Annotated in this window: 52 protein-coding genes (2 of these 52 running past the window's edge); 41 read left to right on the forward strand and 11 right to left on the reverse strand. The window is 60.7% G+C overall.

Going from position 1 to position 56,567, the window contains the following annotated elements; translation table 11 throughout:
* Window positions 1-467, reverse strand: the 5' portion of a protein-coding gene (gene rsmD / locus AC13DJ_RS12830; RefSeq protein ID WP_482933272.1) for a 16S rRNA (guanine(966)-N(2))-methyltransferase RsmD. The gene continues 163 nt to the left of window position 1, outside the view; the window shows 467 of its 630 coding nt (coding positions 1-467); the start codon lies at window positions 465-467; its stop codon lies beyond the left edge, outside the window.
* A 161-nt stretch (window positions 468-628) separates the two neighbouring features.
* Here rsmD and ftsY point away from each other — a divergent pair, with 161 nt between their 5' ends.
* The 8 genes from ftsY to AC13DJ_RS12870 all read left to right on the forward strand — a co-directional run bounded on the left by ftsY (window position 629) and on the right by AC13DJ_RS12870 (window position 8,903).
* Window positions 629-1,915 carry a signal recognition particle-docking protein FtsY gene (gene ftsY / locus AC13DJ_RS12835; protein ID WP_482933273.1) on the forward strand — a complete coding sequence of 429 codons (1,287 nt, stop codon included), beginning with the start codon at window positions 629-631 and terminating at the stop codon, window positions 1,913-1,915.
* Between the two features lie 28 nt (window positions 1,916-1,943).
* Window positions 1,944-2,636, forward strand: a complete 693-nt coding sequence (gene ftsE / locus AC13DJ_RS12840; protein ID WP_482933274.1) for a cell division ATP-binding protein FtsE — start codon at window positions 1,944-1,946, stop codon at window positions 2,634-2,636.
* A complete protein-coding gene (gene ftsX / locus AC13DJ_RS12845; protein WP_482933275.1) occupies window positions 2,626-3,639 on the forward strand; it encodes a permease-like cell division protein FtsX in 1,014 nt (337 codons plus the stop codon). Before ftsE ends, ftsX begins: the two co-directional genes overlap by 11 nt.
* 196 nt (window positions 3,640-3,835) lie before the next feature.
* Window positions 3,836-4,696, forward strand: a complete 861-nt coding sequence (rpoH, locus tag AC13DJ_RS12850) for an RNA polymerase sigma factor RpoH (RefSeq protein ID WP_058342077.1) — start codon at window positions 3,836-3,838, stop codon at window positions 4,694-4,696.
* Window positions 4,697-4,948: 252 nt separating this feature from the next.
* Window positions 4,949-5,860: an NAD(P)-dependent oxidoreductase gene (locus tag AC13DJ_RS12855; protein ID WP_289102641.1), complete on the forward strand. Its 912-nt coding sequence runs from the start codon at window positions 4,949-4,951 to the stop codon at window positions 5,858-5,860.
* A gap of 10 nt (window positions 5,861-5,870) precedes the next feature.
* Window positions 5,871-6,650 (forward strand): hydroxypyruvate isomerase, encoded by a 780-nt coding sequence (gene hyi / locus AC13DJ_RS12860; RefSeq protein WP_482933276.1) that lies wholly within the window; start codon window positions 5,871-5,873, stop codon window positions 6,648-6,650.
* A gap of 104 nt (window positions 6,651-6,754) precedes the next feature.
* On the forward strand, window positions 6,755-7,435 hold the full coding sequence (locus tag AC13DJ_RS12865; protein WP_022988601.1) for a winged helix-turn-helix domain-containing protein: 681 nt from the start codon (window positions 6,755-6,757) through the stop codon (window positions 7,433-7,435).
* The gene (locus AC13DJ_RS12870) at window positions 7,422-8,903 is read left to right on the forward strand and encodes a HAMP domain-containing sensor histidine kinase (RefSeq protein WP_482933277.1); all 1,482 of its coding nucleotides are present in this window, start codon (window positions 7,422-7,424) and stop codon (window positions 8,901-8,903) included. The genes AC13DJ_RS12865 and AC13DJ_RS12870 overlap by 14 nt, the downstream gene beginning before the upstream one ends.
* A 4-nt stretch (window positions 8,904-8,907) precedes the next feature.
* Here AC13DJ_RS12870 and AC13DJ_RS12875 read toward each other — a convergent pair whose 3' ends face one another.
* Both AC13DJ_RS12875 and greB read right to left on the reverse strand, forming a co-directional pair.
* A complete protein-coding gene (locus AC13DJ_RS12875; protein WP_482933278.1) occupies window positions 8,908-9,189 on the reverse strand; it encodes a hypothetical protein in 282 nt (93 codons plus the stop codon).
* Window positions 9,190-9,437: 248 nt separating this feature from the next.
* Entirely contained in the window at window positions 9,438-9,914 is a 477-nt protein-coding gene (gene greB, locus AC13DJ_RS12880; RefSeq protein ID WP_288370674.1) for a transcription elongation factor GreB, read from the reverse strand.
* Window positions 9,915-10,134: 220 nt separating this feature from the next.
* Here greB and AC13DJ_RS12885 point away from each other — a divergent pair, with 220 nt between their 5' ends.
* The gene (locus tag AC13DJ_RS12885) at window positions 10,135-10,608 is read left to right on the forward strand and encodes a hypothetical protein (protein WP_353890250.1); all 474 of its coding nucleotides are present in this window, start codon (window positions 10,135-10,137) and stop codon (window positions 10,606-10,608) included.
* Between the two features lie 3 nt (window positions 10,609-10,611).
* Here AC13DJ_RS12885 and AC13DJ_RS12890 read toward each other — a convergent pair whose 3' ends face one another.
* Both AC13DJ_RS12890 and AC13DJ_RS12895 read right to left on the reverse strand, forming a co-directional pair.
* The gene (locus tag AC13DJ_RS12890; RefSeq protein WP_022988596.1) at window positions 10,612-10,920 is read right to left on the reverse strand and encodes a site-specific integrase; all 309 of its coding nucleotides are present in this window, start codon (window positions 10,918-10,920) and stop codon (window positions 10,612-10,614) included.
* Between the two features lie 146 nt (window positions 10,921-11,066).
* A complete protein-coding gene (locus AC13DJ_RS12895) occupies window positions 11,067-11,327 on the reverse strand; it encodes an acyl-CoA-binding protein (protein ID WP_022988595.1) in 261 nt (86 codons plus the stop codon).
* 271 nt (window positions 11,328-11,598) lie between these two features.
* Between AC13DJ_RS12895 and tssB the strand changes: the two genes are divergently transcribed.
* The 22 genes from tssB to AC13DJ_RS13005 all read left to right on the forward strand — a co-directional run bounded on the left by tssB (window position 11,599) and on the right by AC13DJ_RS13005 (window position 41,363).
* Window positions 11,599-12,096 (forward strand): type VI secretion system contractile sheath small subunit, encoded by a 498-nt coding sequence (tssB, locus tag AC13DJ_RS12900; protein ID WP_199456173.1) that lies wholly within the window; start codon window positions 11,599-11,601, stop codon window positions 12,094-12,096.
* Between the two features lie 61 nt (window positions 12,097-12,157).
* Window positions 12,158-13,639 (forward strand): type VI secretion system contractile sheath large subunit, encoded by a 1,482-nt coding sequence (gene tssC / locus AC13DJ_RS12905; protein ID WP_289102647.1) that lies wholly within the window; start codon window positions 12,158-12,160, stop codon window positions 13,637-13,639.
* Between the two features lie 3 nt (window positions 13,640-13,642).
* Window positions 13,643-14,080, forward strand: coding sequence for a type VI secretion system baseplate subunit TssE (gene tssE / locus AC13DJ_RS12910; RefSeq protein WP_232901848.1), 438 nt, complete (start codon window positions 13,643-13,645; stop codon window positions 14,078-14,080).
* 343 nt (window positions 14,081-14,423) lie between these two features.
* Window positions 14,424-16,196, forward strand: a complete 1,773-nt coding sequence (gene tssF / locus AC13DJ_RS12915; protein ID WP_473802237.1) for a type VI secretion system baseplate subunit TssF — start codon at window positions 14,424-14,426, stop codon at window positions 16,194-16,196.
* Window positions 16,160-17,176 carry a type VI secretion system baseplate subunit TssG gene (gene tssG, locus AC13DJ_RS12920; protein WP_199456176.1) on the forward strand — a complete coding sequence of 339 codons (1,017 nt, stop codon included), beginning with the start codon at window positions 16,160-16,162 and terminating at the stop codon, window positions 17,174-17,176. The genes tssF and tssG overlap by 37 nt, the downstream gene beginning before the upstream one ends.
* A gap of 17 nt (window positions 17,177-17,193) precedes the next feature.
* Window positions 17,194-18,369 carry a type VI secretion system-associated FHA domain protein TagH gene (tagH, locus tag AC13DJ_RS12925; protein ID WP_199456177.1) on the forward strand — a complete coding sequence of 392 codons (1,176 nt, stop codon included), beginning with the start codon at window positions 17,194-17,196 and terminating at the stop codon, window positions 18,367-18,369.
* On the forward strand, window positions 18,369-18,902 hold the full coding sequence (tssJ, locus tag AC13DJ_RS12930; protein WP_022988588.1) for a type VI secretion system lipoprotein TssJ: 534 nt from the start codon (window positions 18,369-18,371) through the stop codon (window positions 18,900-18,902). The genes tagH and tssJ overlap by 1 nt, the downstream gene beginning before the upstream one ends.
* Entirely contained in the window at window positions 18,902-20,236 is a 1,335-nt protein-coding gene (tssK, locus tag AC13DJ_RS12935; protein WP_474540591.1) for a type VI secretion system baseplate subunit TssK, read from the forward strand. Before tssJ ends, tssK begins: the two co-directional genes overlap by 1 nt.
* Window positions 20,237-20,239: 3 nt before the next feature.
* Window positions 20,240-21,061: a type IVB secretion system protein IcmH/DotU gene (gene icmH / locus AC13DJ_RS12940; protein ID WP_474540592.1), complete on the forward strand. Its 822-nt coding sequence runs from the start codon at window positions 20,240-20,242 to the stop codon at window positions 21,059-21,061.
* Window positions 21,027-23,705: a type VI secretion system ATPase TssH gene (gene tssH, locus AC13DJ_RS12945; RefSeq protein WP_482933279.1), complete on the forward strand. Its 2,679-nt coding sequence runs from the start codon at window positions 21,027-21,029 to the stop codon at window positions 23,703-23,705. Before icmH ends, tssH begins: the two co-directional genes overlap by 35 nt.
* A 177-nt stretch (window positions 23,706-23,882) precedes the next feature.
* The gene (locus tag AC13DJ_RS12950; protein ID WP_482933280.1) at window positions 23,883-25,448 is read left to right on the forward strand and encodes a sigma-54-dependent Fis family transcriptional regulator; all 1,566 of its coding nucleotides are present in this window, start codon (window positions 23,883-23,885) and stop codon (window positions 25,446-25,448) included.
* The gene (gene vasI / locus AC13DJ_RS12955; protein WP_482933281.1) at window positions 25,445-26,086 is read left to right on the forward strand and encodes a type VI secretion system-associated protein VasI; all 642 of its coding nucleotides are present in this window, start codon (window positions 25,445-25,447) and stop codon (window positions 26,084-26,086) included. The genes AC13DJ_RS12950 and vasI overlap by 4 nt, the downstream gene beginning before the upstream one ends.
* Window positions 26,087-26,098: 12 nt before the next feature.
* Entirely contained in the window at window positions 26,099-27,544 is a 1,446-nt protein-coding gene (gene tssA / locus AC13DJ_RS12960; RefSeq protein WP_474540595.1) for a type VI secretion system protein TssA, read from the forward strand.
* Between the two features lie 24 nt (window positions 27,545-27,568).
* Window positions 27,569-31,162 (forward strand): type VI secretion system membrane subunit TssM, encoded by a 3,594-nt coding sequence (gene tssM / locus AC13DJ_RS12965; RefSeq protein ID WP_474540596.1) that lies wholly within the window; start codon window positions 27,569-27,571, stop codon window positions 31,160-31,162.
* A 100-nt stretch (window positions 31,163-31,262) separates the two neighbouring features.
* Window positions 31,263-33,356, forward strand: a complete 2,094-nt coding sequence (locus AC13DJ_RS12970) for a type VI secretion system Vgr family protein (protein WP_482936980.1) — start codon at window positions 31,263-31,265, stop codon at window positions 33,354-33,356.
* Window positions 33,349-34,278: a DUF4123 domain-containing protein gene (locus tag AC13DJ_RS12975; protein WP_473801880.1), complete on the forward strand. Its 930-nt coding sequence runs from the start codon at window positions 33,349-33,351 to the stop codon at window positions 34,276-34,278. The genes AC13DJ_RS12970 and AC13DJ_RS12975 overlap by 8 nt, the downstream gene beginning before the upstream one ends.
* The gene (locus AC13DJ_RS12980; protein WP_476129177.1) at window positions 34,271-37,714 is read left to right on the forward strand and encodes a toxin VasX; all 3,444 of its coding nucleotides are present in this window, start codon (window positions 34,271-34,273) and stop codon (window positions 37,712-37,714) included. The genes AC13DJ_RS12975 and AC13DJ_RS12980 overlap by 8 nt, the downstream gene beginning before the upstream one ends.
* Before the next feature lie 2 nt (window positions 37,715-37,716).
* Complete coding sequence (locus AC13DJ_RS12985; RefSeq protein WP_474540431.1) at window positions 37,717-39,030, forward strand: hypothetical protein; 1,314 nt, start codon at window positions 37,717-37,719, stop codon at window positions 39,028-39,030.
* 71 nt (window positions 39,031-39,101) lie between these two features.
* Window positions 39,102-39,551 carry a DUF4124 domain-containing protein gene (locus tag AC13DJ_RS12990; protein WP_022988576.1) on the forward strand — a complete coding sequence of 150 codons (450 nt, stop codon included), beginning with the start codon at window positions 39,102-39,104 and terminating at the stop codon, window positions 39,549-39,551.
* A 108-nt stretch (window positions 39,552-39,659) separates the two neighbouring features.
* Entirely contained in the window at window positions 39,660-39,917 is a 258-nt protein-coding gene (locus tag AC13DJ_RS12995; RefSeq protein WP_022988575.1) for an HP1242/YdcH family protein, read from the forward strand.
* 65 nt (window positions 39,918-39,982) lie between these two features.
* Entirely contained in the window at window positions 39,983-40,420 is a 438-nt protein-coding gene (locus AC13DJ_RS13000; RefSeq protein ID WP_022988574.1) for a YtoQ family protein, read from the forward strand.
* Between the two features lie 52 nt (window positions 40,421-40,472).
* A complete protein-coding gene (locus tag AC13DJ_RS13005) occupies window positions 40,473-41,363 on the forward strand; it encodes a DNA ligase (RefSeq protein ID WP_482933283.1) in 891 nt (296 codons plus the stop codon).
* Here AC13DJ_RS13005 and AC13DJ_RS13010 read toward each other — a convergent pair.
* On the reverse strand, window positions 41,360-41,953 hold the full coding sequence (locus AC13DJ_RS13010; RefSeq protein ID WP_058342051.1) for an ATP-dependent zinc protease family protein: 594 nt from the start codon (window positions 41,951-41,953) through the stop codon (window positions 41,360-41,362). The genes AC13DJ_RS13005 and AC13DJ_RS13010 overlap by 4 nt on opposite strands.
* Window positions 41,954-42,178: 225 nt before the next feature.
* On the opposite strand from AC13DJ_RS13010, the gene AC13DJ_RS13015 reads away from it, so the two are divergent.
* The 3 genes from AC13DJ_RS13015 (at window position 42,179) to AC13DJ_RS13025 (ending at window position 44,090) form a co-directional block, all read left to right on the forward strand.
* Window positions 42,179-43,090: an esterase/lipase family protein gene (locus tag AC13DJ_RS13015; protein WP_058342451.1), complete on the forward strand. Its 912-nt coding sequence runs from the start codon at window positions 42,179-42,181 to the stop codon at window positions 43,088-43,090.
* Window positions 43,087-43,392, forward strand: coding sequence for a hypothetical protein (locus AC13DJ_RS13020; RefSeq protein ID WP_199457124.1), 306 nt, complete (start codon window positions 43,087-43,089; stop codon window positions 43,390-43,392). Before AC13DJ_RS13015 ends, AC13DJ_RS13020 begins: the two co-directional genes overlap by 4 nt.
* 119 nt (window positions 43,393-43,511) lie before the next feature.
* Window positions 43,512-44,090 (forward strand): porin family protein, encoded by a 579-nt coding sequence (locus tag AC13DJ_RS13025; RefSeq protein ID WP_058342050.1) that lies wholly within the window; start codon window positions 43,512-43,514, stop codon window positions 44,088-44,090.
* 63 nt (window positions 44,091-44,153) lie between these two features.
* On the opposite strand, the gene cysK is transcribed toward AC13DJ_RS13025, so the two are convergent.
* Complete coding sequence (cysK, locus tag AC13DJ_RS13030; RefSeq protein ID WP_482933284.1) at window positions 44,154-45,125, reverse strand: cysteine synthase A; 972 nt, start codon at window positions 45,123-45,125, stop codon at window positions 44,154-44,156.
* Window positions 45,126-45,228: 103 nt separating this feature from the next.
* Between cysK and AC13DJ_RS13035 the strand changes: the two genes are divergently transcribed.
* Window positions 45,229-46,008, forward strand: coding sequence for an ATP-binding protein (locus AC13DJ_RS13035; protein WP_482933285.1), 780 nt, complete (start codon window positions 45,229-45,231; stop codon window positions 46,006-46,008).
* Between the two features lie 6 nt (window positions 46,009-46,014).
* Here the strand turns inward: AC13DJ_RS13035 and AC13DJ_RS13040 are convergent, their stop codons facing one another.
* The 3 genes from AC13DJ_RS13040 to pdsR are packed head-to-tail and all read right to left on the reverse strand — an operon-like array spanning window position 46,015 to window position 50,045.
* Entirely contained in the window at window positions 46,015-47,322 is a 1,308-nt protein-coding gene (locus tag AC13DJ_RS13040; protein ID WP_273133296.1) for a DUF3422 family protein, read from the reverse strand.
* Between the two features lie 14 nt (window positions 47,323-47,336).
* Window positions 47,337-49,340 (reverse strand): ATP-binding protein, encoded by a 2,004-nt coding sequence (locus AC13DJ_RS13045; RefSeq protein WP_482933286.1) that lies wholly within the window; start codon window positions 49,338-49,340, stop codon window positions 47,337-47,339.
* 3 nt (window positions 49,341-49,343) lie between these two features.
* Window positions 49,344-50,045 carry a proteobacterial dedicated sortase system response regulator gene (gene pdsR / locus AC13DJ_RS13050; RefSeq protein ID WP_199457119.1) on the reverse strand — a complete coding sequence of 234 codons (702 nt, stop codon included), beginning with the start codon at window positions 50,043-50,045 and terminating at the stop codon, window positions 49,344-49,346.
* A 181-nt stretch (window positions 50,046-50,226) separates the two neighbouring features.
* On the opposite strand from pdsR, the gene AC13DJ_RS13055 reads away from it, so the two are divergent.
* From AC13DJ_RS13055 to AC13DJ_RS13075, 5 genes are all read left to right on the forward strand, one after another.
* Window positions 50,227-52,380, forward strand: a complete 2,154-nt coding sequence (locus AC13DJ_RS13055) for a marine proteobacterial sortase target protein (RefSeq protein WP_482933287.1) — start codon at window positions 50,227-50,229, stop codon at window positions 52,378-52,380.
* The gene (locus AC13DJ_RS13060) at window positions 52,374-52,958 is read left to right on the forward strand and encodes a class GN sortase (RefSeq protein WP_474540422.1); all 585 of its coding nucleotides are present in this window, start codon (window positions 52,374-52,376) and stop codon (window positions 52,956-52,958) included. The genes AC13DJ_RS13055 and AC13DJ_RS13060 overlap by 7 nt, the downstream gene beginning before the upstream one ends.
* A gap of 48 nt (window positions 52,959-53,006) precedes the next feature.
* Window positions 53,007-53,726 (forward strand): lysophospholipid acyltransferase family protein, encoded by a 720-nt coding sequence (locus tag AC13DJ_RS13065; protein ID WP_474540421.1) that lies wholly within the window; start codon window positions 53,007-53,009, stop codon window positions 53,724-53,726.
* A 63-nt stretch (window positions 53,727-53,789) separates the two neighbouring features.
* Window positions 53,790-54,032: a GlsB/YeaQ/YmgE family stress response membrane protein gene (locus AC13DJ_RS13070; RefSeq protein WP_058342042.1), complete on the forward strand. Its 243-nt coding sequence runs from the start codon at window positions 53,790-53,792 to the stop codon at window positions 54,030-54,032.
* 1 nt (window position 54,033) lies between these two features.
* Entirely contained in the window at window positions 54,034-54,435 is a 402-nt protein-coding gene (locus AC13DJ_RS13075) for an MAPEG family protein (protein ID WP_058342041.1), read from the forward strand.
* 64 nt (window positions 54,436-54,499) lie between these two features.
* Here AC13DJ_RS13075 and AC13DJ_RS13080 read toward each other — a convergent pair whose 3' ends face one another.
* Window positions 54,500-54,940: an OmpA family protein gene (locus tag AC13DJ_RS13080; protein ID WP_058342040.1), complete on the reverse strand. Its 441-nt coding sequence runs from the start codon at window positions 54,938-54,940 to the stop codon at window positions 54,500-54,502.
* Window positions 54,941-55,172: 232 nt separating this feature from the next.
* Between AC13DJ_RS13080 and AC13DJ_RS13085 the strand changes: the two genes are divergently transcribed.
* A protein-coding gene (locus AC13DJ_RS13085) for a rhomboid family intramembrane serine protease (protein WP_474540420.1) crosses the window boundary here: on the forward strand, window positions 55,173-56,567 show its 5' portion. The gene runs 51 nt beyond the window's last position; the window shows 1,395 of its 1,446 coding nt (coding positions 1-1,395); it begins with the start codon at window positions 55,173-55,175; its stop codon lies beyond the right edge, outside the window.

Below are 56,567 nucleotides of genomic sequence, written 5' to 3' on the forward strand. Positions count from 1 at the left end.
GCGATCAGTGGCAGCAGTCGCGCCAGCCAGCCCTGCCGGAAGGGGGGGTCCATGAAGATAATGTTGAACGGCGGTCGGTTCGGGCTGCGCAGGTAACCTTCCACGTCCTGGCAGACCACTTCGCCGTTTTCGGACTTCAACAGCCGCAGGTTATCTCGCAGGGCTGTAGCCAGTGCCGGGGTATGGTCCACCAGGGTTGCCTTTGCGGCACCCCGGGACAAGGCTTCCAGGCCCAGCGCGCCAGAGCCGGCGAACAGGTCCAGGCAATCGCTGCCGGCCAGGTGGAAATTCAGCCAGTTGAACAGGGTTTCGCGGGTTCGGGCCGGGCTGGGGCGCACGCCGCCGGCATCCGGAAAGCGGAGCTTTCGGCTGCGCCAGTCGCCACCGATAATGCGCAACTCGCCCTGTCCGCCGGCCCTGGCGGCGCCCGGGGCGGGTTTGCGTTGGGGTGGTCTGCGCTTGGCCATGGAGCTGCTCCGGTGGGTGAAACGGTGATCAGGTTCGGGCCGATATGTTACCGGAAAGCCCGGAGCAGGGGATAATCGGAGCCCCCATCACTTAGTGCCGGCAGTCTGCTAGAATACCGGCTTTCTTTTCGCCCGCCCATTTTCAGACAGATGGTAAGACTATGACGGCAGAGTGGATTTCAATCGGCCTCCTGGCCCTTCTTGTCCTGTTCTTTGTGCTGGATATCGCCGGCAACCGCAAGCGCGCCCCGCGCCCGGAGAAGGTGCCCCAGCGCAAGCCGGAGGTGGCCAAGGGCCCGGCACCGGTTGCCCCGGAGCAAGCACCTGAACCGGAAGTACAGCCTGAGCAAGCGCCGGAAGCTCCCGTGGCTGAGGCCGCACCGGAGGCACCGCCCGAAGTGCCTGCCGAGCCGGCACCGGTAGAAGAAGCTGCCCCGGCCGTCGAGCCTGCTCCAGAGCCAGAGCCAGAGCCAGAGCCAGAGCCAGAGCCAGAGCCAGAGCCAGAGCCAGAGCCAGAGCCAGAGCCTCAGCTCAGTGTCTTCGAGCGCATCAAGAAGGGCCTGGGCAAGACCCGCGCCAGCCTGACCGGCGGCCTGGCGGATCTGTTCACCGTTGGCAAGAAGATCGATGAAGACCTGCTGGAGGAAATCGAAACCACCCTGCTGATGGCGGATGTGGGGGTAACGGCAACGTCGGAAATCATCGAATCCCTGACCGACAAGCTGGAACGCAACCAGCTGAAAGACGGCGAAGCCCTGCGCAAGGCCCTGAGGGAAGAGCTTCATGGCCTGCTCAAGGATGTGACCAGGCCGCTGGAAATCGATACCGGCAAACAGCCCTACGTGATCCTGATGGTGGGCGTGAACGGTGTTGGCAAGACCACCACCATCGGCAAACTCACCAAGAAATTCCAGGCGGAAGGTAAGTCGGTGATGCTGGCGGCTGGCGACACCTTCCGGGCCGCGGCGGTGGAGCAGCTGCAGGTATGGGGCGAGCGCAACAATGTGCCGGTTATTGCCCAGCACACGGGTGCCGACAGTGCCTCGGTGATTTTCGATGCCATCCAGTCTGCCCAGTCCCGGGGTACCGATATCGTGATTGCCGACACCGCCGGCCGGTTGCAGAACAAGGACAACCTGATGCACGAGCTGGAGAAGGTGGTCCGGGTAATGAAAAAACTGGACGATTCCGCGCCCCACGAAGTGATGCTGGTGCTGGATGCCGGCACCGGCCAGAATGCCCTGAGCCAGGCCCAGGTGTTCCAGCAGGCGGTGGGCGTGTCTGGTATTACTCTGACCAAGCTCGACGGCACGGCGAAGGGTGGTATCGTTTTCGCCATTGCCCGCCAGTTGCAGCTGCCTATCCGGTTTATCGGTGTCGGCGAGCAGGCGGAAGACCTGCGCAGCTTTGATGCAGAAACCTTTGTAGACGCCCTGTTCGACGACTGAAGTACCGGCCACGGAGCCCAAGCCCCCGATGATCGAGTTTCGTCAGGTAACCAAGCGCTATGACAGCGACCACACTGCCCTGCGCCAGGTGAATTTCCACCTGGACCGGGGCGAGCTGGCCTTTCTGACCGGCCACTCCGGTGCCGGCAAGAGTACCTTGCTGAAGCTGATCATGGTGATGGAGCGTCCCACCGCCGGTGAGGTGATCGTGGGCGGCCAGAAGCTCAACAGCCTGCCCCGGCGGCAGATTCCCTACATTCGCCGGCACATTGGCGTGGTGTTCCAGAACCACCAGCTGCTGTTTGATCGCACGGTGTTCGACAACGTAGCCATGCCACTGGAAGTGATGGGTGCGTCGCCGGATGACATCGGCCGGCGGGTGCGGGCGGCCCTGGACAAGGTAGGCCTGCTGAACAAGGAAAAGATGAACCCTATGCAGCTGTCGGGCGGTGAACAGCAACGGGTGGGCATTGCCCGTGCCGTGGTGAACAAGCCGCCGGTGCTGCTGGCGGATGAGCCCACCGGTAACCTGGACCCGGAGCTGTCGGCAGACATCATGCACCTGTTCACCGAGTTCAGTCAGGTGGGCGTTACTGTGCTGATTGCCACCCACGATATTGCCCTGATCGACCAGATGAACAAGCGCCGGCTGACCCTGGACCATGGCCGGATGATTGTCGGCTCAGATGCACCCCTGAGCGGAGGTGTAAGTGGTTACTGACTCACGCCAGAAGCCCGATAAGCGCCGGGGCGCCAACCGCGGCCGCTCACCGGCATCGAACCAGGCCCGGAGTTATCTGGACCATCACCGCAAGGTGGCGAAAGATTCCGCCCGGCGGCTGTGGCGCAGTCCGGTGGCCAGCATGATGACCTGGATGGTGATGGGTGTGGCCCTGGCTTTGCCGGTGGCGCTGTTGCTGTTGCTGGGTAGTTTGCAGGGCGTGAGTGCCGGCTGGGAAAACAGTGCCCGGATTACTGCCTACCTGTCACTGGATGTGCCGGTGGAGCAGGCCCGGGAGCTGGCTTCCGAGATTGATGGTGATGGACGGGTGTTGTCGGTAGAGCTGGTAGACCGGGACCAGGCCCTGGCTGAATTCCGGGTGTCGTCCGGGCTGGATGATGCCCTGGATTTCCTGGACGACAACCCGTTGCCCCACACCCTGCTGGTAACGCCGGAAGACAATGCCCGCTCTGCCGACGGCGTGCAGGCCCTGGTGACCTTTATGGAAGGTATGGATGCCGTCGAGCGGGTCCAGGTAGATCTGGGCTGGCTGCAACGGCTCAATGCCATTACCGATATCCTGGCGAGGGCGGTCTGGGCGTTGGCGCTGTTGCTGGGTGCGGCGGTGATCCTGGTGATCGGTAACACGGTGCGGCTTTCTATCGAGAACCGTCGGGATGAAATCCTCGTGGCCAAGCTGGTGGGAGGCACCGATGCCTTCGTACGCCGGCCCTTTCTTTATACCGGCGCCTGGTTCGGCTTAGGCGGCGGCGTGGTCGCCTGGGTGTTGATCCAGGTTTCGCTATGGTGGCTGAACGGCCCCATCGAGCGGCTGGCGAGCCTTTACCAGAGCGAGTTTGTGATTCACGGCCCGGGCTTTGATGGCGCCCTGGCATTGATTATCACAGCCATGGTGTTAGGCTGGCTTGGCGCCTGGGTGGCAGTGAAGCGTCATCTGGATGACATAGAGCCGGGCGATATTGCCGGAGGGTGGTCCGGATAACGGGAAAACCGTATTGAAAATACAGCTTGTTCCAGCGTAGCTTGGTTACCGGTTATCGACGCTGGAATGGCATTCAGGAATTTCCCAGATGTATGATTTTTAACGTGTTACTGGGAAATTCGGGAACTAATCAGGTGCTTGGCGGTCAAAGTTTCAGTTGTTATATTTAACGGCTGTCAGGTTCGGAGGTTATTGCATGGGTACGAGTTTACAGCTGGTTGACAGACTGGTTCCGGGCGCGAATCTCGAGTCTTACATTCAGGCTGCGAGTCGCATTCCGGTTCTCTCAGTGGACGAGGAGCGAGAGCTGGCAGAACGGCTTCACTACCATGGCGATGTGGAAGCCGCCCGTCATCTGGTGCTCTCCCACCTGCGCTTTGTGATTCATATCGCCCGCAGTTATTCAGGCTATGGCCTGGCTCAGGCTGACCTGATCCAGGAAGGTAACGTGGGCCTGATGAAGGCGGTCAAGCGCTTCAACCCGGAGTATGGCGTGCGGCTGGTGTCGTTCGCGGTGCACTGGATCAAGGCAGAGATCCATGAGTTCATTCTGCGCAACTGGCGCATTGTGAAGGTGGCCACCACCAAGGCCCAGCGCAAGCTGTTCTTCAATCTGCGCAGCCAGAAGAAGAAGCTGGCGTGGCTGAACCACGATGAGCTTCAGGCGGTCGCGAAGGACCTGGGGGTAGAGCCCAGGGTGGTGCGCGAGATGGAAGGTCGTCTGGCATCCCAGGATACCGCGTTCGACGGTCCGATGGATGACGATGAAGACAGTGCCTACCAGGCGCCGGCGTATTATCTTGAAGATCGCCGCAGTGATCCGGCGGTGCAGCTGGAGAATGCCGACTGGTCAGAGGACTCCAACGGCCGGTTGATGCAGGCGATGGAGAACCTGGATGAGCGCAGCCAGGATATTCTTCGCGAGCGCTGGCTGACCGAGAGCAAGTCGACGTTGCATGAGCTGGCGGACAAGTATGGTGTGTCTGCGGAGCGGATTCGGCAGCTTGAGAAGAATGCGATGAAGAAGATCAAGTTGCAGATGGCCGAGGTTGCCTGAAGCTGATCATTGGCCCTTGGGGTTTGAAAACGCCACCACCGTTCGCGGTTGGTGGCGTTTTTGTTTGTATAATCCGTCCACTGACAGTTACCTGAGAATTGGGGGCGGAAGCGCTTGGGAGGGCCTTTCCAAAAACCGCTCCTTGCGGCACACCCCTGTGGCGCTTCTGCTCCGCCATCCATGGCTCCGCAAATTTTTGGAAAGGCCCTCCCAAGCGCTTCGTCAATCTCCGTGCGTGTAGGAAGAACAAAGATGACTCAAAAGAACCTTCGAATTGCCTTTCTCGGTATTGGCCTGATGGGCGCGCCGATGACCCGTAACCTGCTGGATGCAGGCTTTCCGATGACCCTGTGGAACCGGACAGCCAGCAAGTGTGAGCCATTCCGGGAGGAGGCTACGATTGCGGCGACGCCGGCCGAGGCGGTGGCGGACGCGGATTTGGTGATCACTATGCTGGAGAACGGGCAGGTGGTTGAGGATGTGCTGGTGCATCAGGGCGCGATCGGGGCGTTGAAGGCGGGGGCGCTGGTGGTTGATATGAGTTCGGTGCAGCCGTCGCTGGCCCGTGAGTTGGCGGGGCTGGTTGGCGAGCGTGGGGCCGGGTTTGTGGATGCGCCGGTTTCCGGGGGTACGGTGGGGGCTGCGGAGGCTCGGTTGAGTATTATGGCCGGGGGGTCGGAGGCGGATGTTGAGCGGGCGTTGCCGGTGTTCGGGGCGTTGGGCAAGTGTACCCGGATCGGGCCGGTGGGGGCCGGGCAGTTGGCGAAGCTGGCGAATCAGGCGATTGTGGGGATTACCATTGGTGCGGTGTCTGAAGCTTTGTTGCTGGCGACTAAGGGTGGCGCGGATCCTGCGGCGGTGCGGGAGGCGTTGCTGGGTGGCTTTGCCGGTAGCCGGATTCTGGAGTTGCACGGGCAGCGGATGATTGACCGGGACTTTGCCCCCGGGGCGCCGGCGCGGATTCAGTTGAAGGATATGCGGATGATTCTGGACGAGGCGCGGGCCGAGGGGCTGACGTTGCCGTTGGCGCAGCAGACTCACAACGAATATTTGTCGCTGGTGGCCAATGGCCACAGCGACGTGGACCACAGCGGTTTGTTGCTGGAGCTGGAGCATCTGAACGGGGCCTTGCTGGGCTCGCTGGGCCGTGGGCCAAAAGACTGAGGAGGCGCTGATGCCACGTTTTGCCGCGAATTTGTCCATGTTGTTTACCGAGGTGCCGTTTCTCGAGCGTTTTGAGCGTGCTGCAGCTTCGGGTTTCAGGGCGGTGGAGTACCTGTTTCCCTACGAGTGGCCGGCGGAGGAGCTGGCGCAGCGGTTGCAGGCTAGCGGGCTGACCCAGGTGCTGTTCAACCTGCCGCCGGGGGACTGGCAGGCGGGGGAGCGGGGAATTGCCTGTTTGCCGGATCGCGTTGAGGAGTTCCGGGCCGGGGTGGAGCAGGGCATTGCCTATGCCAGGGTGCTGGGTAACACCCGGCTCAATTGCCTGGCCGGGCTCAAGCCGGCGGAGCTTTCAGAGGAGGAGGCCTGGAGCACGCTGGTTGCAAATGTTCAGTATGCGGCGGACCGCTTTGCCGAGGCGGGGCTGACACTGTGCCTGGAGGCGATCAATTCCCGGGTGGATATGCCCGGCTTCCTGCTGGATACCACCGGCAAGGTGATGGAGCTGATTGAAGCGGTGGATGCCGATAACGTGCGCCTGCAATACGACATCTACCACATGCAGGTCATGGAGGGAGATCTGGTTCGCTCCATGGAGTGCCTGCTGCCCTGGATTGCCCATATTCAGTTTGCCGATAATCCGGGGCGGAACGAGCCCGGTACCGGCGAGATTAACTTTTCGAATGTTTTCGCTGCCCTCGACAGGATGGGCTACGCTGGCTGGGTCAGTGCCGAGTACCGGCCCTCAGGTACTACCGAGGCGTCTCTGGGCTGGTTCCGGCCCGGTTGTTGACCGTCGTCATAGGCGACACCCTCTTACAAGATCGTAACTGGCCGGGTTCCGGTGTTATTCGTAACCTTGTAAGCAACCAAATCCGCTATCAGGAGGAGTCACCGGTGAAAGCGCTGGTAATCGAAGACGATCAGGATGTAGCAAGTTACCTGGTGAAGGGGCTGAAGGAGTCTGACTTCGTGGTGGATCATGCGGCCGACGGCAAGGAAGGCATGATGATGGCGGCCAGTGAAGAATACGACATCATGATTGTCGACCGCATGCTGCCAGGTATGGACGGGCTGTCGATCATCAAGACCGTTCGGGCCACCGGCAACCAGACCCCGGTGTTGATTCTCAGTGCCCTGGGTGATGTGGACGACCGGGTGGAAGGCCTGCGTGGCGGGGGCGATGATTACCTCACCAAGCCGTTCTCGTTCACTGAACTGTTGGCCCGGATCGAGTCGCTGATCCGCCGTAACCGGCAGGCGGCTGAAACCGAAACTGTGCTGAAGGTAGCAGACCTGGAAATGGACCTGTTGGCCCGTACCGTGAAGCGCGCCGGCCATAATATCGATGTCCAGCCCCGGGAATTCCGCTTGCTGGAATATCTGATGCGCAACGCGGGCCAGGTGGTTACCCGGACCATGTTGCTGGAAAAAGTCTGGGACTATCACTTTGACCCCCAGACCAACGTAATCGACGTGCACATCAGCCGTCTGCGCGCCAAGATCGACAAGGAATTCGACACACCCTTGCTGCAGACAGTTCGGGGTGCGGGATACATGCTGCGTGAAACTGCTTAGTCAGCTCAGAACGTCATCGTTCCAACTGGCACTGCTTTATATGGTGGTGTTTGCCACCTCTGTATTCCTGCTCCTGGCATTCATTTACTGGCGCACTGCCGGCTTTATGACCGCCCAGACCGACGAGACCATCGAGGCGGAAATCGCCGGTCTGGCGGAACAGTATCGCGGGCGTGGCGTGACCGGGCTCATTACCATCATCCGTGAGCGTGTCGCCCGGGATCCGAACGCCAAGTCCATCTACCTGCTGACCACCGATGACTTCCTGAAACTGGCCGGAAATATTGAAACCTGGCCGGAAGGCAGTCGTTCTTCCGACAGTGGCTGGATCAACTTTACCCTGAACCCGACCGTGGGCTGGCAGGGGCCGGAACGCCTGGCCCGCGCCCGTATCTTTGATGTCCAGGGTGGCCTGCGCCTGCTGGTCGGCCGGGATGTGGATGAGCTGACCAGCCTGAAACGGGTGATCGAGACCGCCATCAACTGGGGCATGGGTATCACCCTGGCCCTGGCCCTGCTGGGTGGTTTTCTGATGAGCCGAAGTACCACGCGGCGCATTGAAGTAATCAACAACACCTCGCGACGGATCATGAACGGGCACTTGTCGTTGCGGATACCCACCCGGGGTACCGAAGACGACTTTGACCAGCTGGCCGAAAACCTGAACCAGATGCTCGACCGGATTGTTTACCTGATGGAAGGTATCCGGCATGTATCGGACAGCATCGCCCACGACCTTCGCACCCCGCTGACCCGCCTGCGTAACCAGCTGGAAAACACCCTGATTGCTGTGGATAACGACGAGGCCCGTGAACAGGTAGGCCGGGCGGTTGCGGAAGCCGATCAACTGCTGGCGACTTTCAACGCCCTGCTGCGGATTGCCCGGCTGGAAACCCGGGGTAATTCCGCCGATATGAAGGTGGTGTCGCTGGATGAGCTGGTCAGTGATGCCTGCGAGCTTTATGAAGCCCTGGCGGAAGACAAGGAGCAGACCTTTACCCAGGAGATGGCCTCCGGGGTGATGATTGAAGGTGATCGCGACCTGTTGTTCCAGATGGTCAGCAACCTGATTGATAACGCCATCAAGTACACTCCCGAGCATGGCGGTATCGTGGTGGCGGTGCGGCGGGAAGGTGCTGCGGCGGTGTTTGAAGTGCGGGATTCCGGTATCGGCATTCCGGGCGACGAGAAAGACCAGGTGTTCCAGCGTTTCTACCGGGTCGGCAAGAGCCGGTCATTGCCGGGTAATGGTTTGGGGCTGAGCCTGGTCAGTGCGGTGGCCGAGATCCACCAGGGCCAGATTCTGCTCAGCGACACCCATCCGGGCGAGGAGCCGCCGGGGCTTACGGTCAGTGTGCACATGCCGGCCTTCACCGGCGTGCGAAAGCGGATCAAGGCTACCTCGGTGGAGCCTGCAGCGGATTCCGCTGATGAACGAACGTCAACGGCGGAACCCGGCAAAGCCTGACTGCTTACTGGCTCGCGCGGAACCGGTTTACCCGGCTGAGTACCGGCCCGATAACGATCTCGGCCCGGCTTTCGACGGTCTGTACCAGCTGGTCAAACTGGGCGCGACGACGGTCAACCCTGGCCTGCAGGCTGTCCCATTCCCCTTCCAGGTGCTTCTGTTCTGCCATCACAAAGGCGGCAATATTGTGCCGGTTGAGCTTGCTGGTAATGCCCATGTCGTCCAGGCGGAAGCCCAGGGTATCAATGCCTTCCAGTGCCAGGTTCAGCAGCTTCTTGGTATTCATCGGTGTGTCTCCGTTAACAGGGAAATCGGATCAATTACCTGCAAACTAATGGCGGGCGCTAGAGTGTTCAACCTAATTTCCGGCCGGAGCCAAGGGCGTGATGTCTTGCCAAAAGGTAATTCCGTGGCCACAGGCAGGTAATGAGAGGTGAGGATAATGGGTACTGTAGATGCGGAGGCGGGTGACCCGTTGCCTGCCTCCCCCTCCAGCACAGCGCTAGCCTTAACCCCGTTACCCGCGGGGTTTTTTTATGGCTGCTGGTAACAGATTCGATCGATTTCCCACAGCTTGGTCGACTCCGGGGTTCTCACCCTGATTTCGTCGCCTTCGCTTTTGCCGAGGCAGGCTTTGACCACCGGCGCATGCACCGAGACGTAGTTGTTTTTGCCGTAGATCTCGTCCGGTCCGACAATCCGGAAGGTGAGTTCGTTGTCGTCCTCGTCAACCAGGGTTACCCAGGCGCCAAAGAAGGCCTTGCCCTCCTGCACCGGGCTGTACTCCACCACCCGCAGTTTCGACAGCCGGTTTCTCAGGAATCGCACCCGCCGGTCGATTTCGCGTAATCGCTTCTTGTTGTACTGGTAATCCGCGTTCTCTGAACGATCGCCCAGGCTGGCCGCCCACTGTACCTTCCTGGTCACTTCCGGGCGTTCCTTGCGCCACAGGTCGTCCAGTTCCTGCTGCAATTCGGCATAGCCTTCCGGGGTAATAACGTTGGTATCCATAAGGCCTTCAAAGGTCAGGTGAAAGAGTTTGCCCATTCATATCGCCGGGGCGGATCCGGGTCAACTGCTGAATGGCCTGCAGGGACACGTGAAGGTGGTCACACTTTGACCAGTCTTGCCGGAAAACTCCCAGGGTTGGCGATAAACTGAACAGACTAAGTGTGCGCAGGGCGTCATCAGTGATGTGCCGCACCGGATAGCCAGGATTCAGGAAGATACCATGAGCAGCAACAGACAGAGCACAGAGCAACCGTGGCTAAGGCCGCCCCTTGTGGCGGGTATGGTGCTGGCTATTACGGTGCTGGCTATTACGGTGCTGGTGCCGGCTGTGGTGCAGGCGCAGAGTGCGGAGTCTGCTTTCGAACCTGAGCAGCGTTCAACCATTGACACCATCCCGTTCCGGGCCATCGAAGAGGAAGCCCTGGCGAACACGGTGATCGAGGGTGGCCTGGAGGCGCCGGCAGCCGGTGTGCCGGTGCAGGCAGGAAAAGATGATGACTTCTACCTGGACCCGCTGGCGTTTCAGCCCAGGGACGACCGGACTGACCTGGGCCGCTCGGAAATTCCCGTGGATATCCGTTTCAGCAATCCGAAGGTGATTCCCGGCCAGACCCACAGCAACAACTATGTGATCCGGCCACCGGAGAACCGCACCTACGACACCTTCAATCTCAACATGACCGAGCGCCGGTAGCCGTCAGGCCGCCGATTCCAGCGCCACCGGTTTGCCCAGCACATCCCGGTAGAAAAATGTCAGTGCCTGGGTAGCCTGGTTCAGCCGGGCCCGGGACAACTGCATCTTGTCACTCAGATACGCCAGAAACTGCCTTTGCTCTTCTTCGGCAAGGTTGTCGGGGTCGGTCAGATCGTGAAACAGCACAAAGCGGCTGATCCAGTGCAGGTAGGTTTGTTCGGCACGTTGATTGAGCTGGTGTTTGCGAATGGCCGCCTGAACTTCGTCGACCATGCCGGGCCGTGACTGCTCCAGCGCCTGGGTAATATTCATGTTACGCACTCTTCCGGAAAGCTTGTTGTTGTTATGGTGCGCGCATCATATGACAAACGTTTGAATGGTGCAAAAAAGACCTGCAGCCACCGGGCGAGGGGCTGTCTGCCCGGAGCAGGGCGCTCCGGGCCCAGGGCTCGCCTCGGTTACTTCAGGGCTTCCAGCTTGTCGATATACTTCTGCATGGCTTCGTCGCTGGAGGTGCCTTTGACCTTTTCCCAGGCGTCGTACTTGGCACGGCCAACAAAGTCCATCATGCCCGGGCGCTTGCCGGAAACATCGCCTTCGGTGGCTTGCTTGTACAGGGCGTAGAACTCCAGCTTCAGTTCGTTGGAGGGTTTGAAGTCGCCTTCGGCGGACTGGATGTAGTTTACCGCGTCATCGAATTTCGCTTTCAGGTCACTCATGGTCTGGCTCCTTGGTTTTAATGGTTTTTTCCTCTGAGGGTGGGCCGAGTATAGCCCTGGTGTGAATCGCCGTCATTGACTGAAAGCGCGTTATGGCGGGCGGCAGGGCAATCTGGCAAAAGTTTGCCCGACTGCACATTTCAGGTCATTTCTCGCCAGCGCCTGCTTGAGAACAGCGGATCATCTGTGTACAGTTTGCGCCGTTGCCTGCCAGGATGGCCGGCTTCAGGGATTGAACGACACTGCAAATGAATTGCACAGGGAGCACGCCATGTCTGCCAAAGACGGTTCTGTCGCGCCTAAAGAGCGCATCAATATCAAGTATGTCCCCGCCACCGGCGACCAGCAGGCTGAAACCGAGCTGCCGCTGAAAATGTTCGTGGTTGGCGATTTCAAGGGCCATGCTGAAGAAACCCCCATCGAAGACCGCAAGGCCATTTCCGTTGACAAGAACAACTTCCGTTCGGTCATGAAGGAAGCGGGCCTGACCCTCTCCACCACCGTTTCCAACAAGCTCGAAGACAATGCCGACGACCTGCCGGTGAACCTGGACTTCCAGGGCCTGGACGACTTTTCTCCGGACAGCATCGCCCGCCAGGTGCCCGAGCTGAAAAAGCTGATCGAACTGCGCGAAGCCCTGGTTGCCCTCAAGGGCCCACTGGGTAACGTACCGGCCTTCCGCTCCAAGCTGCAGGAACTGCTGGACAACGACAGCGCCCGGGAAAAACTGCTGGCGGAGCTTGAACTGGCCACCGACGGCGGCGAGTAAGCGCACCACCGGAACCCGGTAACCAACACCGATTATCAATCACGTACTGAAGGGATGTGGTATGTCTGATACTGCTGTGCAGCAATCTGCTGCCTCCGAATCCGTAGCACAAGGGTCCTTGCTGGACCAGGTTATGGCCAACAGCCGCATGGCACCGGCCGACGAAGGTTACGATGTTGCCCGCAAAGGGGTGGCCACGTTTATCGCCAACCTGCTGAAAAGCGACGAAAAAGGCCAGCCGGTCAACAAGGCCCTGGTGGACCAGATGGTGGTGGAGCTGGATCGCAAGATCAGCGCCCAGATGGATGAAATCCTGCACGCACCCAAGCTGCAGGAACTGGAATCGTCCTGGCGCGGCCTGAAGCTGATGGTCGACCGCACCGAATTCCGCGAGAACATCAAAGTCGACATCCTGCATGCCACCAAGCAGGAGTTGCTGGAAGACTTCGAGTTTGCACCGGACGTTACCCAGACCGGCTTCTACAAGCACATCTATGCGGCCGAATACGGCCAGTTCGGTGGTGAGCCGGTGGGTGCCATTGTCGGCAACTACGCCTTCAGCCCGTCTACTCCCGATATGAAGCTGCTGCAGTACGTGTCGTCCGTGGGCGCCATGTCCCACGCGCCCTTCCTGTCCTCGGTGGCGCCGTCGTTCTTTGGCGTCGACAGCTACCAGGAACTGCCGGCGATCAAGGAACTGAGCGCCGTTTTCGAAGGCCCGAAGTACGCCAAGTGGCGCTCCCTGCGGGAATCCGAAGACGCCCGTTACCTGGGCCTGACCGCACCGCGCTTCCTGCTGCGGGTGCCCTATGACCCCACCGAGAACCCGGTGCGCAGCTTCAACTACAAGGAAGAAGTGTCCGGCGACCACGAGCACTACCTGTGGGGCAACACTGCGTACCTGCTGGCTACCCGACTGACCGAAAGCTTCGCCAAGTACCGCTGGTGCCCGAACATCATCGGCCCGCAAAGCGGTGGTGCGGTGGAAGACCTGCCGGTGCACACCTTCGAATCCTTCGGCCAGCTGGAAGCCAAGATCCCGACCGAAGTGCTGATCACCGACCGCCGCGAATACGAACTGGCGGAAGAAGGCTTCATCGCCCTGACCATGCGCAAAGGCAGCGACAACGCGGCGTTCTTCTCCGCCAACTCGGTACAGAAGCCCAAGCAGTTCCCGAACACCAAGGAAGGCAAGGAAGCGGAAACCAACTACAAGTTGGGCACGCAGCTGCCGTACATGATGATCGTGAACCGCCTGGCCCACTACATCAAGGTACTGCAGCGCGAGCAGATCGGTTCCTGGAAGGAGCGCCAGGACCTGGAGCGGGAACTGAACACCTGGATTCGCCAGTACGTGGCCGACCAGGAAAACCCGCCGGCAGATGTTCGCAGCCGCCGTCCGCTGCGCGCCGCCCACGTGGAAGTCTCCGATGTGGAAGGCGATCCGGGCTGGTACCAGGTCTCCCTGGCCGTGCGCCCGCACTTCAAGTACATGGGTGCCAACTTCGAACTGTCGCTGGTTGGCCGCCTGGACAAGGATTAATCCGTGTTCGGCGACACCGGTACTGACGGCGTTCGCAATACCGGCAGCCTGTTTGAACGGCTCGAACAGGCTGCTGCCCCCCAGGGGCAGGGAATGGGTGAAGTGACCCATGTGGTGGAATCCATCAAGCGCCACCTGGTGCGCCTGCTGAACGCCCATCCGGGCAACAGCGCCAGCGTACCGGATCTCGGGTTGCTGGATTTCAACGATGCCACCCTGGGTACGCTGGATCTGAGTATCCAGATTCGGGGGGCGATTCGTCAGTGCATCGAGAAGTTTGAGCCGCGGGTCAAGCGGGTGGATGTGGTGGCCTTGCCGCCGGGGCCGGACCCGTTGCAGTTGAAGTTTCAGGTGACGGTTTACCTGCAGGTTGCCGGGAGTGACGACCGGACCACCATTGACCTGGTCCTCGATGATAAGCGCTATTACCGGGTTATCTGAGTCGGGGCCTGCTTGGTACTGGGGCAGACATTGGAGTTCGGAGGGGGCGGGGATGCTTTTCTGCCGGGAAAAAACAACTCGCTTCGCTCAGACATCTTTTTTCCCGGCAGAAAAGCATCCCCGCCCCCTCCGGCAAACCTGAGTGTTTGCGGTCCGGGTGACTTTGACGGCAAGTATGAGAGACGGGGTGTGGGTAGCCTTTCCAAAAGTGTGCGGAGCCATGGATGGCGGAGCTCAAGCGTCCCACGGACGGGCTTGAAGCGTCTTTTGGAAGGCCTACCCTCATCCTGGCTCGGAGCCAGACAGGCCGAAGTAAGGGTGCAGTAACAAGGTGCAGTAAACAATGAAGTTGAACAGGTTCTACAGGGATGAGTTGAGCTTTCTGCGGTTGCAGGGCAGGGAATTTGCCGAGGCGCATCCGCAGCTTACCCGCTTTTTGTCCGAACAAAGCACCGACCCGGATGTGGAGCGGTTGCTGGAAGGCTTTGCCTTTCTGACCGGCAAATTGCGGGAGAAGGTTGAGGACGAGTTTCCTGAGCTGACCCATTCGCTGCTGAACATGCTCTGGCCGAATTATCTGCGGCCGGTGCCCAGCTGCACCATTATGCGCTTTGACCCGCAACTGCACGCCATCAGTGAGCGGCAAACCGTTGAGCGTCATACCGAAATCAAGAGCCGGCCCTTGGGCGAGGCCAGCCGTCAGACTCAGTGCCGGTTCCGGACTTGCCGGGCTGTGGATATCTTTCCGGTCAGTGTGGCGGAGGCCCATGCCGAGCATTCCCGGGAAGTGTCTTCGGTCACCGTCGACCTGGCCCTGCATACGGACCAGCCGTTGAACGCTCTGGGGCTGGATAGTCTGCGGTTCTATCTGGGCGGCGATAACCACACCGCTGAAACCCTGTACCTGTGGCTGAACCATTACCTCAGCCGTATGGAGCTGGTGGTGGGCGAGAACGTCTACAACCTGCCGTCGTCGCTGTTGCAGCCGGTGGGTTTTGCGGCGGATGAGGCGATTTTGCCGTATCCGAAGAATGCCTATGCCGGGTACCGCATTATCCAGGAGTACCTGAGCTTTCCGGAGGCCTTCCGGTTTGTGGATATCGGCGGGCTGAAGTCCCGTTTGCCGGCGGTGCAGGCGGATGAGATCAGTCTGCGTTTTCATTTCAGGCGGATTCTGCCACCGGATGCCCGGGTTACCCGGGATTCCATGCAGCTGTACTGCACGCCGGCGGTGAATCTGTTCAGCCACGAAGGGGAGCCGGTGGATTTGAACGGCCGGCAGACCGAGTACCGTATTTCGCCCTCCAGCCGCTGCCCGGAGCATTTTGAAGTGTTCAGTATCGAGCAGGTGGAAGGCTGGCTGGAAGGGCGTTCCGGGCGCGGTGAGCCCAGGCTGTATACCGCGTTCGAGAGTTTCCAGCACGAGGTGGAGCGGGACCGTGGCCGTACCGCGCTGTATTACCGGGTGCGTACCCGGGAGAGCGTTCGGGGAGATGGCTTTGATCACTACATTTCGTTTGTCCGGGGTGACGAGTCGGAATGTATGAACCGGCAGGAAGCGGTGTCGCTGACATTGATCTGTACCAACCGGCAGCTGCCCCAGCAACTGGCGGTGGGGGAGATCTGCATGGCCACCGAGACCACGCCGGCGTTTGCCTCGTTCAGCAACATTACCCGGCCCACGGCCACGCTGCGGCCAACATTGGATGGTAGCCTGTTGTGGACGCTGATTTCCAATCTGTCCCTGAACTACCTGTCCATGCTGGATGTGGATGCCCTGCGCACGGTGCTGCGGGTGTACGACTTCCGTGCCCTGGTCGACCGGCAGGCGGAACGGGTTTCCCAGAAGCGGTTGGCGGGCATCAGCGAGATTGCCACCCAGCCGGTGGACCGCATGGTGCGCGGCTTGCCGGTGCGGGGCATTCGTTCGGTGCTGAAGCTGGATCAGCAGAATTTCGGCAGCGAGGGCGATCTGTACCTGTTCGGCACGGTACTGAGTCAGTTCTTTGCGCTTTACGCGAGCATTAATGCCTTTCACCAGCTGGAAGTGGTGAATACAGACAACCAGGAACGGTACACATGGACGTTACAGCAAGGTCAGCAGCCGCTGATGTAGCCGGGCTGGAACCTGTCCTCGGCAACGCGCGGCGTTACAGTTTTTTCCAGCTGGTGGACCTGATTCACCGGCACCACGGCGACGACCTGGAAAACTCCGGCAACGGCGAGCCCCGGCAGGAGCGTATCCGGTTCTCGGCCTCGGCCGGTCTGGGCTTTCCGGGCAGTGATGTGGTTTCGGCCCTGTCGCCGGAACATGAACACGCGCCTTACCAGATGGAAGTGAGCTTTCTCGGCCTGCATGGCTCCCAGTCGCCACTGCCCGGGTACTACCTGGAGGACCTGGCCTGGGAAGCGGGCCAGGATCTGGGGGTGCGCCGGCACTTCCTGGATTTTTTCAATCACCGGCTGGTGACCCTGTTTCACCGGGCCTGGCGCAAGTACCGGTATTACGTGCGGTTTCAGCCGGGTGCCAGCGACGGCTTTTCCGAACTGGTGTTTGCCCTGGTGGGGCTGGGTGACAGCCGTCTGCGGGAAGCCACGCCGGTCAACTGGTCCAAGATGCTGGCCTACGCCGGCCAGATGGCGGGCCGCAGCCGGTCGCCGGAAGTGGTCAGCGGCATTGTCGCACATTGTTTCGACCTGGAAGACGTCAGCATCGAACAGTGGGTGTTGCGTAAGGTGGCCATCGGGCCAGACCAGCAAACACGGCTGGGTCAGGCCAATGCCAGCCTGGGCCAGGACACCCTGGTGGGCTCCAGCATCCGGGACCGCAGCGGCAAGTTTATCCTGCGCCTGCGCAACCTGAGCCGGCGCCGCTTTGCGGATTTCCTGCCCAACGGCCGTGACCATGAGCGGCTGGTGAAGCTGGTGGAATTCACCACCCGGGAGCAGCTGGCCTACGACCTGGAACTGCAGATGCGGCCCAAGGATATCCGGCCCATGCAGCTGGGCGAGGATGTGCGCCTCGGCTGGAATTCATTTGTAACACCGGAGCGGGCCCGTGAACGCCCGGCGGTGCGCATCCAGATACGACGATAAGGCAAGGAGCCAGACAGGTGTCAAACCGGACAGCAGCATTAACCCTGGTGATCATCAACCCGACCGAAACCGGCGGTGGTGCCAGCATTGAACACAAATTCAGTACCGGTGGCGGCTCTATCGGCACGGCCGCCAACGATACCTGGCGGTTGTCGCCCCATCGCACCGGCGCTGTAGCCGGCCATGCCGAGGTTCGTTACCTGGATGGCGGCTTCTGCTTGATCGACCGTAGCGGCCGAACCTACATCAACAGCAGCAGCCAGCCTGTTGGCCGGGGCCGCAGGGCGCGGCTGAACCATGGTGACACACTCACCATTGGCCGGTACCGGATGCGGGCAGAGCTCAATGGCGAGGCGGCCGTTAACAGCGGGATGGAAGAAGACGCCGGCCAGCATAGACAACTGGTGGATGTAGCCGAAGGCTCGTTGTTGCGGTCGGAATCCGGCCAGGCGCTGCCGGATGGCCGCGAGCCTCTTGAGGGACTGCACACCCCGGCGGGGGAGCCGATCAGCGAAGACCCGCTGGCTCCCTGGCCAAACACACAGGAGCGACAGGGCATGTCAGAGTCCACGGAACAGAGTCGGGAAGCCAAAGACACCAGCCGGCAACACATCAGCGGTGCCCCCCTGATGCGCGGTATGGAAGCCGAGATTGACTTTGCCGACAGCGATGAAATGCGCCTGTTTCTGGAAGAGGCCGGCCAGACCCTGAAAGCCACGGTCGAAGGCCTGCTGGCCCTGCATCAGGGTGAAGATTCGCGGCACCGGGCCCTGCGCACCCGCCTGCAGCCGATTGAAGACAACCCGTTGCGCCTGGGTGACGACTACACCTGCACCATGCAGACCCTGTTTGCCGCCGAGCGCAGCCCGGTGCACTTGTCTGCCCCGGCTGCAGTTCGGGAAAGCCTGGAGAGCCTGAACCATCATCAGCAGGCCACCCGTGAAGCCATTCGGGAAGCCCTGGAAGCGATTCTTTATGCCTTCTCACCGGAGGCCCTGTTGCGCCGGTTCCACGGTTACCGCCGTGGCCTGCAAGACAACGAAGACGAAGGCCGCTGGGCCTGGAACATGTACCAACACTATTACCGCGAACTCAGATCCAGTCGTCAGCAGGGTTTCGAGCGCCTCTTCCAGGAGGTGTTCGACCAGGCTTATGACCAGCATCTGCGCCAACTACAGAGGGAGAATGTTTGATGAAGTACTGCAAATGGAGCTTGCTGGCGGTTGTTATGTTGATGGTGGGGTGCAGCACCCCGTACAACGCGGTGACCAAGACCGCCAAGGTGCTGTGGGATCCCGACATTCCCGTGGGCTATCCGGAAGACCTGCCCAGCCGCGTGGACCTGACCATGCTGGCGGAACCGAATGTAAACCCGAACGAATCCCTGGCGCCCACACCCATCGCGTTCCAGATCATCGAGTTGCGGGACAGCTCGCTGCTGATGGCCGGTGATTTCGACCAGCTGCTGACCGACCTGGAAGATTCCCTGGGCCGCAACTATGTGGACCACAGCGATTACACCCTGGTGCCGGGCCAGTTCAAGTTTGTGGAGCCGTTCGAAATCAGCAAGGACACCCGGTTTATCGCTGTGATTGCTTTCTATGCCTACCCCAACCTGTCCCAGTGGAAAAAGGTGGTCAGGGTGGACCCCATTGGCGGCCGCTACCACCTGTTGGTCAACCTGCGCGAGCGGGAAGTAAAACTGACACGTTCGGATGAAAGCTGATGGCAGTCACCAACCGAGTGGTCTGGAGTGACGGGCTGTTCATCAAGCCCCAGCATTTCCAGCAGCAACAAAGATACCTGGAGCACCAGATTAACGAGCGGGCGCTGGCGGTGTCTGACCACCTGTATGGCTTCAGCGACCTGGAACTGAACGCCGAGTACCTGAGCTTTGGCCGGGTCGGGCTGGTGCGGGCCTGCGGGCTGTTTCCAGACGGCACCCGGTTCAACCTGCCCCAGGACGACGTAATGCCGGAGCCCCTGGAAATCACCGATGCCTCGGTGGCCAACCAGGTGGTGTTCCTGGCACTGCCCCTGGGCAGCGATACCCTGGCAGAAGTGGAATGGCCGGATGCCCCGGTCGCCGGCCGGTTCCGGGCACAAACTGTAGAGATCCGCGACCTGCATTCGGTGGATGGCGACGCCCACAGCATCGATGTGGGCCGGGTGGCGCCGCGATTGATGCTGGAGCGGGAAGACCGCAGTGCCTACGCCAGCCTTGCCGTTGGCCGGATCCTGGAAAAGCGCCCGGATGGCAGCCTGGTGATGGATCCGAACTTCCTGCCCACCATGCTCAGTGTGCGTTCTGCACCCCGGCTTCAGCGGTTTGTCGGAGAGATGGCCGGGCTGATGCAGGAGCGGGCCCGCAACATCGCCGAGCGAGTGGGTGCGCCGGGGCAGGGTGGTGTGGCGGATGTGTCGGACTTCATGTTGTTGCAGATGCTGAACCGTGCCCACCCCCGGTTTATGCACCTGGCCCGGCTGCGCCAGTTGCATCCGGAGCGGCTGTATGAGGTGTTGCTGGAGCTCTGCGGCGAGCTGGTGACCTTCACCGACGAAAGCCGGTTGCCAAGGGAGTTCACCCCTTACGACCACGACCTGCCAGTGGCGTGTTTCAGCCCGCTGATGCAGATTCTGCGGCAGGCCCTGAGTACCGTTCTGGAGCCGCGTGCCTTGTCGATCGCCCTGCAGCAGCGCCAGTACGGCCTGACAGTGGCCCCGGTCCAGGATGGCCAGCTGATCATGGATGCCGAGTTCATCCTGGCGGTGAAGGCCGACATGCCGCTTGACGACCTGCGCAAACAGTTTGTGCAGCAGTGCAAGGTGGCCTCGGTGGAGAAAATCCGCGATCTCATCAGCTTGCAGCTGCCCGGCATTCCGCTGTCCGCCTTGCCGGTGGCACCGCGCCAGCTGCCGTATCACGCCGGTTTCGTGTACTTCCGGCTGGACGACCAGAGCCAGGCCTGGCAGATGCTCGACAACGCCAGCGGCTTTGCCTTCCACGTGGCCGGCAGTTACCCGGGGCTGGAAATGCAATTCTGGGCAATCAGGAGCTAAATCATGACAGATGCACCGGTAATGGACAGACCGCGCAGCACCAGGGATTCGGGTGATCGTGCATTCAGTGACCTTCTGTTTGCCGACAACGACAGCCCGGGTTCCCGCAATGACTTTGCCAACAGCGGATTCCAGCTGCGAGGGCAGGAAGAAAACCGCCTGATCGACGCGGCGACACCTCTCCTGGGGCTGGTTATCCGGGTTCGCCGGCTGGCGGATTTCCGGGATGTGGAAAGCCTGTACCAGCAGGTAACCGACGAAGTGGCGGCCATCGACCGTGAACTGGTGGAGCAGGGCTACGAACGCCCCACGGTGGTGGCATACCGCTATGTGCTGTGCGCATTTATTGATGAAGCGGTGCTGGGCACCGACTGGGGCGCCCACAGTGTGTGGTCACAACACTCCCTGTTGTCCCGTTTCCACAACGAAACCTGGGGTGGTGAGAAGGTGTTCGCCATCCTGGCCCGGATGGAAAAAGAGCCGGAACGCTACCGGGACATGCTGGGTTTCATCTACCTGTGCCTGTGTCTGGGTTTTGAGGGCCGTTACAAGGTGATGGAAAACGGCCGCGATGAATACGAGAAGATTGTCCGGGGCCTGTACGAACAGCTGCGGGAACTGCGCGGTGACCGGGAACCCCGGCCGCTGACCGATGCCTTGGCAAACCTGGCCCCTGCCCGTAACCGGTTGCGCACCGGGTTGCCCGCCTGGCTGATCGGGGGGTTGTTTGTGGCGGCCATATCCGGGATTTATCACCTGTACAACATTGCGCTGAACGAACGCATCAGGGATGTGCTCAGCGTACTGGACCAACTACCGAAATAAGGACATCACTGTGATTCGGGTAGAACTGCCGGCGCTGATCGGGCGCCTCAACGACATTTCACGCCAGGCGCTGGAAGCCTCCGCTGCCCTGTGCATCAGCCGTCAGGGCGCCGAGATTACCCCGGCGCACCTGCTGTTCAAGCTGCTGGAAACACCGTTTTCTGACGTCCGCCAGATCCTGGAACACACAGGCATCAACCACCAGCAACTGCAGCCGCTGGTGGGCGACAGCCTGAACGGTGAGCCCCAGACTGCCGAGCCGTATCCCTCGTTCTCGCCGCTGCTGGTGGAGCTGCTACAGGATGCCTGGCTGCTGGCCTCTACCGAACTGGGCCACACCGAACTGCGCTCCGGCGCGGTGTTCCTGGCCCTGCTGATGAACTCCGACCGCTACCTGATGCCCCGGGTGGCCCAGGCCCTGGTGGACATCAACCGGGAACAGCTGCGCAAGCAGTTTGACCGGCTAACCGAAGGCTCCGTTGAGCGCCCGCAACTGACCGAAAACGGCGCGGCCAGGCCTCTGGCGGATACCGATATGGACCCGCTCAAGCGCTACGCCACCGACTTCACCAAGCTGGCCCGGGAAGAAAAGCTGGACCCGGTGGTATGCCGCGATGCCGAGATCGACCAGATGATCGACATCCTCTGCCGCCGCCGCAAGAACAACCCCATCGTGGTGGGCGACGCCGGCGTGGGCAAAAGCGCCCTGGTGGAAGGCCTGGCCCTGCGCATCGTGAATGGTGACGTGCCGGACCGATTGAAAAAGGTTGAACTCTGGACCCTGGACATGGGGGCTTTGCAGGCCGGGGCTTCCGTTAAAGGCGAGTTCGAGAAGCGCCTGAAAGGCGTGATCGAAGCCGTGAAAGGTTCGGTTACGCCAATCATCCTGTTCATCGACGAAGCCCACACCCTCATTGGCGCCGGCAACAGCGAAGGCGGCTCCGACGCTGCCAACCTGCTGAAGCCAGCCCTGGCCCGCGGCGAGCTGCGTACCATCGCTGCCACTACCTGGCGCGAGTACAAGAAATACTTCGAAAAAGACCCGGCCCTGAGCCGCCGCTTTCAACCAGTCGCCCTGGACGAGCCGACCCCGGGCGAAGCCGTCCACATCCTCCGTGGCCTGCGCACCGTCTACGAAAAAGCCCACCAGGTACTGGTCGCCGACAGCGCCCTGAAAGCCGCCTCGGAAATGTCTGCCCGCTACCTGGCCGGCCGCCAACTGCCGGACAAAGCCATCGACGTGCTGGACACCGCCTGCGCCCGGGTCAGCCTGAACCTGAGCACTCCGCCACGGCGCCTGAGCCACGTGCGCAGTGAGCTGCACCAGCTGGCCATGGAGCAGGACCTGCTGAGCCGGGAACACACCCTGGGCCAGAACGTCGACAGCGAGAGGGAACAGGAACTTGAGCAATGCATTGCCGACCTGACCGCCGAATCCGAAGCCCTGGAGCATAGCTGGAACGACCAGCGCGAACTGGTAGCCCGACTGGTCGAAATCCGCGAACAGCTGCTGACCGGTGAACAGCCTGGGGCAGAAGCGGATCAAAACGCTGCTGATCTGGAAACTGAAGAGCGCCCGGACCTGAAAAGCGAAGCCGCCGCCATCGAACAGGAACTGGCCGAGCTGCAAGCTGATGAACCCCTGGTCCATGCCCGCGTGGACGCTCGCCAGGTCGCCGAAGTCATCGCCGACTGGACCGGCATCCCGGTCAACCGCATGACCACCGACGAACTGCAAAAAATCACCCACTTGCCGGCCTACCTGCAGGCCCACATCAAAGGCCAGGACACCGCCATAGACTGCCTGCACCAGCACCTGCTCACTGCCCGCGCCGACCTGCGCCGGCCGGGCCGCCCCATGGGCGCCTTCCTGCTGGTGGGCCCCAGCGGCGTGGGCAAAACCGAAACCGTAGTGCAACTGTCCGAACTGCTCTACGGCGGCCGCCAGTTCCTCACCACCATCAACATGTCCGAATACCAGGAGAAGCACACCGTCTCCCGCCTGATCGGCTCACCCCCAGGCTACGTCGGATTCGGCGAAGGCGGCATCCTCACCGAAGCCATCCGCCAGAAGCCTTATTCCGTGGTGCTGCTCGACGAAGTCGAAAAAGCCCACCCGGAAGTCCTCAACCTGTTCTACCAGGCCTTCGACAAAGGCGAACTGGCGGACGGCGAAGGCCGGTTGATCGACTGCAAAAACGTCGTCTTTTTCCTCACCTCCAACCTCGGCTACCAGACCATCGTCAACCACGCCGAAGCACCGGAAAAGATCGAAGAAGCCCTGTACCCGGAACTGGCCAACTTCTTCAAACCCGCGTTGCTGGCCAGAATGGAAGTGGTGCCCTACCTGCCGCTGGGCGAAGACACCCTCAACCGCATAGTCGGCGACAAACTCCAGCGCCTGGCCGACCAGATCAAAGCCCGCTACCACACCGACGTGGAACTGGAAGACGGCCTGGTAGAAGCCATCCGCAGCCGCGCCACCCGAAGTGAAAACGGTGCAAGGATGCTGGAGTCGATCATCGAAGGCGAACTGTTACCGCCGGTGTCGTTGGCGCTGCTGGAGAAGCTGGCGGCCAGGGAGCCGGTGACCAAGGTCACTCTGGCTGTGAGCGACAACAAGTTCACAGGCGTTGTTGCCTGACGTTTAAATCGAACGGAGCGTAGCCTGCGGGGTGGCTTTCCAAAACCCTGCGGAGCCATGGATGGCGGAGCGGAGCGTACAAGGATGTATTCACAGCGTGTTTTGGAAAGCCACCCCGCAGGATGCGCGGGCGACGAACTCCCAAGTAATCATTATGGAAGCAGAAACGTGGGGCGCATGCAGAAGGAACTGCACACCGGCATCGATTTCGCGGTGGCACTGATCAAACAGGATACCCTGCCGGCGCTGCTCAAAACCGCTACAAGTCAGCTCGAAAACATCTTCGGGCTGGCCCGCTGTTGGGCGCTGGAACTCGACCTCAGCGGCCGAACCCTCCACTGCGGCAAACTGGACGAAGCGGGCGAATTCGACTGTAACGACTTCAGCCACCCCTTCGCCCACGTGCTGCAAACCGGTCAGCCCCGGGAGCTCACCCGCGCCGCCAGCTACCGGCTGGACCATGCCGGCTTCCAGAACCTCCTGGAACTCAGTGGGCGCCCGAGAAGTTTCTGGCTGGAACCGTTAAAAGGCACAGATGGCCGCACGCTTGGCATGCTCGTACTGTGTGGCGACCACCCGGACTGGCAAGGCATCATCAGCCAGCCCCTGTACGCCGGCATCAAACAACTGTTGGTGCACCAGTGGATCAGCCAGCTGCAAACCCGCGACCAGGTGTGGCAGCGGCGCATGCTCAAACGTTCCCTGGACCACCTGCACGACGCCGAAACCCTGCGCCAGCGCTGTAACCAACTGGCCCACACCCTGGTTGGTAACTCTGAAGCCATGGTCAACCTGCGGGCCCAGGTAGTGCGTGCCGCCGGCAGCCAGCTGTCGGTGCTGATCCAGGGCGAAACCGGCTGTGGCAAAGACGTCGTTGCCCGGGGGATCCACGACATGTCTGACCGGGCCAACGGCCCCATGGTGGTGGTCAACTGTGCCGCCATCCCGGACAGCCTGCTGGAAAGCGAACTGTTCGGCCACACCAAGGGTGCCTTCTCCGGTGCGGACCAGGCCAAGGAAGGCCTGCTGGCCCAGGCCAACGGCGGCACCCTGTTCCTGGATGAAATCGGCGACATGCCCATGGCCCTGCAATCGAAACTGCTGCGGGTGCTGGAAAGCCGCCAGTTCCGCCCCCTGGGTGCCCGGGATGAACAGCACTCCGACTTCCGGTTGGTAGCGGCAACCCATCAGCCCCTCCAGGAAGGCATCGAAGACGGCCGCTTTCGCCGGGACCTGTTCTACCGACTCAGCCAGTTCCCGTTGCGGGTCATCCCCCTGCGCGAGCGCACCGAAGACCTGGAAGCCCTGAGCCGGCATTTCATCCGCCTGTATACCGAGCGTGAAGGCAGCGGCCCTTTGGGTATCAGCAGCCACGCCCTGCACACGCTGGCCGGTTACAACTTCCCCGGTAACGTGCGGGAACTGCGCAACATCGTGGAACTGGCCTGCCTGCAAACCCCCGCCGGTGATGACATCCAGCCCGATGTACTGCGCCTGGATGATCTGTTTGCCGAACCCGGCCAGCCCCTGACGGCAAGCGTGGAGCCCAAAACCGTGCCGGGGGTGCCGGGAGTCGACGACATCCGCGACCTGAAAGCGGCCTCCCAGGCCTTTGAAGCCGCCATCATCCGTGACCGCCTGCGCCAGTACGGCGGCAACCGTGCCCAGGCGGCCGAAAGCCTGGGTTTGCCGAAGCGCACCCTGGCCCATAAATGTCTGAAGTATCAGGTAACTGACCTATGACCCTGAAAGACCCTGTTCGAACTGGCCTGCTGGCCCTGGCCATGCTGTGTGCCAGCAGCCATGGCGTCGCCGATCCGCGCCTGACCGCGGCCGAGGCCTGCACTGAAGAAGCCAACCGGCTGGAGCGGCTGGCCTGTTTTGACGAGGTTTTTGCCACACCGCTGGCCCTTTTTCAGCCGGGTGCCGGAGAGCCTCGGGTGAACCGCTCCGAACGCTGGCGCCAGGCCTTTGCCCTGGCTGGTAAGGGCGATGCCTCCGGGGTGATTTACCGGAACACCGGGGCAACCGCCGGGCACCTGGTCACCGTGACCGCCCTGGGAGCAAAGCCCCCGCGCCCGGTACTGACCCTGCAATGCCACAACAACATCACCGAACTTGCGGTCATGCTGCCGGAGCCGATTAACCGGGAGCGGGTCAATGTGGCCCTGAGTGCTGAACGCGCCTGGTGGCGGGTGCGGGATGAAGGGCTGGTGGTCAGTGCTGGCCGTGGCCTGCCCGCTATTCGCACCGTTTTGGCCATGGTTCGGGAGCCGGATACCCGGGTTCAGGCCGATGTGGCAGAGCTGGATGGTCTGTTGTTTGACCTCACCGGCTACGCGGAGGCCATCAAGCCTTTGCGTCAGGCCTGTGGCTGGTAAGGGAGCAATGTGATGCAGGTGATCGAACAACATCCGTACGTAGACCAGGTGCTTGGCGCTATCCCGGGTGAGTCTGCCGTGGGTGAAAGCCTGGCCGAGGACAGCGCACTGGAGTTTCTGGAAGACGAAGTAATGAAGGTGGGTTCGCTGGCCCACAACGATATCGACTGGAACAAAGTGGAAAGCGTGGCGCTGCAGCTGCTGGCGGACCGCAGCAAGGATATCAAGGTGCTCGGGTTTCTGATGGTGAGCCTGCAGCGGGGTGGGGACGGCGAACGCTTTGTGCTGTCTCTGTATCTGCTGCACCGGGTGCTGGACGACTGGTGGGAAACAGCGTGGCCTTACCCCGGAGCAAAGGGCCAGAGGGCCCGGAAAATGCTGTTCACCCAGATACTGCAGCGCGCCCTGAAACCGGTGGAAAGCCTGGTGTTTGATGCCAGTGCCGGCGATGGCCGGCAGTTCTGCCTGGACCTGATTACCCGGCTGGATGACCAGGCCCGGGCGCGGGATTTGCCGGATGATGTTCTGTTTGACTTCAAACGTACTGTAGAGAAACTGCCCCGGCAGGATCAGCCCACCGGTAGCCAGAGCGCAACAGAACCCGCTTCGACGCCGGCGGGCACGAACCAGGGCCCGGCAAGTCCTAAACCTGCAGGTTCAGCGACGACACCGGCAGCTCTGGGCAACCTCACCCTGGACCCCGGCAACGAACGGGCCACCCGCCAGAGCCTGCTGAAAGTGGCCGAACTGCTGACCGGCACCGAGCCGGACAATCCCCTGGGTTACCGGATGCGCCGCCATGCCATCTGGCAAAGCATTACCAGCCTGCCACCGACCCGGGATGGCAAACGCACCGACCTGGCCGCCGTGAGTGCCGACCGGGTGTCGGAATACCGGGAAGCACTGGAGAAAACGCCTGACAACGAACTCTGGCAGCGCATTGAACAAAGCCTGTCGGTAAGCCCGTTCTGGCTCGACGGCCACTGGTTGAGCGCCCGGGTAGCCGCCGCCCTTGGCCACGGCGACTGCGCCGAGGCCATCCGGGAAGCCTTGAAAGCGTTTGTCGAACGTTTGCCGCAACTGGCGGAACTCACGTTTAACGACGGCACCCCGTTCCTCAGTGACCAGGCCGCCGACTGGCTGCACACCACGCCGGTTTCCGCCAAGGGTGGTGGCGGTGGGGCCAATGCCTGGGAGCAGGCCCTGGACAGCGCGCTGGAGCTGGCGGGGCAGAATAAGCTGGCTTCGGCCATGGAGCTTCTGGAGCAGGGACTGGCGGAGGCAAGGGAACCGAGGGAGCGCTTCTACTGGCGCCTGGCCAGTGCCCGCTTGCTGAAAGAAACCGGCCTGAAAACCATGGCTGGCGAACACCTGCAGGACCTGAAAAACCAGGTTCAGGGGCTGGTCCTGGAAGACTGGGAACCGGGCCTGATCAAACAACTGGAACGACTGGCGTAACGCCCGCACGCATCTAACGCAGGAATGGAAACCATGTGGAGAAAAGCATTACTCATTGGTCGTTGGCTTCTGCCATACATTCGTAACGCCGCCCCGGTCACCCTGGTACTGGGCGTGGTTGCCTTGCTGGTGGCCACCTGGTGGCTGGGGCCAAGGCTGGAAATCCACGGTGAATACCCGCTGATGGCCTGGCAGATGCGGGCGCTGGTCACCCTTGGGGTCATCCTTCTGGTTGTGGTGTTCTGGGGCATGGCCCTGGCGCGCCGGCTGGGCAAGGTCAACAAGGCCAAGGCTGAAGAACAGCAGGAACAGGAAGATCCGATCCTGCCCATGGAGCGCCGACAGCAGCGTTTGCTGGACCGCCAGTTACAGGCCCTGAAGAGCAACCTGCCGGGCCGCAAGGGGTTTTACCGCTTGCCCTGGTACCTGGTGATGGGGCTGGAAGATGCTGGCAAAACCAGCCTGATTCAGCGGGCCGGGCAGACTTACACCCTGACCAACGTCACCCGTAACAATCGTGGTGACCGCAATCCGTTCAGCTTTGACTGGTGGATTGGTGACAACGGCGTACTGATCGACCCGGACGGTGAACTGCTGAGTCAGAACCAGGGTGAGGGCGCCACCGGTGAGATCCAGAACCGGCTGTGGAACCACTTTATCGGCTGGCTGGAGCGCAGCCGGCCTCAGCGCCCGCTGAACGGCGTGATCCTGGCCGTGGACCTGGCGCGCCTGAGCACCGCCAGCGACCAGCAACGGGAAGCCCATGCCATACTGCTGCGCACACGGCTGCGGGAACTGATGGAGCAGCTGGGGTCACGGCTGCCGGTGTATGTCACTTTCACCAAAATGGACCTGATGTACGGCTTTGCGCCTTTTGTGCGAACCCTGTCGAAAGCCGAGAAGGAAAAAGCCCTGGGCTTTACCTTCCGGCTGGAGAGCCAGCAGGACCATGATCACTGGCTGGAGCAGTTTGCGGACAGCTACAGTGAGATGGTGGAGGAGTTGTCCCAACGCCTGCCGGACGTGCTGGCGAACACCCGGGATAACGAGGAACGGGCAGCGGCCTATTCCTTTACCCGCCAGCTGGCCGGCCTGAAACCGACCATGGAACAGTTCCTGGCCGACCTGTTGTCAGCCGATGCCTTCTCCACTCCAGCACTGGTGCGCGGTACTTTCTTTACCTCGGTTCTGCAGGAAGGCGTGCCCGAAGATGCCTTTGTCTCTGCCGCTGCCCGTAACTACCAGGTGACCGGCCCGATTCAGCCGGCCCAGCGGGGCGGGCAGTCAGCCAGCTTGTTCACCCGCAACCTGTTTCCTGACATCGTTTACCGGGAGGCCGGGCTGGCCGGCGATAACCGTAAGGTTGTCAGCAAGCGCCGGCGCAAGGTGGCGTTGGCCGCCATGGTTGCCCTGTGCGCCGGTGCCGGTGTGACCGCCGGCTGGCAGCATTACTTCATCAAGAACGCCGAGGCGGCTGCCCAGGTGAAAACCCGGGTGAACTCGTTCATCAACGACTGGCAGCCAGTGGGCTACGAGCCGGACAGCACTGGTCGCAACCTGCTGCAGCCCCTGGATCAGCTGCGGGAAGCCACCCTGGCGTTTGGTGATTATCGAAAGGAATGGCCGTTGGTCACCGATATGGGCCTGTATCAGGGCCACAAGGTCGGCCCGGAAGTGGATGCCGCCTACCTGGATATGCTGGCCTACCAGTACCTTCCGGCATTGATGTTCGGTGTGATGGAAGAAATGGGCCGGGCGCCGGATGACAGCACCGAGCGGCTGGAACACCTTCGGGTGCTTCGCATGCTCTACGATGCCAGCGGTCGCCGCAGTGACCTTGTCTCTGGCTATATGCGCGAATACTGGCAGTCGCGCTTCCCAGGCCAGCGGGATGTACAGAACCGGCTGTATGGCCACCTGCAGTACGCCATGGCCCACACCGACCTGGCCGGCATGGCTGCCGACGGCGACCAGACCGCTGCCATGGCCCTGGCGCCCTTCCGCAGCAGTGTGCAGTGGGCGCAGCACGAGCTGGGCCGCATCAGCACGCCTGATCGCGTTTACCGTGACCTGGAAGTGGAAGCCGGCCGGGAATTCCAGGCCCCGCTGGAACTGGCCCGCAGCTCAGGCCCTGCCTTCACCACGGTGTTCACCCGGCTGGATGCCTACGGCGAACCGCTGGGCGATGAGCTGCCGGGCACGGAAGATCCGCTCTCCATTCCGGCCCTGCTGACCCGTGACGGCCTGGAGAAGTGGTTCCTGGGCAAGTCCGGGTCTGTAACCGAGCTGGCGCTGGTGGATGCCTGGGTACTGGGCCGCCGCAACGATGTGGACTTCAGCAAGGCGGATGAAGCAGAACTGCTGGCCAGCCTGCAAACCCTTTACGCAGAGAACTACGCAGACGCCTGGCGCACGGCCATCAGCCGGGTGGATATCCACCGGTTTGAAGACTTGAACCACGGTGTGCGCATGCTGGAAAGCCTGACCAGCGGCCACCAGCCCCTGACTCGCTTTCTGGCCCAGGTACAGAACAACACCCGCCTGATTCCTGTAGGCGAAGGGGAAGCCGAGGCCGCCCGCAAGCTGCTGGAACAGTCGCCCCACTACCGTATGCTGCAGGATATCGAACGGCAGTTCTCGGACCTGAACCGCCTGTCGGACAAGCAGGGCGAACAGCCATCGGGGCTGGAAGAAATCATGCAGGTGGTCGGCGAGTTGCACGAGTACCTGCGCAACATCCAGGAGTCTCCGGATGCCGGCAAGGCCTCCCTGGCAGCGGCCCGGGCCCGCATGGGCCTGCAGGGGGCTGATCCGATCTTCACCCTGCAGCGCATGGCCAACCACCAGCCGGAACCGCTCAACCGGATATTGAACCGGCTGGCCTCGGAAAGCTGGCGGGTGGTGCTGGACCGGGCGGTGGCCCAGTTGGAGCGTGAGTGGTACCGGGAGGTTTACCAGCCGTTCCAGCAAAACCTGGCCCGGCATTATCCGTTCACAGCCGGTGCCGGCCGTGATGCCGCCCTGCAGGATTTTGAACGCTTCTTTGCTCCGGATGGCATTCTGGAAACCTTCTACAACCAGAACCTGAAGCTGTTCCTGGAAGATCATCCGGAGCACGTGGGCGACGCCCGCCGGGCCAGTCTGGTGCGGCGTGACGTGGTGTCGGCCCTGGATCGTGCCCGCCAGATCCGCCAGGCCTTTTTTACCCGCAGCGGTACACTGGATGTGGAATTTGCCCTGGAACCGTTGAACCTGACCAACAACAAACGCCGGGCGGTAGTGAACATCGACGGCCAGCTGGTGGAGTTCTCCCATGGCCCGCGCCAGAGCATACCGCTGGTATGGCCCAACACCCTGCGGGATTCGGTGGAAAGCCGTATTACCCTGGTGCCGGTTCAGGTTAACCGTTCGCCGCGCAGCATCTCTGAAAGCGGTCCCTGGGCGCTGTTCCGGCTGCTGGATAAAGCGGAGATTGCCGGCGTGAGCAGTAACGCTGTCGACGTAAAATTCAACGTAGACGATGGCGCCATGCGTTATCGCCTGCATGCCGCCAGTAATACCAACCCGTTCACACAGCAGCTGCTTGCAGGGTACCGAATACCCCGCAGCTTGTATTAGACTATGGCCCGCGCCCGGGCCTGAACGCCCGGGCTGATCGCAGCCCGTACCCGGATGGTGTGGGTTTGAACAGACATGTTTTTCTTCAGGGATCGAAGTCATGCCCCAGGCAAGCGGATTGCAGTTCACCGCCCGTGTAGGCGAATTCCCCTCTGATCACTTTTCGGTAGTTGGCTTCGCGCTGACCGAACAGCTGTCTTCCTTGTTTCATGGCCGGTTAGAGTTGGCCAGTACTGACCCAGACGTGGCCGCTGCCGACATTCTGGAACAACCGGTAGACCTGGTGGTTTGGCAGGATGGGCAACCGTTGCGCCGTTTCACCGGCGTGGTGAATGAGTTTGTTCGTGGCAACACCGGCCACCGTCGCACCCGCTATGAAGTGGTCATCCAGCCGCCGTTATGGCGTCTGGGCCTGATGCACAACAGCCGCATCTTCCAGACCCAGACTACCGACGCCATTGTGCGAACCTTGCTGGAAGAGCGGGGCATTGTTGATTCCATCTTCGACTTCAAACGCCCACCCGAAGAACGGGAATACTGTGTCCAGCACCGGGAATCCGACCTTCAATTTATCGAACGCCTGGCCGCCGAAGAAGGCTGGCACTACCGTTACCAGCACGGCAGCGTGGATGGCGAAGAACAACCAGCGTTAATCATCGCCGACCACCATGGCGACGCCCCGAAACTGGACCCGGTGCCCTGCAACACCCAGGCCGGCGGCAGCAGCAAACAAGCCTGCGTGTTCAGCTTCGCCTACGAAGAACGGGTCAAAGCCGCCTCCGTGGCCATGAAGGACTACACCTTCAAGAACCCTGCCTACGCCCTGATACATGAACACAGTGCCGGCGGTGTTAACCACCGGGAAGACTACCAGCACTACGACTACCCCGGCCGCTACAAAACCGACGCCAGCGGCCAGCCGTTTACCCAGAACAAACTGGATGCACTCAGAAACGACGCCTCCCTGGCCAACGGCAAAAGCAACCGCCCGGACTTCACCCCCGGCGCCAAAGTGGAGTTGCAGGACCACGACAGCCAGAGCCTGAACCGGGAATGGCTGCTGACCGCCATCACCCACACCGGCAAACAGCCCCAGGCGATGGAAGAAGAGGGTGGTAGCGAACCCACCAGCTACCACAACGACTTCACCGCCATCCCGGCCGATAAAACCTGGCGTACCGTTTACAACTACCGCAAACACAAACCCGTGATGGACGGCCCCCAGATGGCCATCGTCACCGGCCCCGAGGGTGAAGAAATCCACTGCGACCAGTATGGCCGGGTAAAAGTAAGATTCCCGTGGGATAGATACTCGAAGAACGACGAACACAGCAGCGCCTGGTTGCGCGTGGCCCAGGGCTGGGCCGGTGGCCAGTATGGCTTCATGGCCCTGCCCAGAATTGGCCACGAAGTGATCGTGTCTTTCCTCGACGGCGACCCAGACCAGCCCATCATCACCGGAAGAACCTATCACGCCACCAACACACCGCCGTACGCGCTGCCGGAACACAAAACCCGGACCACATTAAAAACCAAAACCCACAAGGGCGAAGGCAGCAACGAACTGCGCTTCGAAGACGAGGCGGACCAGGAACAGATCTACGTCCACGCCCAGAAAGACCTGGACCTGCTGACGGAAAACAACCGCACGGAAGTCATCAAGAACGACAGCCACCTGACGGTGGAAAACAACCGCTTCAGCCACACCCAAGGCAACAGCCATAACACGGTGGACGGCGAAAAGCGCGAGCAAACCGGTAAAGACCACAGCTTCAATGTCACCGGCACCCTGAACTTGAAAGCCGGCACCGCCTGGCTCAGTGATTCCGGCACCGAGCTGCATATCAAGGCGGGCCAGAAAGTCGTCATCGAAGCCGGCGCTGAGATCACCCTGAAAGCTGGTGGCAGCTTTGTAAAGATCGACCCCAGCGGCGTGGCATTGGGTGGCGCGAGTATCAAAATGAATGCGGGCGGGGCTGCAGGGAAAGGCAGTGGGCAGAAGGTGCAGGTGCCGGAGAGGCCGGGGTTGGTGGATGCCGGTGGCGCGTATACCGAGCCTGCTGTGCTGGCCACAGTCGGCCAGAGGACCAATGCGCAACCGGATGCCCAGATGCGTGCGCTGCAGGAAGGCAAAGCCCTGACCACCATTTGCCAGTCAGAAGAGAACACATCGGGAGATGGGTCCGATGCTTGATGTTTTCGAGGGACCTTCAAAAGCTAACAATCAGCTTCAGGACATGCATTTCAATTATGTCCTGATTGATGGCAGCAAACGCGCAGAGGCGGAACGCTGGCTGTACGGGCTTGTTGACACTCCGGACTATCGTAATCTGTTTGATGGCACTGAATGGGCGTCGATTCGCGATGTTGCACCGTTACTGGTGCTTACTGAACGGGGCCACCCGTTGTTGGACCGACTTTCTCTTGAGGGCAAAACACAAGAGTGGGGCTACGCGATCGCCAGCGACGAATCGTCGGACGCGCTAGCTGATCATCTACGCCGGTTTATTTCGGTACGCCACCCCTTGGGCTACAACGTCATGTTGCGGTTCGCCGACCCAACGGTTGCAAGGGTCCTGCTGGCCTCTTCCGGTGATGGCGGGGTACCCGAATACTGGTCTCCGTTCTCTGCGGTTAAGCTCCCGGACGCCTTATGGGATGGCTCGCACCTTCAGATACGCCCGGACTGGTTGCCGGAGTCTGGCGTTGGAAGGAACGCGGAGAGTAGTGCTTCATTTCGACTGGGAGAACTTACCCTCAGCGGTTTAACGGACACTGATCGACGCGCAACGCTGGTCAAACTGATGCAGCACCTTGAGACCTATTTCCCGAGTAGAGTGGCGTCAAACGTAAGGCAGGCTTTGATAAAGGAGCTTCGGATCATCATGGAGCAGGCGTTGGCCAATGGCTATGAATCGCTACAGGCCTTGCTCCACTGGTGTACCGTATACGGTTATCTGGGAGAGCTGTCGTTATGGGAAGCAGCAGCCCCTGGCATTTATGACCTTTTTCATCGGTGGCCAGGAACGGCTGCAGAAGCCCAGGCCAGAGAAGCGGCGATGATCGCCATGTCCTCTGCTGGAACCCAAGTGCAAGGAGAGCCGATTCATGGGTAAGCAACTTACTAACCCCATAGCCGCCGCTGATCGCGCAAGCCTGGCAAGCACCACGGCTCAAGGCGCCTGCCCTTTGACCCGTGCGGATATTCAGTTGATCCCGGTACGATACGCTTATGCCGATGAGGCGGCGGAACACCTGTCACTGGAGCCCCGGTTCAACCTCGAATTTCAGCCAATTGGCATCCGCCAGGTACGGGATGGTTACCTCTACTTGTTCCATTCCGATGCCCCGGACATTCTGCATGAATACGAGGTCAAAGATGGCGGCGCGGTCACCAAGCGTTTATGGCAAGGTAATGAAGCCGCTCAGGATCAGCGTACTGGCACCCCGGATACTCCGGCCATCGTGGTCCCGCGCAGGGGGCATGTCGATGTCTTTTTCTCGGCCACACAGCTGACCGCGAAAAAGTGCAGCATGCTGATTAGCTGGGAAGATTACCGTAAACAGGTGATGCAGCGAGTGAGCTTATCTGGTTACTGCCCCATCAACGGAAAGCCCCAGTTGTTGAGCCAGGCAAGCCTGGAATCGCTACTGACCCACCCGGACACGCAAGCCGTGCCCATGGATGGGAAAGCCCATTTGTCCTCCTGGTATTGGGCTCAAAATACATTGGACACAGGCTCTGAACCGTTCGCCCATCGTTTGCCAGCTTATGATCTGGACCATGCCTATATCGTGGTTGATGATTTTATGGGCCACATCGACGACCTGCTGGATGCCTGGGCCATTGTGGATACCAACCATAACGCATGGTTGGAGGCAGAGGACGCGAAATACTATCCGGCGCGCTTCATCAGCGATCTGATTCGATTGGATGACGACCGAGTGGCTGAGTTGGCCCGCGCGTTTTCGGCGCAGGTTGAAGATGAAGATGCCAGGGCATTGTTTGAAAAGGTTGCTCAGGGGAGTCGCGACCAACACGTCCGGTTGAAAGAGCTGATCGACGACTTCCCGGAATATCAGCAAAGCGCCCGGAAAGTCGTCGGCCCCAGCACTTATAGCTACATGCCGTCCGACCATGGACGGGTCACCAGAATGCGTAACGCAGCTGACGCGCTGGCAACAGAGTTGGGCATGTCACAGCGTGAAGTGCTCAGTATCGTCGAATCCATGTCCAACTATCAGTCCAACCTTGTCGAAGGCTCCGATTTCGGTGGCGAGCAAGGTATTGCGGATCTGGTGAAGCTTGACGACATGAATGCCTATCTGGAACAGGCTCAGCAGCATCTGTCGAAATTCTCCGAAGAGAAACGACGGATCGTCACGGATATCCAATCTTTGTTGGCCACCTTCTACCTTCATGGTCATCTGTATGACCGGAAAAGCGAAGACAGCTACATGGCGCTGCTGAAGATGGACAACGGTCTGATTGCGGTGCTCACAGAGTGGGCACAAGCATCGGGTGATTTTTCATTCCTGAAGCAATTCTACTTTGAGGAGATCGGGCATCAGCATTTGATCTCGCTGGATCTGAAACCCGAGATTATCCCCGGCACTTTAAAAGACGTCATCGACGGCCTGAAAGCCATTATGGATGCCAAGCAAGCTCCCGCGGCATACAAGGAATGGGTTCAGCTGGTTGAGCGGAGCCCCCATTTGCAATTTCCATCTCTTTCAGAGGGCGCTGCCGCACAACTTAGCCACCACCTGGCCCAGCTCAACATCGTCGGTCGATTGGCGGTATTCGAGTTGGTTCAAGCGGCGGATGCCGCCGATTTGCATGGCCGTCTAAGGCAAGTGTTTGAGCGCATGGATCCTGGCCTGCGGGCCCACATTTTCGAGAACCAGAGGCTGTACCAGATTGATCTGGATATTGCCGATGTCGATAGCCTGAAGAGACACGAATCCCTGGTAAAAGAAATCGAACGGCTGGCCAAATTACGTGAGGAAGTTCTGAGCCAGGAAAATCGCCTTCAGCAGCGGCATAGCGAGGCCAGTACCCGAGACCGTCGTCGATACAAGCGAGAGTACGACGAACAGATCCGGGCCCTCCGTGCTCAAAGGGAAGAACTGACGAGTCAGCTTCGTGAGAGAGGGTTTCAAATGATCGACACGTCCCCGGTTGAAGGGGAAAACCACAGCGGAGCGCTCTTGATTGCTGGGTTGACCCGGACCGCCTATGGTCGTGCGGTGCAATCTGAAGTTGATGAACTGAAACGTCTGAGAGAGCGGGGCGGGCTTACCCGCATGATGGATTATGGCCGGGGTATGATCCACGGGCAGGATACTCTGGACCTGCCGAAACGCATTGGCGGCATGGGATTGGTGTCGTTTATGGGATTAGTTGGGGCTGTTGGGGCTTGGGATGCGTTTAGTAAATGGCAAAAGGATAAAACCTTCGACAACTTCCTGTCTATGTTTGGTGGCGTAACGGGGACAATCGGCGCGGCTGCGAGTGTCCTGACTATCGTCGGCAGTGCCCGTCTGAATTTTTACTACCAGGCCATCTCCCAGGCGGATGAGATCCTCACACGACTGGCACGGGTGAATGTGTGGGGGGGAACCGTTGCGGCTTGGGCGGGGTTCTTTTCGGCGGCGGCTGACGGAATAAAACAGCTCCATACTATCCGGAATAGCCAGCAAACCAATGGAACAAAAACTGGCGCAGGCGTGACTCTCGCTGGTGATGCATTGCTCACTGCGGGAAGTTGGCGCATGGCCCGAGCCGGATCAGCCGGCATCTACCACGTCCTCCGCAAAACCTCGGTCGACATCACCTGGAAATCGGTCAATCGGGGTATGCTGTCGTTGGCCGGCGGTGTGTTCAGGGGATTGAACGTTTACCTGTGGATAGGCACCGCTTTGGTCTGCATAGGCAATTGGGTACAAAGCTATTATAAACGCACAGACGTGCAGCGCTGGTGTGAGCAGAGTGCCTGGGGCAACGACGCCAAGGGTTGGGATACGGATCAGCAGCGCCACGAACTGGCCAAGGTCATTTACCAACCCACTCTGTCAGTGAAGGCAGAACAGGCTGCTCTGGACGGGCGCACAAGCTATTGCGCCTTCCGCCTCGAATTGCCCGGACTGAGTTCGCTTGAAGTAGATAACATGGAATGGGCAATCCTACGGCAAGAAGGGACGTCCTGGGACCCTGATCACGACTACTGGAATCAGGCCATTACTACCAAGAGAATGGGCGCGGCGGGCTTTGCCTTGGAGCTGTCCCTGACCGGAGCCGACCTGGATACGACGGACGGTTTCTACCTGGCCTTCCGTTACAAGGCAGAAAACTCCCCCAATTGGTTGCCAGAGACAGACAAGGCGTACCATTACAAGCTGACCTTGCACGAGCAGGGTAATTTGCCGATGGTCGGCGCTAACGAAACGAAAGAGTGGCAGCCGATAACACCTCTGGATGCGCAGGACACTCGATTGACCCCATTGATCATTAACTACCATGCCCTGGTAAACCACCCCATTAAGTCCTGACTATGACCAAAGCTAACGAGAGCCCATCACAAACTCAAACATCGCCTGAGCCCGACTGGGAAGCCGGAGTGCGCCGCACTACCCAAGAGGGGCGACTGTTGGCACTGGGTCCTGCACCTGTGGCCACCGGCGAGAGGGCGGCGGACGTCAACGCTTGGATTCGACGGAAAACCGATGGCTGGCTGGATTTACAGCATGGCAACCTGTTGTTTGGGGCCGAATTTGCGTTGATGTTTTTAAGCCTGTTTATCTTAATGATGTTGTTCGCTACGGCTATCACAGTTGATGCCTATCTTCAGGATGGGGAAATGACATGGATTCCATACAGTGTTGTGGGGGGGATGAACATGTTAATTACCGTCCCGTGGGGACTGTACATGCATTTCCTGGGCAACAAGGCGGTGAAGGAAACGCCACCAGTGAGACTGAACCGACAGCGCCGGGAAGTGGCCATGCCGCGCTGGACGGAAGGCAAGGAGTTCAAACTGCCGCTATGGAATGACACAGCTGCTGGGTTTACGTACATTGGGGTGTTGTTCACCATAGGATGGGCTCTTACCCCGTTTATGAATGAATACTCGTCTACTGAGTACAGGAATTCATTGGTTTTGGAGGGGTTGGTGTTACTGGGCATAGAGCTTTTGGTAATCGGCACGTATCTATTTTTTGCCCTCCGCCTAAAGAAAAAACACGACCCGAAACTCGTCTACAAAATCTACCCCTGGGAAAAACTGGTCGCCTACATCGAAACCCGCCAGGACATCGGCCCCAGTTTGATGGCCACACACACGGTCCTCACCCTGGCGATTCCAAAGCCAGATGACCCGGAATCGGCCCTGGCTGCTGCAAGCATCAACGTCGGCCATGAAACAGCCGGCCTGGCCCAATGGGAGTGTATTCGCCAGTTTATGGAAAATGGCCCCGAGGCCTGCCCGGATCCGAAGGAGGACGAGACTCTGGCTCACTACAAAGCCAAGTGCCGCCAGGCCCGCAAAGAGATGTCCTTGTTGCCTTGGCTGGGCAAGAAGGTGGGCGACTGGTTCTTCCAGCGTTACCTGGCCCACATCATCACCGAACGCCGCATCAAGACCCTGGCCCTGAAGAGCCTGCCAGAGGAACTGAAAGCGTGGTCCGCGCCTTTGCCTAAAGAGCAATGGGCCAAACCATCCGAGGCACTACTGAGCCTGAATCAACAGCTTGCCCGTGCTTACGAGCGTGGCCTGAAGTTTACCCAGATGGGGCCAGTGTCTGGTTGGCAAGCGGGGCGTGAGGAGAAGCAGCAACAAAAGCGAGGGAGAGGGCGTTTTCGGGCCTGAGCGTCTTATTGATCAATGGGTTTTACCCCTTCGAAAGTCGTTAAAAGCATTATTCGAAAAGGAATTCAGTTATGGCTCGCAGGCTTCTCATCCCTTTATTTCTGGTATCCCTTGGTACGTTTTCTCACGCTGCCGTCTACCAATGGACAGATGCCAATGGCCAAACCCATTTCGGCGATCGCCCACCGGCGCAGGCGAGTTCCAGTGAAGTACGCGTGAATGCTGCCCCTGCACAGGCCGATACTGCCGCCCGTGAGCGGCATCAGAAAATGACGGAGTTCGTGAACCAGCAACAGCAGGAGCGGGAGGCGAGACAAGCGGCAGAAGCGAAGGCCCGGATGCAGGCCGAGCGACAATCAGAGGCCTGCCGTAAGCTTCACGCCCGCCTGAAGCATATGGAAAGTATCTCCACCTTCTACAACCTCAATGATAAAGGGGAGCGGGTGTTTGTCTCCGAAGAACAGAACCTGCAGATACGAGACCGGTTCCGGGCCAGTGTGCGCGAAAAATGCGGTGGCTAATCGCATCTTACGGCCGATGGCCATCGGGTTGACGTTGATCAAGAGCGCTCTCAGGCGATAGGCATACAGTGAACTCAGGCACCAACAAAACTCAGGAGAACACCAGGAATGACCATCGAAAAGCATGATCTGTTGCACGAGCTTCCCGAGTCCAAGGAAGCCATTCACCAACTGAAAACCAGCAACAGCCACTTTGCCAAGCTGTTTGACGAGTACCATGATCTCGACCACGAGGTTCACCGCATCGAAACCGGTGTTGAGAACACATCAGACGAGTATCTGGAAGAGCAGAAGAAAAAACGCCTGCACCTGAAGGATCAGCTTTACACCATGATTCGTGAGCATGAGGCTTCCGTCGCGGGCTGATACCTACATTATAGCCGGCCGGTAGGTTAGACTGGCCGGCTTTAATTCAGCTTAAGGAGCCCAAAATGATCTGGACCGTATACCTTTCCGGCGAAATCCACACCGACTGGCGTGAGCAGATTGCTGCGGGTGCCGAGGCGGCCGGCCTGCCGGTTGAGTTCACCTCTGCCAATACCGACCACGAATCCAGCGACGCTGCGGGCGATTTCCTGGGCAAGCCGGAGAGCAACTTCTGGCGTGATCACCAGTCTTCCAAGGTGAACGCCATCCGCACCAAAACCCTGATTGAACAGTGCGACCTGGCGGTTATCCGCTTTGGCGACAAATACAAGCAGTGGAACGCGGCTTTCGATGCCGGCTACTGCGCCGCCATGGGCACGCCTTACATTACCCTGCATGATGAAGACATCGTGCACCCGCTCAAGGAAGTAGATGCAGCTGCCATGGCCTGGGCACAAACGCCGGAGCAGGTGGTTGAGCTGCTGAAGTATGTAACGGCCTGAGCAAAGAGTTTTTCGGAATACCATCAACAGGATGTAAAAAGGGCAAAGGAACATGCCACTCTTCACGACCGGCAGTGTCAGGGCAGCAGCCCTGGCACTCAGCCTGCTTTTTCTTTCGTTACTTGCCACTTATCCGCCTCAGGCTAATGCGGGGCCTCCGGCCATTCCCCTGGCGAATGTCTATCACCCGGGTGTAAACCTCGAGGATTACTGGGTCAGTGAAAAGCTGGACGGTGTCCGGGCTTATTGGGATGGCGAGAAGCTCTGGTCCCGGGGCGGGCATGTGTATGCGGCGCCACATTGGTTTACGGCACAGTTTCCACGGCACCCCCTGGATGGTGAACTCTGGAACGGTCGCGGGCGCTTTGCCGAGTTGTCCGGGGTGGTGCGCAAGGGGCAGCCGGTGGACGAGGAATGGCGTCAGGTGAGGTTTCACGTGTTTGACCTGCCTGTTCCTGAAAAGGTGTTCGAGCAGCGTTATCGCCAGTTGAAGCAGCTGGTTGAAGGTTCTGGTTCACCGTATCTGGCCCTGGTGGTGCAGCGCCCGGTTGCCAGCCATCCTGAACTGGTGGCAGAGCTTGAACAGGTCGTGGCTGCCGGTGCGGAAGGCCTGATGCTCAAGCGCAGAAACAGCCGGTACCAGGCCGGCCGTTCAGATGATCTGCTGAAAGTGAAAACCCACGACGATGCCGAAGCTACGGTGGTTGGTCACCTGCAAGGTAAGGGCAAGTACAAGGGGCTGATGGGATCGCTGGAAGTGGAGTTGGCCAATGGCCGCCGCTTTCGTATTGGCTCCGGATTCAGTGATGTTGAGCGACACAATCCGCCGACTGTTGGCACGGTGATCACCTTCCGCTACCGGGGCTTCACGGCCACCGGCTTGCCCAGGTTTGCCAGCTTTCTGCGCGTGCGAAATGATGAGCCGGAGGTGAGCCCCGATTAGGGCTCTACCGCCTTGCTGCTCTCGGCGAGCTCTTCCAGTGTGCTGTATTCACATTCCTGTTCGGCAACAAAGCTTCTGGCGGAATCGGTCAGGATGTTGTCATCCCGCATAAACCGGCGGCCCAGCAGTACCGGGTAGGCGAACTTGCCCCGGTCGGTGAGGGAAAACTGGGTTTCGTGCATCTTGCCGGCGATGCAGAATTCCATTTTCACCACATGCCGGCGCTGGGAGGGTGCACCTTTGCGCTTGATCAGCACCGTGCGGTAAACCGGCCGCTCGAATTCCAGGATCACTTCGTCGTGTTCCAGTTCACCCTCACTGGGCTGGTCTTCGTGATCGCCCAGCGGGAGCTGGAAGCGCACCCATTCCTCGTTGTCTTTCTCGAAAGATTCCACGTTCACCGCATGCAGGGACGAGGTCTTGGCGCCGGTGTCCAGGCGCGCCTTCAGCCGGATGCCGGTTTCGCCCATCACCACCCATTCAATGAAACCGAGCACCTCCGGTTCGGCAGAGCTTTCTGGTTGGGGCTCGGCAAGGGCCGGGCTGGCTGAGAACAACAGGCTGGTCAGGGCGATAATGGCAAATCGCATAGGCTACTTCCTCTGGCTGCTCAGTGGACAACAGGCGCGCACGGCCGGTTTGGGTGATACGGGCACAAAGACTAGCAGGATCAGGTGTCTGTCGCCCTTTCGGGCAGATTACCAAACGTTGAGCCACGGCGCTCCGGTTTGCCCCGGGGCCGCATTCTGGCCTGAAAATGGCCAGTGCAAAGCACCGCCAAGGGCGTACACTGGAAGGATACACGGGAGATAACCATGGTGTCTGTTCCTTCCGCTGGGCGAGTCCAGCAACACATTTCAGCCATTGCCAGCGGCTTTCTGGGTGACTGGCTGGAGCACCGGGGCAACGCACTAGCGGTGCCGATGACGGTGTTTGCCGACGGCGAGCCACTGGATCTGCTGAACCCCCGGCCCGCTGCGCCGGGCAGTGTGTTGTGCCTGTCCATCCATGGTTTGATGGAGCTGGAATCGGTATGGGATTTTCCGGGCCAGCCAGGCGAGCACTATGGCTCCCGGCTGGCTGAACGGTTAGGGAATGCCTCGGCACTCAAGCTCCGTTTCAATTCCGGCCGTCCTATCTATCGCAATGGCCAGGACCTGGCCGCGCTGCTGGAGCGGCTGGTCAGCAACTGGCCGGTACCGGTAACACGCCTTGTCCTGCTTGGCCACAGTATGGGCGGCCTGCTGATTCGCAGTGCCTGTCATTACGGGGCGGAAAATGATGATAGCTGGGTCCGGCTGAACCCGGACTGCGTGTACATCGGCTCGCCCCACGACGGTTCCTGGCTGGCAGTCGGTGCCCACAAGGCCGCCGGCTGGCTCAACCGGGTGCCCCGGGATTACCTGAAGGTGGTGGGCGAGGTGATCGACCTGCGCAGTGAAGGCATTCGCAACCTGTCACGGGGCGAGGTGTTTGAACCGGGCACGGCGCACCAGCCGCTGTTAGCCGGCGCCCGGCATTATGTGATCAGCGGCCTGCTGGCCAGGGGTGAAGAGCACCTGGTGAATGCCTTGTTTGGCGATGCGCTGGTGCATGAGGCCAGCGCCCGGGGTGCCAGGCAGCCGGGCTGGCAGCTGACCGGCACAGCGAATTTTCCGGGGGTGGATCACATCCGCCTGGCCCATCATTCAGCCGTAGCACGGCAACTTGAGGAGTGGCTGGTATGAAACTAACCCATAGCAATGCCCATTGGTGGCTCGGCGTGGCAGACCTGCTGGCCCATGGCGTGCAACACGGAGCGGTCAAGCTGCAACGGATTCACCTTTCGGTGGCGGATGAGAGCTTTCGGGTGCTGGAAGCCATTCCCGCAACCCGGCACAGCAGTCGCATCGTGCGTGTCTGCCACCACGAAATATCCCGCCTGAGCTATACCGGCGTGTCGCTGGCCGGGCGGGCAGCCGCCGGGCTGGCAGCCAGGGCCGCTGCGGGGCATGCCCGGAAACATGACCTGAATGTGAATAATCCTTAGTACGGTTTTAACCCAAAACGCGAAATTTCCCCGGTAGGGTAGGTTCACGCAATCGGGAACGAGTCGTCCCGGTTGTTCGTTTCGACGAATGGAAACCTGACCACAGAGGAAAACGCGTTATGAGCTACAAAGCCAGTTTTGCGTGTGCCACCGTTCTGAGTGCTGCTGTATTCACCGCCCCGGCCGTCTGGGCGCAGGACAGCGTCAGCCGTGATCAATCCGGCCCCTACATCAGCGGTAGCTACGGGGGCTACAAGTCCCACGGTGGCGAGTTCGAGGATGAGAACGACTTGCTGGGTGCTGCCTTGGGTTACCAGTTCAACGAATTCTTCGCCCTGGAGGCCGAGTACATCGATTTCGGCAACTTCGGTGATGACGAGGTAGAGGGCAAGCTTAAAGGTGCCGGCCTGAGTGCCATTGGCCGCCTGCCGCTGACCAACAGTTTCGGTGTGTATGCCAAGGCAGGTGCCTTTGCCTCGGCGTTTGATGTAGACGCTTTCGATGAAAGTGAAACCTACGATGAAGTAAACCCGTATGTCGGTGCCGGTGTGGATTTCCGGGTGACCGAGCAGCTGACAGCGTTCGCCGAATACAACCGCTACAACGTGGATATCGATGAAGACGACTTCAACGGCCAGGTGACTAATGACGGCCCGGACTTCGATACTGGCCGGGTGGGCCTGAAGTTCCAGTTCTGAGCCGCCTGAAACCAACAAGCGCAGCCCGGCGAGGCTGCGCTTGTTGAGTTTAAGGGACCTGGATTACTGCTGGTTTTCCAGCTCACCAAAGGTGTCGGCAAACAGCGCCGTAGACAGGTAGCGCTCGGCGGAATCCGGCAGGATCACCACAATGTTCTTGCCCTGGTGCTCCGGCTGTTTGCTTACCCGGACGGCTGCCGCTACTGCAGCTCCGCAGGAGATGCCGCACAGAATCCCTTCTTCTTTCATCATCCGGTGTGCCATGGCCATGGCGTCTTCGTTGCTGATGGCTTCAACCTGGTCCACCAGGTCCATATCCAGGTTGCCCGGAATAAAGCCGGCGCCGATGCCCTGGATTTTATGGGGGGCCGGTTTGGGGTCCTGGCCGTTGCGCACCTGGGTGATGATGGGGGAGTCGGTCGGCTCCACGGCTACGGTGGTCACAGCCTTGCCCTTGGTCTGTTTGAGGTAACGGGAAACCCCGGTCAGGGTGCCACCGGTGCCTACTCCGGCAACAAAGATGTCCACTTCGCCGTCAGTGTCGTTCCAGATTTCCGGGCCGGTGGTGTCTTCATGAATGCGCGGGTTGGCCGGGTTCTCGAACTGCTGGGGCAGGAAGTGGTTGTCCGGGTCTGCCGCCACCAGTTCTTCCGCCTTGGCAATGGCGCCGGCCATGCCCTTGGCGGGTTCGGTCAGTACCAGGTCGGCACCCAGGGCTTTCAGCACCTTGCGGCGTTCCAGGCTCATGGAGGCAGGCATGGTCAGTACCAGCTTGTAACCCCGGGCGGCTGCCACGTAGGCCAGGGCAATACCAGTGTTGCCGCTGGTGGGCTCAACGATAGTCATGCCGGGCTTCAGAACGCCGCGTTTTTCCGCATCCCAGATCATGGCGGCGCCAATGCGGCACTTGACGGAATAGGCCGGGTTGCGGCCTTCAATCTTGGCCCAGATGGTGGCGCCGTCGTTCACCCGGTTCAGCCTTACCAAGGGGGTGTTGCCGATGGAAAGGGAATTGTCGTTATAGATGCGTGCCATGGTTTGCTCCTGGTGTCTGATAAGATCTGCAGATCCTACCCCTACAGGTCTGGCCAAGGCCAGACTGTGAGCGGGCATATTCAGAACCAAACGGAGTAAGGTTATGAACGAAACCCCCTTCGACTGGGCACAGAGTCCGGCTGCGGTCTGGCGTCGCCACCGTTCGGGCCTGCGGGCCATTCGCCGGCTGGACCCGATCAGCTGGGACGATCTCACCGGCATCGCGCGACAAAAACAGGCCCTGGCCCGCAATACCGAGCGTTTTCTGGCCGGTGAGCCGTCCAACAACGCACTGCTCTGGGGCTCCCGGGGTACCGGCAAGTCGTCTCTGGTTAAAGCCCTGCTGAACCGATACCGGGACCGGGGGCTGCGGATGATCGAGGTGGACAAGGACGACCTGGTGAACCTGCCGGAAATTGTCGATGACATCTGCGACCTGCCGTATCGGTTTGTGATCTTCTGCGATGACCTGTCGTTCGATGTGGGGGAGTCCGGTTACAAGGCGCTGAAGAGCGTGCTGGAAGGCTCGCTGGAGTTACCGCCGGAGAATGTGCGGGTGTATGCCACCTCCAACCGCCGGCACCTGATGCCGGAGTTCATGAGCGACAATGTGAAAAGCGAAGTGCGGGATGGTGAGCTGCATCCGGCAGAAGCCATTGAGGAACAGGTGTCGCTGGCCGACCGCTTCGGCTTGCAGCTGTCGTTCTATCCCTTCTCCCAGGATATCTACCTGCAGGCGGTGGATGCCCTGTTCCCGCAAGTGGCAGACCGGGAACAGCTGCATATCGAAGCGCTGCGCTTTGCCACCGGCAAGGGCGTGCGCAACGGCCGCACCGCCCAGCAGTTTTTCCGCCAGTTTGCCGGCGACCCCCGGTTCACCTGAGGCCGGCTACTGCCGGCGGGCCATCTTGATAAACCGGTGGTGAATCATGCGGATGCCGATGAACACCAGCACCATCACCACCGGAATGGCAACGCCCAGCACCAGCGAGTGATTAAAGGCTACGCCGGCCTCGCGCAGGGTATCCAGTGCCAGCTTCAGCAGGCCGATCAGGTAGTAGGAAATGGCCACCACCGAGAAGCCTTCCACGGTGTGCTGCATCATCAGCTGGATGCGCGAGCGCCGGTCCATGGAGCTGAGCAGTTGCTGGTTCTGGCTCTGGATGGCCAGTTCCACCCGGGTGCGCATCATGTCCGAGGCCCGGTCTACCCGGCGCGACAGGTCTTCCAGACGTTCACCCACGGCCTCACAGGTTTTCACCGCCGGGGTCAGCCGCCGGGTCATGAACTCGGTGAGGGTGAGGTGGCCGGACACTTCGTCTTCCCGCAGCTCTTCCAGCCGGGTCAGTACCAGCCGGTGGTAGGCCCGGGTGGCGGAAAAACGGAAGGTGGAATGGGCCCGGAACGCTTCAATGCGCGAGGCAATGTTGGTCAGCTCCGCCAGGATGCTTTGTTCGTCCAGGGTTTCGTTATCGGCCAGTGACTGGGTGATGTTCACCAGTTGCTGGTCCATATCGTTCAGGGCCGGGGTGATTTCCCGGGCCAGGGGCAGGGCCAGCAGCGACATCAGCCGGTAGGTTTCGATTTCCATCAGGCGCTGCACCAACCGGCCCAGTTGGCTGTCTGACATGCTGTGGTTAAGCACCATAAACCGCCCGAACTGGTCGCTGTGCAACTGGAAGGTGCCCAGAATCCGCGCCGCCCCTTCCTGCGGACTGCTGCCCACCAGGCGCATGCCTTCAAAGTGTTTGCGCATGAACGCCAGCTCGTTGCGGGCGCTTTCAGACGATGGCCGTACTTCCACATGGAAGGCCCCTACCACCGTGCCTTCGAGTTCGTTCAGCCAGCCGTCCGGCAGCAGGCTGATGCCGGTTTCGGCAAACGGATCGGCATCGGAGTCCCGCAGGTTGGTGAAGGTGTAGGTGGTGAACTCCATGTGCACTTCCCGGCGGATGCGCAGCGGGCCGAAATCCTGTTCGTAGCAACTTACTTCCTGTTCCGGCCAGTGTTCGCCCAGCAACCGGTGCAGGTTCTGCAGGTGGCGGAACTGACTTTGCCGCTGGGCCGGGGTGGTCAGCAGGGCGATCTGGGTAACCCGGGCGCGTGAAGGCAGCACCTGGAACGGGCGGGAATGGAGTTCCTGGTACAGATCGGCCCGGAGCGGGTGGAAATCCAGGGAACGTGGCTGGGAGGTCACGGAGCTGTCCTTGGTTATGCTGGTTGTACAGGGATGATAACGCGGAAGCACACGCCGTCAATTCCGTTATGGTGCTGGTTGAAGGCTTCCACCTTACCACCATGGTAGTCGGCAATCAGTCGGACAATCAGCAGACCCTGGCCCAGGTGGCCTTCGGCCTTGCCTTCCCGTCGGGTGACAAAGGCACCGAAGATATCCACACCGGCGGTTTCCGGCAGCTGTGAGCCTTCGTTGAAGACATCCAGCTGGTAGTGGTCCGTTCGATGTTGCAGGCGTACCTCGATGTTGCCCTGTTCCGGGGTGAAATCCCGGGCGTTATCCACCAGCTTGTCGAGCATTTGCACCAGCATTTCCGGGTTGCCCAGCAGGAGGCAGCCATTGGGCGGCCCCTGATAGTGAATCCGGTGCCGGTCATCCAGCTGTTGGTAGGCAGCACAGGCCTGGCTGGCGACCTCGGCCAGGTCAAAGGGTTCTTTGTCGGCCTGGTCAAAGCTCTGTTCCAGCCGGGCCGCTTCGCTCATGCTGGTGAGGATGCGGCGCAGGCGCTCGGTGGCGGCGGAAGCCCGCTCCAGGTATTCCCGGCGCTCGGTTTCCGACTGGCTGTGGGCGAGGTTCTCCAGCGAGGAGCGCACCACGGCCACCGGGGTTTTCAGCTCGTGGGACAGCCGGCGGGAAAAACTTTCCAGGTATCGGTTATAGCTTTGCAGGCGGTCGACCATCTGGCCGAAGTGCTGCTGCAACTGGCCCAGCTCATCGCCGGATCTTGGCACAGGCACCGGGCCGAGGATGCGGCCGTCGTCATCCACGCTGGCACTCACCAGCCGCTGCAGGCGGGTAATGCGCCATGACAGCCAGCTGGCATAGCCCAGCAACACCAGTGTCAGCGCCAGAATGATCAACAGGGAGCGGGCCAGTACACTGCCCAGAGCCGAGCCGGATACGCTCAGCAATTGGTCCAGGGATTGCTCCAGCAGCATGGAGCGGCCGTCGAACAACGGGTGGGCGGTGGCCAGCCACAGGGAGTCGTCCGGGTGTTTCACCAGCCCGTTGTCGGGCACCTGGCGGGTGTTCAGCTGGAAGTCGGTGCCGGCCAGGACTGCTGGCTCCGGTTGATACCAGCGCACCAGGGCGCGCAGACCGTTGAGGGTCAGGGTGTCCAGAATCTGCCCGGGCGACAGGTTCTCGAAGTCGGTGCTATTCCGGCCCTCCCGGCTGACGCCGGCGGTTATCCAGCCGGCGGGCTCGGTGATGGTGACCTGCTGTCCGGGGCCCAGTTGCCGGCCCAGGGCTCGTTCCAGAACCCGGTGAGGATAGATCAGTGCCGGCAGCGGCTCGGTCCCGGTGCCGGCCAGGCTTGCCCCGGTGTCGCTGCGGGCCACCCGAAATCCCAGACGGCTGCCCTGGGCGGGCAGGGGCATTCGCACTTCCAGCTGCCAGCTGTTGGTGCGGATACGCCAGTTGGCATGGACCCGGTAGTCCCACTGTTCCGGCTTGCTGGCGGTGGTGGCCCGCACTTCATCCGGTTTGATTTGCCAGATGCGGGGGCCGGCGGGTTGTTCCAGCTCGCTGGCGGGGGCCTGCAGCCAGAGTTCGAAGCGATCATAGGGTTGCTCCGGCCGGGCCGGATTGAAGGGGGGCAACGGGTGATGCTGAATGTCGGCCAGCAGGTACAGGTAACGATCATCCGCCGCTGCCTGCCAGCGCAATTGTGGCTCGCCCGGGCGGGTTGCGGCGCTTTGCCAGGGTTGCCGGTGGTCCTGGTCTTCATAGCTGGGCCAGACAAAGGTGTCGCCTGGCGTCTGCACGGGGCGGGCATACACCACCGGGTCGGCGCCAATGGCCGGTTGCCCCAGCAGCAGGTCGTCGGCCAGTTCGGTCAGCCGGGTGCTCTGGGTTTGCAGCTGCTGCAGGGTTTGCTGGCGCAGGGCCGCGTCCAGCTCCAGCACAAAACTGAGGCCGGCCCAGGGGATCAGCAGCATCAGCAGGCTGGCAAGGAACAGCTGGCGCTTCAGGCTCAAGGGTTACACCTCACGGGCATTCCAGCGGTAGCCCATGCCGTAGGCGGTCTGGATGCCATCAAAGGTTTCGTCCAGCTGAATAAATTTGCGCCGGATGCGTTTGATGTGGGATGTCACTGTGTTGTCGTCCAGCACAGTGCTGGCGGCTTCCATCAGCTGGTCCCGGGTGCGGACATGGCCGGGGTGCTGGACCAGTGCGTGCAGCATCCAGAATTCGGTCACCGTCAGGTCCACCGGCTGGTCGTTCCAGGCTACCGTCATGCGGTCTACATTCATGGTCATCCGGCCCCGGTGAATCACTTCGTCCGGCTTTTGCAGGGCTTCGGCCCAGGCCTCGGCCCGGCGCAGCAGGGCGGTGATGCGGGCCAGCAGGTGGTCCAGGCTCATGTCCTTGGTTACGTAGTCGTCGGCGCCCAGGCGCAGGCCGTGTACCGAGTCGATGTCGCTGTCCCGGGCGGTCAGGAAAATAATCGGTAGGGTGGCCGACAGGGCCCGCAAATCCTGGCACAGGGTAAAGCCGCCTTCGGGTTCGTCGCCCAGGCCCACATCGATAATAGCCAGGTCCGGCAGGCTCTGGCGCAGCACCTGCCAGGCGGAGGGCCGGTCACCGTAGGCGGATACCCGGTAGCCCCGGCGTTCAAACGCGGCCCGGTAGTTGTCGCGGATACCGGCTTCGTCTTCTATCAGAACAATGTGTTTTTTCATGGCTGTGTGTTTCACCGGAATGTGTAGCCATTAAACCACGCTCAAGGGCTGGTACAAGTTGTGCTGGCCTGATTGCCATAATTCATCATTTTTTGTCGCCGGCCTGCCCGTTTCTGCCACGGCGGCGCCCGTTCCGGCTGTTGCAATGGCATCACCAACTTCCACTAAAAAGGATGCCGTGATGATGTTGCTATCGCTGCTTGCCAACCCGGCCGTCCGGGCCGACCTTTATCCGCAAACGACCCGCACCATTCGCCCTTTGATCAGTAAACGCCGCTGGCTGCGCTGTGCCGAAGGTGTGAGCCTGTGGCTGGCGGTTCTGCTGATGCTGTTTGTCCATCCGCTGTATGCCGAGGCCAGTGACCGGCAAGCCGGGCAAGCTGAGGAAGCCGGCCAGCTTTACCTGGTCGACAGCCAGGGCAACCGGCAGCAGTCGGCACTGGTTCTGGACAGTGAGTTTCAGGTGCGGGTGTCCGGCCTGCTGGCGGAGACCACGCTTACCCGGGAATTCCGCAATACCAGTGATTCATGGCACGAAGGCATTTTCGTGTTTCCGTTACCGGAGCGGGCCGCTGTGTTCGGGTTGACCATGACCGTGGGTGAGCGCCGGATAGTCGGGCGCATCGAGCCCCGGGCCAAGGCCCGGGAAACCTACGACAAAGCGAAGTCTGCCGGCCAGCACGCCGCCACGCTGGAGCAGCAGCGCCCCAATCTGTTTACCAGCCGGGTGGCCAATATCCCGCCCGGTGAAACCGTCCGGGTGGAGGTTCGCTACCAGCAACCGGTGAGCTATCGCCACGGCGAGTTCGAGTTGCGCCTGCCCACCACGCTCACGCCCCGTTACATGCCGGGTGAATCACTTATCGAGACAGCAACGCAGTGGCAGGCGGGCTGGGCCACGGCCACCACGCAAGTGCCGGATGCTGCGGAGATCAGCCCGTTCACGGTGCGGGCGGCTGATGTAGATGAGCGCAGCCACCGGGCCCGGATTGAGCTGGCCATCGACAGTGGATTCCCGCTGGCCGGGGTAACCAGCCCCAGTCACAGCCTGGTGACCGAGGCCGACGGCGGCCGGGTGGTGGTGCGCCCGGAAGCCCGGGAAGTGCTGATGGATCGTGACCTGATTGTACGCTGGCGGCCGTTAACCGGCCGGGAACCGGCTGCGGCGGTGTTTCACCAGCAGTGGCAGGGTGAGGATTTTCTGATGGCGATGATATTGCCCCCGGACGCCACCGGCCCGGTGTTGCGCCGGGAGCTGTTGTTTGTGATTGATACCTCCGGGTCCATGGCAGGAGAGTCCATTGTCCAGGCCCGTTCAGCGCTGCTGAAAGGACTGGATAGCCTGCGCCCGGGGGACTATTTCAACGTTATTCAGTTCAATTCCCAGGCCCACAGCCTGTTTGCCCGCCCGGTGCCGGCCGAGGGCCATTACCTGGCCCGCGCGAGGCAGTATGTGGAAGGCCTGAATGCCAACGGCGGCACGGAAATGGCCGGGGCGCTGTCACTGGCGATGGCGATGGAACAAGCGCCGGAAGAAGGACTGGTGCAGCAGATGGTGTTTATCACCGACGGTGCCGTAGGCAATGAATCGGCGTTGTTCGAGCGGATTCGTACCGGCCTTGATGAACGAAGGTTGTTCACGGTGGGCATCGGCTCGGCCCCTAATATGCACTTTCTGCGCGAAGCGGCCCGCTGGGGCCGTGGCGAGTTCACCGCGATACACAATACCGGTGAGGTGAATCGCGCCCTGAACGGGCTGTTTGCGGCCATGGAAGCCCCGGTGATGAGTGATCTGACCGTGCGCTGGCCCACCGGTGGCAATCCGGTGGAAACGGTGCCGGCCAGGCCCGGAGACCTGTTTCAGGGTAGCCCGCTGGTGCAGGTGGTACGCGGTGTGCCCGCCGGTGGTGAGCTGGAGGTCTCTGGCCGCTTGCCCGGCGGCCGGCCCTGGAACACCCGGCTTGATCTGGGCAATGCCGCCCCGGCCAGCGGCCTGAACCGCCAGTGGGCCCGGGGCCGGATAGACGAGCTGATGGATGCCGCCCGCCTGCAGGGTGAGGCACCGGATGAGCCGGCGATCGTGGCGTTGTCGATGCAGCACGGGGTGATGTCGCCGTTCACCGGTTTTGTGGCGGTCGAGGAGCAACCGGCCCGGCCGGCGGACGAGAAGCTGGACACCGAGGCGGTTCCCACCTTGCTGCCAGCGGGTAGCCGGGAGGGCATGTTGCGGTACCCGCAAACCGCCACCGCCTGGCCGTTGCTGGCGGCACTGGGCCTGTCCGGGTTGATGCTGGCGCTGGCCATGTTACTGCTGAACCGGAGGCCGACATGGTGAACCGTCTGTTATTGCTGTTGTTTGGTGCCTCCGCCACCGTATTGATGTTTGGCTTGTGGATTCCCTTCAAGGCGCTGGTAGCCCAGGAGCTGCTGGCACTGGCCTGGGCCGAAACCCAGGCGCGGCAAGTGGAAGCCCGGCCCTGGCCCTGGGCCGATACCTGGCCGGTGGCCAAGCTGGAGTTGCCGGAGCTGGGGGTGTCGATGATTGTGCTGGAGGGCCTGCACGGAGAAAGCCTGGCGTTTGGCCCGGGGCGGATGGTCGCCGGGGAGCAGGGGCCGGTGATTCTGGCTGGCCACCGGGATACCCATTTCCGGCCCCTGGAGTACATTGAGCCGGGCCACCGGGTGCAGCTGCAGGGCCAGGACCAGCAGTGGCAGCAGTACCAGGTAACCAGAACCCGGGTGGTGGACAGCAGAACAGAGTCCATCGATACCAGCACCTTCGGCCCGGATACCCTGCTGCTGGTAACCTGTTACCCGTTTGATGCGCTTGATGCCAACGGCCCGCTGCGTTTCGTGGTGGAGGCAAAACCGGTTAACAGGCCGGTACAAAAGGATACTGTTGCCGCCCTCTGATTTTGGCGTACACTTGTGCGCCAAAATTTCGAGTAACGGTAGAGCTGTATGGCAGTCGCAAGAAAAATCCTGGCCTGGCTGAGTGTTCCGCTGATTTGCATGCTGGCCCTGATTGGCTACATCGCACGGCCTTTCAACCCGGATAACAACCGTTTGCTGGCATGGACACTGGCCCGTGTGGGGCGCTGTCTGCTGGGTATGAAGCGCCCTTTGTATGGCGCCGAAAACATGCCGCAAGACCGGCCCACGGTAATCATCGCCAACCACCAGCAGAACGATGACCTGTTCGTGGTGGGCGACCTGCTACCGCCGCGCACTGTGGCGGTGGGCAAGTCCTCACTGGTGTGGTTGCCGTTCTTCGGCCAGGTGTTCTGGCTCGGCGGCAACATCATCCTCAATCGCGGCCGATCCCATAAAGCCGTGGCAGCCATGCAGGCTACCAGTGATGCTATCCGCAAAGACCGCAAAAGCATCTGGGTGTTTCCTGAAGGCACCCGTAGCCGTGGCCGGGGGCTGGGCAGCTTCAAAAAAGGCGCTTTCCACACGGCCATTGCCGCCGGAGCCCCCATCACCATGGTGTGTGCCGGCGAGTATCACGGCCAAACCCGTGGCTGGGCCGGCCGCCGGAAACCGGTGCCGGTACATATCCTGCCGCCGGTAGAAACCACTGGCCTGACCCGTGACGATGTGCCGGAGCTGATGGCCCGGTGTCACCAGCAAATGGCAGACGCCATCACAGCCCTCGGCCACCGCCCCGGAACTGCTTGAATGCCTGCCCGAAACAGGGCAGTCTTCTGGCAGGATTGAACACCACATAAGGGGAGTGGATAAATGAGCTTTATCTGGTTTCTGATTATTGGTGGCCTGGCCGGCTGGCTGGCAGGCCTGATCATGAAGGGCAAAGGCTTCGGCGTATTGGCCAATATCGGTATCGGTATTGTCGGCTCGGTGATTGGCGGTGTGCTGTTCAGCATGCTGGGCCTGGCGGTAAAGAGCATGGTCGGTGAGCTGGTGACAGCCACGGTAGGTGCGGTGTTACTGCTGGCCGTGGTCAACAAGATCAAGCAGGGCTGACATGATCGTACCCGTAACCGCAGTATTCGCGGCCGTTATCGGCCTGTTGTTGCTGGTGCTCTCGGGCCAGGTGGTGAAATACCGGCTCAAGTACCGCATGGGTCTGGGGGTGAATGACGACCCGGAGTTTGAAGCGGCGGTGCGCGCCCACGCCAACCTGGTGGAATACGCGCCGGTTGGCCTGATCATGCTGGCCATTGCCGAGTTGAACGGTGTCGCCAGCGGCCTGGTCTACTGGACAGGCATGGCATTAGTGGTCGGGCGAATCCTGCATGCCTGGGGCATGATCAACGGCAAGGGTGGTCCCCACAAAGCCCGAATGATCGGTATTCTGCTGACGTGGCTGGCGATCCTGGTGGCGGCGTTGTTGCTGCTGTGGAATGTCTGGCAGGTATACGGCTGATCCGGATAGCTGTCTAAGGAACGGGGCCCTCGAGGCCCCGTTTCTGTTTACAGCGCCGGACGGTTCAGAGGGCCTGGGCCATATCCACGGTAAGATACTCCAGTTCCACCCGCCGGTTGGCTGCGTGGTCTTCCGGCCGGGTCAGGGGGCGTTCGGCGCCCCAGGTGGTCATCAGGATAGCACTTTGCGGCACGCCCTCCTGAATCAGCAACCGGGCTACGGCGTTGGCACGCAGCCTCGCCAGGAAGCGGTTGTACTCGGGTGAACCAAAGTTGTCGGTATGGCCGTGGATTCTGACCCGTACACCGGGGTGGTTTTTCAGGTAGGCGGCATGCTGGCGCATAATGGCAGCATCGCCGGCGTCAGGCACATGTTTGTTAAAGCCATAATGGAACCGGGTGCGGTGAGGGCGGCCGGCTTCTGTCCCCAGCGAATCTGCCATTACACCGGAGAGCAGGGCGGCCCGGGCGAGCATTTCGGGGTTGTCCAGAACGAGTACGGTCATGTGCAGTATCCTTGAGTCCAGTGTCAGGTTCTTCTTGTTATTGCCGTTTCACTATTCAGTTATAGAGCAATAACAACAATTGGTTAATGGTCGATAGCCCCTGACGGGGTTGTTGGTCACCGATTGAATGGCATTTGTGTGACCTGGTGATGACATTACACCGCGAAAAGAAGGCCCCGCTGTGGTAAAAAACAGCTTTTCAGGGACAGATTATGATGAATTGTGACCGCCCATGCTGATTATCCCCGCCGAGAACGCCATCAACTGGAAACGCCCACCCTGGGTAACCCTGGGCCTGATGATGGCCTGCATCATGGTGTTCCTGTTCTATCAGGGAGCAGACGACCGCAAGCTGGACGCAGCCATCGAGCAGTACCTCGATGGCAACCTGCTGGCACTGGAAGCCCCCGCCTACGAAGACTACCTGCAGCGGGAAATCCGCTTCGAAGGCGACCAGCAAAGTGTGCTGGAGCTTCAGGAATTCCAGGCCCTGAGGGAGCAGGATGAACAAGGCTGGCAGGCGGTTACCCTGCTGTTTGACCGGGATTATTACCAGTACCTGCAAGACAACCGGGACCTGATCTGGTCGGTGGCCGAGCGCAACCAGTGGTCCGAGCAGCGCGGTGCCATTGAGGAGCAGTGGATCAGCCGCATGAGCGCCTTCCAGTTGGGGCTGGTGCCGTCTGACTTGTCGCTGTATACCCTGATCACCTACCAGTTCCTGCACGGGGGCTGGGGCCACATCATCGGCAACCTGCTGTTTCTGTTCCTGCTCGGGTTTACCGTGGAGCGGGCGCTGGGCCCGGGCAAATTCCTGGTGGCCTACCTGGTGTGCGGCGCCCTGTCCGGGTTGGTATTCACCGGGTTTTCCATGGGCAGCCAGATCCCGCTGGTGGGCGCATCCGGTTCCATATCCGGGCTGATGGGTATGTATGTGGCCATCTATGGCCTGCAGAAAATCCGGTTTTTCTACTTCCTGGGTGTGTACTTCAACTATTTCCGGGCGCCCGCCATTGCCATGCTGCCGGTGTGGCTGGGAAAGGAGATCTACGATTACTGGTTTGCCGGGGCCACCGGTATTGCCTACATGGCCCACGCCGGCGGCCTGCTGGCGGGGGCTGCCCTGGTCTGGCTGTTGGGCAAGAGCTGGTTGCAGGTAAAAGAAGAGTTCTTCGAGCCGGAACCGGAGCAGCAAGACGAGCAGTTTACCCGAGGGTATGCCCAGGCCATGGCCAGTGTTGGCCGCATGGAATTCGACCTGGCCCGGCGCCAGTTCGAGGCTTTAAGGGAAAACTATCCCGACAGAACGGTATTGCTGGAGCACCTGTACCAGCTGGCCAAGTTGCGCCCGGACCTGCCGGAATACCGGGACCTGGCCCGAACCCTGATGGCCGATGCCATGAACCGGCGGCAGCCAGAACAGATGCTGGAAGTCTGGAACGAGTACCTCAGCAAGGGCGAAGCCCATCACCCGCTGGCGGTGGAAGACCATAACCGGGTGCTGTTCACCAGCCTGAAAAACCACGACCTGAAAGCCGCTGAAAAGGCCTTCGAACGCATGCGCCTGAAGGCTGAGCCGGATATGGTGCAGGAAGCCTGCCGGTTACTGCTGGCCGAGTTTGAAAAG

This window comes from Marinobacter sp. L-46, assembly GCF_056859535.1.

What these genes read in the sequence shown, in the direction of transcription:
- ftsY (WP_482933273.1), top strand. Translation starts at nt 629, where the DNA reads ATGACGGCAGAGTGGATTTCAATCGGCCTCCTGGCCCTTCTTGTCCTG.
- ftsE (WP_482933274.1), top strand. Translation starts at nt 1,944, where the DNA reads ATGATCGAGTTTCGTCAGGTAACCAAGCGCTATGACAGCGACCACACT.
- rpoH (WP_058342077.1), top strand. Translation starts at nt 3,836, where the DNA reads ATGGGTACGAGTTTACAGCTGGTTGACAGACTGGTTCCGGGCGCGAAT.
- AC13DJ_RS12855 (WP_289102641.1), top strand. Translation starts at nt 4,949, where the DNA reads ATGACTCAAAAGAACCTTCGAATTGCCTTTCTCGGTATTGGCCTGATG.
- hyi (WP_482933276.1), top strand. Translation starts at nt 5,871, where the DNA reads ATGCCACGTTTTGCCGCGAATTTGTCCATGTTGTTTACCGAGGTGCCG.
- AC13DJ_RS12875 (WP_482933278.1), bottom strand. Translation starts at nt 9,189, where the DNA reads ATGAATACCAAGAAGCTGCTGAACCTGGCACTGGAAGGCATTGATACC.
- greB (WP_288370674.1), bottom strand. Translation starts at nt 9,914, where the DNA reads ATGGATACCAACGTTATTACCCCGGAAGGCTATGCCGAATTGCAGCAG.
- AC13DJ_RS12885 (WP_353890250.1), top strand. Translation starts at nt 10,135, where the DNA reads ATGAGCAGCAACAGACAGAGCACAGAGCAACCGTGGCTAAGGCCGCCC.
- AC13DJ_RS12890 (WP_022988596.1), bottom strand. Translation starts at nt 10,920, where the DNA reads ATGAATATTACCCAGGCGCTGGAGCAGTCACGGCCCGGCATGGTCGAC.
- AC13DJ_RS12895 (WP_022988595.1), bottom strand. Translation starts at nt 11,327, where the DNA reads ATGAGTGACCTGAAAGCGAAATTCGATGACGCGGTAAACTACATCCAG.
- tssB (WP_199456173.1), top strand. Translation starts at nt 11,599, where the DNA reads ATGTCTGCCAAAGACGGTTCTGTCGCGCCTAAAGAGCGCATCAATATC.
- tssC (WP_289102647.1), top strand. Translation starts at nt 12,158, where the DNA reads ATGTCTGATACTGCTGTGCAGCAATCTGCTGCCTCCGAATCCGTAGCA.
- tssF (WP_473802237.1), top strand. Translation starts at nt 14,424, where the DNA reads ATGAAGTTGAACAGGTTCTACAGGGATGAGTTGAGCTTTCTGCGGTTG.
- tssG (WP_199456176.1), top strand. Translation starts at nt 16,160, where the DNA reads ATGGACGTTACAGCAAGGTCAGCAGCCGCTGATGTAGCCGGGCTGGAA.
- tssJ (WP_022988588.1), top strand. Translation starts at nt 18,369, where the DNA reads ATGAAGTACTGCAAATGGAGCTTGCTGGCGGTTGTTATGTTGATGGTG.
- tssK (WP_474540591.1), top strand. Translation starts at nt 18,902, where the DNA reads ATGGCAGTCACCAACCGAGTGGTCTGGAGTGACGGGCTGTTCATCAAG.
- icmH (WP_474540592.1), top strand. Translation starts at nt 20,240, where the DNA reads ATGACAGATGCACCGGTAATGGACAGACCGCGCAGCACCAGGGATTCG.
- tssH (WP_482933279.1), top strand. Translation starts at nt 21,027, where the DNA reads ATGTGCTCAGCGTACTGGACCAACTACCGAAATAAGGACATCACTGTG.
- AC13DJ_RS12950 (WP_482933280.1), top strand. Translation starts at nt 23,883, where the DNA reads ATGCAGAAGGAACTGCACACCGGCATCGATTTCGCGGTGGCACTGATC.
- vasI (WP_482933281.1), top strand. Translation starts at nt 25,445, where the DNA reads ATGACCCTGAAAGACCCTGTTCGAACTGGCCTGCTGGCCCTGGCCATG.
- tssA (WP_474540595.1), top strand. Translation starts at nt 26,099, where the DNA reads ATGCAGGTGATCGAACAACATCCGTACGTAGACCAGGTGCTTGGCGCT.
- tssM (WP_474540596.1), top strand. Translation starts at nt 27,569, where the DNA reads ATGGAAACCATGTGGAGAAAAGCATTACTCATTGGTCGTTGGCTTCTG.
- AC13DJ_RS12970 (WP_482936980.1), top strand. Translation starts at nt 31,263, where the DNA reads ATGCCCCAGGCAAGCGGATTGCAGTTCACCGCCCGTGTAGGCGAATTC.
- AC13DJ_RS12975 (WP_473801880.1), top strand. Translation starts at nt 33,349, where the DNA reads ATGCTTGATGTTTTCGAGGGACCTTCAAAAGCTAACAATCAGCTTCAG.
- AC13DJ_RS12980 (WP_476129177.1), top strand. Translation starts at nt 34,271, where the DNA reads ATGGGTAAGCAACTTACTAACCCCATAGCCGCCGCTGATCGCGCAAGC.
- AC13DJ_RS12985 (WP_474540431.1), top strand. Translation starts at nt 37,717, where the DNA reads ATGACCAAAGCTAACGAGAGCCCATCACAAACTCAAACATCGCCTGAG.
- AC13DJ_RS12990 (WP_022988576.1), top strand. Translation starts at nt 39,102, where the DNA reads ATGGCTCGCAGGCTTCTCATCCCTTTATTTCTGGTATCCCTTGGTACG.
- AC13DJ_RS12995 (WP_022988575.1), top strand. Translation starts at nt 39,660, where the DNA reads ATGACCATCGAAAAGCATGATCTGTTGCACGAGCTTCCCGAGTCCAAG.
- AC13DJ_RS13000 (WP_022988574.1), top strand. Translation starts at nt 39,983, where the DNA reads ATGATCTGGACCGTATACCTTTCCGGCGAAATCCACACCGACTGGCGT.
- AC13DJ_RS13005 (WP_482933283.1), top strand. Translation starts at nt 40,473, where the DNA reads ATGCCACTCTTCACGACCGGCAGTGTCAGGGCAGCAGCCCTGGCACTC.
- AC13DJ_RS13010 (WP_058342051.1), bottom strand. Translation starts at nt 41,953, where the DNA reads ATGCGATTTGCCATTATCGCCCTGACCAGCCTGTTGTTCTCAGCCAGC.
- AC13DJ_RS13015 (WP_058342451.1), top strand. Translation starts at nt 42,179, where the DNA reads ATGGTGTCTGTTCCTTCCGCTGGGCGAGTCCAGCAACACATTTCAGCC.
- AC13DJ_RS13020 (WP_199457124.1), top strand. Translation starts at nt 43,087, where the DNA reads ATGAAACTAACCCATAGCAATGCCCATTGGTGGCTCGGCGTGGCAGAC.
- AC13DJ_RS13025 (WP_058342050.1), top strand. Translation starts at nt 43,512, where the DNA reads ATGAGCTACAAAGCCAGTTTTGCGTGTGCCACCGTTCTGAGTGCTGCT.
- cysK (WP_482933284.1), bottom strand. Translation starts at nt 45,125, where the DNA reads ATGGCACGCATCTATAACGACAATTCCCTTTCCATCGGCAACACCCCC.
- AC13DJ_RS13035 (WP_482933285.1), top strand. Translation starts at nt 45,229, where the DNA reads ATGAACGAAACCCCCTTCGACTGGGCACAGAGTCCGGCTGCGGTCTGG.
- pdsR (WP_199457119.1), bottom strand. Translation starts at nt 50,045, where the DNA reads ATGAAAAAACACATTGTTCTGATAGAAGACGAAGCCGGTATCCGCGAC.
- AC13DJ_RS13055 (WP_482933287.1), top strand. Translation starts at nt 50,227, where the DNA reads ATGATGTTGCTATCGCTGCTTGCCAACCCGGCCGTCCGGGCCGACCTT.
- AC13DJ_RS13060 (WP_474540422.1), top strand. Translation starts at nt 52,374, where the DNA reads ATGGTGAACCGTCTGTTATTGCTGTTGTTTGGTGCCTCCGCCACCGTA.
- AC13DJ_RS13065 (WP_474540421.1), top strand. Translation starts at nt 53,007, where the DNA reads ATGGCAGTCGCAAGAAAAATCCTGGCCTGGCTGAGTGTTCCGCTGATT.
- AC13DJ_RS13070 (WP_058342042.1), top strand. Translation starts at nt 53,790, where the DNA reads ATGAGCTTTATCTGGTTTCTGATTATTGGTGGCCTGGCCGGCTGGCTG.
- AC13DJ_RS13075 (WP_058342041.1), top strand. Translation starts at nt 54,034, where the DNA reads ATGATCGTACCCGTAACCGCAGTATTCGCGGCCGTTATCGGCCTGTTG.
- AC13DJ_RS13080 (WP_058342040.1), bottom strand. Translation starts at nt 54,940, where the DNA reads ATGACCGTACTCGTTCTGGACAACCCCGAAATGCTCGCCCGGGCCGCC.